Source organism: Rhizobium mesosinicum, from assembly GCF_019511345.1.
GTDB classification, from domain to species: Bacteria; Pseudomonadota; Alphaproteobacteria; order Rhizobiales; family Rhizobiaceae; genus Rhizobium; species Rhizobium mesosinicum.
In genome coordinates, this window is sequence record NZ_JAEUAK010000009.1 from 55616 (window position 1) to 110640 (window position 55025).

At 59.3% G+C, this 55025-nt stretch carries 63 protein-coding genes (2 of these 63 running past the window's edge); 36 read left to right on the top strand and 27 right to left on the bottom strand.

Annotation, left to right across the window (positions count from 1 at the left end):
• Positions 1-728 carry the 3' portion of a T6SS phospholipase effector Tle1-like catalytic domain-containing protein gene (locus JNB85_RS21755; protein ID WP_220336379.1) on the top strand. Its footprint begins 463 nt before the window's first position, so only the last 728 of its 1191 coding nucleotides appear in the window; its start codon lies off the left edge, out of view; its stop codon occupies positions 726-728.
• Between the two features lie 22 nt (positions 729-750).
• Here JNB85_RS21755 and JNB85_RS21760 read toward each other — a convergent pair whose 3' ends face one another.
• Positions 751-2196, bottom strand: coding sequence for a UdgX family uracil-DNA binding protein (locus tag JNB85_RS21760; protein WP_220336380.1), 1446 nt, complete (start codon positions 2194-2196; stop codon positions 751-753).
• On the bottom strand, positions 2196-3428 hold the full coding sequence (locus JNB85_RS21765) for a putative DNA modification/repair radical SAM protein (protein WP_220336381.1): 1233 nt from the start codon (positions 3426-3428) through the stop codon (positions 2196-2198). Before JNB85_RS21765 ends, JNB85_RS21760 begins: the two co-directional genes overlap by 1 nt.
• Before the next feature lie 249 nt (positions 3429-3677).
• Here JNB85_RS21765 and greA point away from each other — a divergent pair, with 249 nt between their 5' ends.
• Genes greA through JNB85_RS21780 form a run of 3 tightly spaced genes read left to right on the top strand, consistent with a single transcriptional unit; the run spans position 3678 to position 6082 of the window.
• Positions 3678-4154, top strand: coding sequence for a transcription elongation factor GreA (gene greA / locus JNB85_RS21770; protein ID WP_183731439.1), 477 nt, complete (start codon positions 3678-3680; stop codon positions 4152-4154).
• A gap of 31 nt (positions 4155-4185) precedes the next feature.
• Positions 4186-5235 (top strand): glycosyltransferase family 4 protein, encoded by a 1050-nt coding sequence (locus JNB85_RS21775; RefSeq protein WP_220336382.1) that lies wholly within the window; start codon positions 4186-4188, stop codon positions 5233-5235.
• A 52-nt stretch (positions 5236-5287) separates the two neighbouring features.
• A complete protein-coding gene (locus JNB85_RS21780; RefSeq protein ID WP_220336383.1) occupies positions 5288-6082 on the top strand; it encodes a hypothetical protein in 795 nt (264 codons plus the stop codon).
• A 57-nt stretch (positions 6083-6139) separates the two neighbouring features.
• On the opposite strand, the gene JNB85_RS21785 is transcribed toward JNB85_RS21780, so the two are convergent.
• Positions 6140-6607, bottom strand: a complete 468-nt coding sequence (locus tag JNB85_RS21785; protein WP_220336384.1) for an Lrp/AsnC family transcriptional regulator — start codon at positions 6605-6607, stop codon at positions 6140-6142.
• A gap of 229 nt (positions 6608-6836) precedes the next feature.
• Between JNB85_RS21785 and trxB the strand changes: the two genes are divergently transcribed.
• The 6 genes from trxB (at position 6837) to JNB85_RS21815 (ending at position 12795) form a co-directional block, all read left to right on the top strand.
• Positions 6837-7811 carry a thioredoxin-disulfide reductase gene (gene trxB / locus JNB85_RS21790; protein WP_220336385.1) on the top strand — a complete coding sequence of 325 codons (975 nt, stop codon included), beginning with the start codon at positions 6837-6839 and terminating at the stop codon, positions 7809-7811.
• A gap of 22 nt (positions 7812-7833) precedes the next feature.
• Positions 7834-8730 carry a LysR family transcriptional regulator VtlR gene (locus JNB85_RS21795; RefSeq protein ID WP_183731448.1) on the top strand — a complete coding sequence of 299 codons (897 nt, stop codon included), beginning with the start codon at positions 7834-7836 and terminating at the stop codon, positions 8728-8730.
• A gap of 574 nt (positions 8731-9304) precedes the next feature.
• Entirely contained in the window at positions 9305-9598 is a 294-nt protein-coding gene (locus JNB85_RS21800; protein WP_220336386.1) for an ArsR/SmtB family transcription factor, read from the top strand.
• A 2-nt stretch (positions 9599-9600) separates the two neighbouring features.
• Positions 9601-10767: an MFS transporter gene (locus JNB85_RS21805; RefSeq protein WP_220336387.1), complete on the top strand. Its 1167-nt coding sequence runs from the start codon at positions 9601-9603 to the stop codon at positions 10765-10767.
• Between the two features lie 23 nt (positions 10768-10790).
• On the top strand, positions 10791-11912 hold the full coding sequence (locus JNB85_RS21810; RefSeq protein ID WP_220336388.1) for an alkene reductase: 1122 nt from the start codon (positions 10791-10793) through the stop codon (positions 11910-11912).
• Between the two features lie 85 nt (positions 11913-11997).
• Positions 11998-12795 carry an aminoglycoside phosphotransferase family protein gene (locus JNB85_RS21815; RefSeq protein WP_220336389.1) on the top strand — a complete coding sequence of 266 codons (798 nt, stop codon included), beginning with the start codon at positions 11998-12000 and terminating at the stop codon, positions 12793-12795.
• Here the strand turns inward: JNB85_RS21815 and JNB85_RS21820 are convergent.
• On the bottom strand, positions 12792-13811 hold the full coding sequence (locus JNB85_RS21820; RefSeq protein ID WP_220336390.1) for an NAD(P)H-binding protein: 1020 nt from the start codon (positions 13809-13811) through the stop codon (positions 12792-12794). The two genes, JNB85_RS21815 and JNB85_RS21820, sit on opposite strands and share 4 nt — an antisense overlap.
• 89 nt (positions 13812-13900) lie before the next feature.
• On the opposite strand from JNB85_RS21820, the gene JNB85_RS21825 reads away from it, so the two are divergent.
• Entirely contained in the window at positions 13901-14809 is a 909-nt protein-coding gene (locus tag JNB85_RS21825; RefSeq protein WP_220336391.1) for a LysR family transcriptional regulator, read from the top strand.
• 36 nt (positions 14810-14845) lie between these two features.
• Here the strand turns inward: JNB85_RS21825 and JNB85_RS21830 are convergent, their stop codons facing one another.
• Positions 14846-15127, bottom strand: a complete 282-nt coding sequence (locus JNB85_RS21830; protein ID WP_220336392.1) for a DUF2188 domain-containing protein — start codon at positions 15125-15127, stop codon at positions 14846-14848.
• 239 nt (positions 15128-15366) lie between these two features.
• Here JNB85_RS21830 and JNB85_RS21835 point away from each other — a divergent pair, with 239 nt between their 5' ends.
• Positions 15367-16461 (top strand): calcium:cation antiporter, encoded by a 1095-nt coding sequence (locus tag JNB85_RS21835; protein ID WP_220336393.1) that lies wholly within the window; start codon positions 15367-15369, stop codon positions 16459-16461.
• Positions 16462-16586: 125 nt separating this feature from the next.
• On the opposite strand, the gene JNB85_RS21840 is transcribed toward JNB85_RS21835, so the two are convergent.
• On the bottom strand, positions 16587-17789 hold the full coding sequence (locus JNB85_RS21840; protein ID WP_220336394.1) for a pyridoxal phosphate-dependent aminotransferase: 1203 nt from the start codon (positions 17787-17789) through the stop codon (positions 16587-16589).
• Between the two features lie 384 nt (positions 17790-18173).
• Here JNB85_RS21840 and JNB85_RS21845 point away from each other — a divergent pair, with 384 nt between their 5' ends.
• From JNB85_RS21845 to JNB85_RS21855, 3 genes are all read left to right on the top strand, one after another.
• Positions 18174-18470 (top strand): hypothetical protein, encoded by a 297-nt coding sequence (locus JNB85_RS21845; RefSeq protein ID WP_220336395.1) that lies wholly within the window; start codon positions 18174-18176, stop codon positions 18468-18470.
• Entirely contained in the window at positions 18460-18792 is a 333-nt protein-coding gene (locus JNB85_RS21850; RefSeq protein ID WP_220336396.1) for a sortase, read from the top strand. Before JNB85_RS21845 ends, JNB85_RS21850 begins: the two co-directional genes overlap by 11 nt.
• Positions 18793-18902: 110 nt before the next feature.
• Positions 18903-20057: a PQQ-dependent sugar dehydrogenase gene (locus JNB85_RS21855; protein WP_220336397.1), complete on the top strand. Its 1155-nt coding sequence runs from the start codon at positions 18903-18905 to the stop codon at positions 20055-20057.
• Here the strand turns inward: JNB85_RS21855 and JNB85_RS21860 are convergent.
• Positions 20054-20503 (bottom strand): hypothetical protein, encoded by a 450-nt coding sequence (locus tag JNB85_RS21860; RefSeq protein WP_220336398.1) that lies wholly within the window; start codon positions 20501-20503, stop codon positions 20054-20056. The two genes, JNB85_RS21855 and JNB85_RS21860, sit on opposite strands and share 4 nt — an antisense overlap.
• A complete protein-coding gene (locus tag JNB85_RS21865) occupies positions 20476-21039 on the bottom strand; it encodes a DUF1176 domain-containing protein (RefSeq protein ID WP_220336399.1) in 564 nt (187 codons plus the stop codon). Before JNB85_RS21865 ends, JNB85_RS21860 begins: the two co-directional genes overlap by 28 nt.
• A gap of 104 nt (positions 21040-21143) precedes the next feature.
• On the opposite strand from JNB85_RS21865, the gene JNB85_RS21870 reads away from it, so the two are divergent.
• From JNB85_RS21870 to JNB85_RS21880, 3 genes are all read left to right on the top strand, one after another.
• A complete protein-coding gene (locus JNB85_RS21870) occupies positions 21144-22034 on the top strand; it encodes a DMT family transporter (RefSeq protein ID WP_220336400.1) in 891 nt (296 codons plus the stop codon).
• Positions 22035-22524: 490 nt separating this feature from the next.
• Complete coding sequence (locus tag JNB85_RS21875) at positions 22525-22740, top strand: cold-shock protein (protein WP_007824341.1); 216 nt, start codon at positions 22525-22527, stop codon at positions 22738-22740.
• 142 nt (positions 22741-22882) lie between these two features.
• The gene (locus JNB85_RS21880; protein WP_220336401.1) at positions 22883-23371 is read left to right on the top strand and encodes a BA14K family protein; all 489 of its coding nucleotides are present in this window, start codon (positions 22883-22885) and stop codon (positions 23369-23371) included.
• Between the two features lie 63 nt (positions 23372-23434).
• On the opposite strand, the gene JNB85_RS21885 is transcribed toward JNB85_RS21880, so the two are convergent.
• Complete coding sequence (locus tag JNB85_RS21885) at positions 23435-24307, bottom strand: oxidoreductase (RefSeq protein ID WP_220336402.1); 873 nt, start codon at positions 24305-24307, stop codon at positions 23435-23437.
• A gap of 98 nt (positions 24308-24405) precedes the next feature.
• Between JNB85_RS21885 and JNB85_RS21890 the strand changes: the two genes are divergently transcribed.
• Positions 24406-24786 carry a winged helix-turn-helix transcriptional regulator gene (locus JNB85_RS21890; protein ID WP_420852287.1) on the top strand — a complete coding sequence of 127 codons (381 nt, stop codon included), beginning with the start codon at positions 24406-24408 and terminating at the stop codon, positions 24784-24786.
• Here JNB85_RS21890 and JNB85_RS21895 read toward each other — a convergent pair.
• From JNB85_RS21895 to JNB85_RS21910, 4 genes are all read right to left on the bottom strand, one after another.
• A complete protein-coding gene (locus tag JNB85_RS21895) occupies positions 24783-26159 on the bottom strand; it encodes an ATP-binding protein (RefSeq protein ID WP_220336403.1) in 1377 nt (458 codons plus the stop codon). The two genes, JNB85_RS21890 and JNB85_RS21895, sit on opposite strands and share 4 nt — an antisense overlap.
• A 25-nt stretch (positions 26160-26184) precedes the next feature.
• The gene (locus tag JNB85_RS21900) at positions 26185-26886 is read right to left on the bottom strand and encodes a response regulator (RefSeq protein ID WP_220336404.1); all 702 of its coding nucleotides are present in this window, start codon (positions 26884-26886) and stop codon (positions 26185-26187) included.
• A complete protein-coding gene (locus JNB85_RS21905) occupies positions 26887-27378 on the bottom strand; it encodes a MarR family winged helix-turn-helix transcriptional regulator (protein ID WP_007824353.1) in 492 nt (163 codons plus the stop codon). It abuts the gene before it with no gap.
• A gap of 637 nt (positions 27379-28015) precedes the next feature.
• Complete coding sequence (locus JNB85_RS21910) at positions 28016-28633, bottom strand: DUF1236 domain-containing protein (RefSeq protein ID WP_220336405.1); 618 nt, start codon at positions 28631-28633, stop codon at positions 28016-28018.
• Between the two features lie 279 nt (positions 28634-28912).
• On the opposite strand from JNB85_RS21910, the gene JNB85_RS21915 reads away from it, so the two are divergent.
• Positions 28913-29557, top strand: coding sequence for an MBL fold metallo-hydrolase (locus tag JNB85_RS21915; RefSeq protein WP_220336406.1), 645 nt, complete (start codon positions 28913-28915; stop codon positions 29555-29557).
• 2 nt (positions 29558-29559) lie between these two features.
• The gene (locus JNB85_RS21920) at positions 29560-30129 is read left to right on the top strand and encodes a DUF1349 domain-containing protein (protein ID WP_220336407.1); all 570 of its coding nucleotides are present in this window, start codon (positions 29560-29562) and stop codon (positions 30127-30129) included.
• Between the two features lie 93 nt (positions 30130-30222).
• On the opposite strand, the gene JNB85_RS21925 is transcribed toward JNB85_RS21920, so the two are convergent.
• The 4 genes from JNB85_RS21925 to JNB85_RS21940 form a co-directional block, all read right to left on the bottom strand.
• Complete coding sequence (locus tag JNB85_RS21925; protein WP_220336408.1) at positions 30223-30564, bottom strand: tRNA-binding protein; 342 nt, start codon at positions 30562-30564, stop codon at positions 30223-30225.
• A gap of 11 nt (positions 30565-30575) precedes the next feature.
• Positions 30576-31403, bottom strand: a complete 828-nt coding sequence (gene proC, locus JNB85_RS21930) for a pyrroline-5-carboxylate reductase (RefSeq protein ID WP_220336409.1) — start codon at positions 31401-31403, stop codon at positions 30576-30578.
• Between the two features lies 1 nt (position 31404).
• Positions 31405-31905 (bottom strand): type III secretion system chaperone family protein, encoded by a 501-nt coding sequence (locus JNB85_RS21935; protein WP_007824374.1) that lies wholly within the window; start codon positions 31903-31905, stop codon positions 31405-31407.
• 402 nt (positions 31906-32307) lie between these two features.
• A complete protein-coding gene (locus tag JNB85_RS21940) occupies positions 32308-32568 on the bottom strand; it encodes an accessory factor UbiK family protein (protein WP_183741092.1) in 261 nt (86 codons plus the stop codon).
• Positions 32569-32759: 191 nt separating this feature from the next.
• Between JNB85_RS21940 and lgt the strand changes: the two genes are divergently transcribed.
• The 6 genes from lgt (at position 32760) to JNB85_RS21970 (ending at position 38774) form a co-directional block, all read left to right on the top strand.
• Complete coding sequence (gene lgt / locus JNB85_RS21945) at positions 32760-33611, top strand: prolipoprotein diacylglyceryl transferase (protein ID WP_220336410.1); 852 nt, start codon at positions 32760-32762, stop codon at positions 33609-33611.
• Between the two features lie 19 nt (positions 33612-33630).
• Positions 33631-34731 (top strand): class I SAM-dependent methyltransferase, encoded by a 1101-nt coding sequence (locus tag JNB85_RS21950; protein ID WP_220336411.1) that lies wholly within the window; start codon positions 33631-33633, stop codon positions 34729-34731.
• A gap of 104 nt (positions 34732-34835) precedes the next feature.
• A complete protein-coding gene (gene pgeF, locus JNB85_RS21955) occupies positions 34836-35630 on the top strand; it encodes a peptidoglycan editing factor PgeF (protein WP_220336412.1) in 795 nt (264 codons plus the stop codon).
• Between the two features lie 5 nt (positions 35631-35635).
• Positions 35636-36787: a M24 family metallopeptidase gene (locus JNB85_RS21960; protein WP_220336413.1), complete on the top strand. Its 1152-nt coding sequence runs from the start codon at positions 35636-35638 to the stop codon at positions 36785-36787.
• 103 nt (positions 36788-36890) lie between these two features.
• On the top strand, positions 36891-37736 hold the full coding sequence (locus tag JNB85_RS21965; protein WP_220336414.1) for a hypothetical protein: 846 nt from the start codon (positions 36891-36893) through the stop codon (positions 37734-37736).
• 105 nt (positions 37737-37841) lie between these two features.
• Entirely contained in the window at positions 37842-38774 is a 933-nt protein-coding gene (locus JNB85_RS21970; protein WP_183731561.1) for a ribose-phosphate pyrophosphokinase, read from the top strand.
• 52 nt (positions 38775-38826) lie between these two features.
• On the opposite strand, the gene JNB85_RS21975 is transcribed toward JNB85_RS21970, so the two are convergent.
• The 3 genes from JNB85_RS21975 to JNB85_RS21985 form a co-directional block, all read right to left on the bottom strand.
• The gene (locus tag JNB85_RS21975) at positions 38827-39387 is read right to left on the bottom strand and encodes a hypothetical protein (protein ID WP_220336415.1); all 561 of its coding nucleotides are present in this window, start codon (positions 39385-39387) and stop codon (positions 38827-38829) included.
• Positions 39388-39596: 209 nt separating this feature from the next.
• Positions 39597-40355, bottom strand: a complete 759-nt coding sequence (locus JNB85_RS21980) for a hypothetical protein (protein WP_220336416.1) — start codon at positions 40353-40355, stop codon at positions 39597-39599.
• Between the two features lie 110 nt (positions 40356-40465).
• Positions 40466-42025 carry a hypothetical protein gene (locus JNB85_RS21985; RefSeq protein WP_220336417.1) on the bottom strand — a complete coding sequence of 520 codons (1560 nt, stop codon included), beginning with the start codon at positions 42023-42025 and terminating at the stop codon, positions 40466-40468.
• Positions 42026-42157: 132 nt separating this feature from the next.
• Here JNB85_RS21985 and JNB85_RS21990 point away from each other — a divergent pair, with 132 nt between their 5' ends.
• Positions 42158-42421, top strand: a complete 264-nt coding sequence (locus tag JNB85_RS21990) for a hypothetical protein (RefSeq protein WP_220336418.1) — start codon at positions 42158-42160, stop codon at positions 42419-42421.
• 196 nt (positions 42422-42617) lie between these two features.
• Entirely contained in the window at positions 42618-43229 is a 612-nt protein-coding gene (locus tag JNB85_RS21995) for a 50S ribosomal protein L25/general stress protein Ctc (protein WP_220336419.1), read from the top strand.
• Between the two features lie 98 nt (positions 43230-43327).
• Here JNB85_RS21995 and JNB85_RS30760 read toward each other — a convergent pair whose 3' ends face one another.
• The gene (locus JNB85_RS30760) at positions 43328-43543 is read right to left on the bottom strand and encodes a hypothetical protein (RefSeq protein ID WP_223216583.1); all 216 of its coding nucleotides are present in this window, start codon (positions 43541-43543) and stop codon (positions 43328-43330) included.
• Here JNB85_RS30760 and JNB85_RS22000 point away from each other — a divergent pair.
• From JNB85_RS22000 to pth, 3 genes are all read left to right on the top strand, one after another.
• Positions 43463-45772: an EAL domain-containing protein gene (locus JNB85_RS22000; RefSeq protein ID WP_223216578.1), complete on the top strand. Its 2310-nt coding sequence runs from the start codon at positions 43463-43465 to the stop codon at positions 45770-45772. The two genes, JNB85_RS30760 and JNB85_RS22000, sit on opposite strands and share 81 nt — an antisense overlap.
• 26 nt (positions 45773-45798) lie before the next feature.
• Positions 45799-46521, top strand: a complete 723-nt coding sequence (locus JNB85_RS22005) for a substrate-binding periplasmic protein (protein ID WP_220336421.1) — start codon at positions 45799-45801, stop codon at positions 46519-46521.
• 94 nt (positions 46522-46615) lie between these two features.
• Positions 46616-47332, top strand: a complete 717-nt coding sequence (pth, locus tag JNB85_RS22010) for an aminoacyl-tRNA hydrolase (protein WP_220336422.1) — start codon at positions 46616-46618, stop codon at positions 47330-47332.
• Between the two features lie 57 nt (positions 47333-47389).
• On the opposite strand, the gene clpS is transcribed toward pth, so the two are convergent.
• Positions 47390-47701 (bottom strand): ATP-dependent Clp protease adapter ClpS, encoded by a 312-nt coding sequence (gene clpS, locus JNB85_RS22015; RefSeq protein ID WP_220336423.1) that lies wholly within the window; start codon positions 47699-47701, stop codon positions 47390-47392.
• Between the two features lie 226 nt (positions 47702-47927).
• Between clpS and ychF the strand changes: the two genes are divergently transcribed.
• Positions 47928-49031 carry a redox-regulated ATPase YchF gene (gene ychF / locus JNB85_RS22020; protein WP_220336424.1) on the top strand — a complete coding sequence of 368 codons (1104 nt, stop codon included), beginning with the start codon at positions 47928-47930 and terminating at the stop codon, positions 49029-49031.
• Positions 49032-49105: 74 nt separating this feature from the next.
• Here ychF and JNB85_RS22025 read toward each other — a convergent pair whose 3' ends face one another.
• Positions 49106-50176 carry a hypothetical protein gene (locus JNB85_RS22025; protein ID WP_220336425.1) on the bottom strand — a complete coding sequence of 357 codons (1071 nt, stop codon included), beginning with the start codon at positions 50174-50176 and terminating at the stop codon, positions 49106-49108.
• A gap of 82 nt (positions 50177-50258) precedes the next feature.
• Here JNB85_RS22025 and JNB85_RS22030 point away from each other — a divergent pair, with 82 nt between their 5' ends.
• Complete coding sequence (locus JNB85_RS22030; RefSeq protein ID WP_220336426.1) at positions 50259-50729, top strand: MaoC family dehydratase; 471 nt, start codon at positions 50259-50261, stop codon at positions 50727-50729.
• Positions 50726-51193 (top strand): MaoC/PaaZ C-terminal domain-containing protein, encoded by a 468-nt coding sequence (locus JNB85_RS22035; protein ID WP_220336427.1) that lies wholly within the window; start codon positions 50726-50728, stop codon positions 51191-51193. Before JNB85_RS22030 ends, JNB85_RS22035 begins: the two co-directional genes overlap by 4 nt.
• A gap of 55 nt (positions 51194-51248) precedes the next feature.
• Here the strand turns inward: JNB85_RS22035 and JNB85_RS22040 are convergent, their stop codons facing one another.
• The 4 genes from JNB85_RS22040 to petA form a co-directional block, all read right to left on the bottom strand.
• A complete protein-coding gene (locus JNB85_RS22040; RefSeq protein WP_220336428.1) occupies positions 51249-51791 on the bottom strand; it encodes an adenine phosphoribosyltransferase in 543 nt (180 codons plus the stop codon).
• Positions 51792-51906: 115 nt separating this feature from the next.
• Positions 51907-52776, bottom strand: a complete 870-nt coding sequence (locus tag JNB85_RS22045; protein ID WP_220336429.1) for a cytochrome c1 — start codon at positions 52774-52776, stop codon at positions 51907-51909.
• Between the two features lie 25 nt (positions 52777-52801).
• Positions 52802-54082, bottom strand: a complete 1281-nt coding sequence (locus tag JNB85_RS22050) for a cytochrome b (protein WP_220336430.1) — start codon at positions 54080-54082, stop codon at positions 52802-52804.
• Between the two features lie 14 nt (positions 54083-54096).
• Positions 54097-54672: a ubiquinol-cytochrome c reductase iron-sulfur subunit gene (gene petA / locus JNB85_RS22055; protein ID WP_183741125.1), complete on the bottom strand. Its 576-nt coding sequence runs from the start codon at positions 54670-54672 to the stop codon at positions 54097-54099.
• Positions 54673-54959: 287 nt separating this feature from the next.
• Between petA and JNB85_RS22060 the strand changes: the two genes are divergently transcribed.
• On the top strand, positions 54960-55025 hold the 5' end (the start) of the coding sequence (locus tag JNB85_RS22060; protein ID WP_220336431.1) for an endonuclease/exonuclease/phosphatase family protein. It continues 861 nt past the right edge of the window; only the first 66 of its 927 coding nucleotides appear in the window; its start codon is at positions 54960-54962; its stop codon lies beyond the right edge, outside the window.

A 55025-nucleotide genomic window follows, 5' to 3' on the forward strand; every position in this document is an offset into this window, starting at 1 on the left:
ATGGCGGGGATCCCTCATCAGCTTTCAAGAGCATGCGGCTTTACGAGCGTATGCTGCGCAACGACCGACCACCGATTAAGCTGCTTGGCCTCTTCGACACCGTCGCCTCTGTCATCGAAAAGGGCAAAGGACGTATTCAGTTCAAGACCCATCCCTTCACCCGTAAGAATCCCAGCGTCGAATATGTACGCCATGCCATGGCGATCGACGAGCGAAGAACCATGTTCCAGCCGGAACTGTGGACGCCGGATCAGGATTATCGCGGCAATCCCTTCAAGCCCGCGACCGCAAAACAGGACTTCAAGGAGGTCTGGTTTGCCGGCGTCCACGGCGATATCGGAGGCGGTTACCCGGAGGCCGAGAGCGCCCAGATCAAGATACCGCTCGACTGGATGATCCGCGAAACAGGGCCTGCAGGTCTGCTCTACGTTTCGCGTACGATCAACAACATCGTCCTTGGCAAGAGCGACAAGTACTATGTCGAGCTCAATGCGGCCGCACCGCTGCATGACTCGATGAGCACAGGCTGGAAACTCCTCGAATATATTCCGAGGCGCGTGCCGGAAAATTCCTGGCGCAGGCGTGGCGATAGAGGCGGCGTTTATCTTCCGCGTGAAGACAGGCGCTTCATCCCCGATGGCGCAAATCTGCATGAATCCGTGAGGGTGCGAATGGTGACCGGATATAATCCGCCGAACCTGCCGAAAGATCCGGTCTTCGTTCCCTGACACATTGAATCGAATTCTGCGCTCAGGCAGCCAGCTCCTTGATCAGGTTCATATCTTGCCGGAAGCGCGCGAGCTCCTGCGCCTTCCGCTCCTCGTCCGGAATTCGCAGCAGATAGGACGGGTGTACCGTCACGAAGAGCACCCGCCCCTCCTCCATCGCAATCGCACGTCCACGCAGATCCTCCAGCTTCTGCTTCTCACCGGTCAGCGAATAGAGCGCTGTCGCCCCCATCGCTACGATCAGTTTCGGTTTGATGAGATCGAGCTCCAGCTTCAGCCACCAGCGGCACTGCTGCACCTCGCCGAGATTGGGTCTCTGGTGGACGCGCCGCTTGCCGCGCGGCTCGTATTTGAAATGCTTGACGGCATTGGTGACGTAAAGCCTCGACCGATCGATGCCGGCTTGTGCAATCGCGTCGTCGAAAACCTTTCCGGCAGGGCCGACGAAGGGTCGACCTGCAAGATCCTCCTGATCGCCCGGCTGCTCGCCGACGAACATGATCTTCGCATCGAAAGGGCCTTCGCCGAAGACGGTCTGCGTCGCCCTGGCATGCAGCGGGCAGCGATTGCAGACCGCCGCTTCCTCGCGAAGCGCCTCCAGCGTCCCGGCCGGCGCCAGTTCCGGCATCGGCAGACGAGCCGCCGCCTCCTGAATTCGGTTGTGATAGGGAAGCGGCATCGTCGCTTCGCGCTCGGCCATGGCAAGCACCTTTGCTTCGGCATCGGCAATCAGGCCGGGAATGAGATCTGCCTCCGGTAGGTTCTTCCAGTATTTTTTCGGCATCTCCGCCAGCATGGCTTTCACCTTCAGCCGCGCCGGATTGAAGATGCTGGCATAATAGGTGCGCCAGAGATCGTCGGTCGCGTCACTGATATCAGGCTTTTCGCAAGGTGCATCGCTCGTCGTCAGCCGCTCGCCATCCCAGGCGGCCGATCCCTTTGGCGTCGCGACCAGCCAGTCCATGTCGGTGAAGCGGCGTTGAAAGAACGGTGCCGTGCGTGCGATAATGTAATGATCGGGCTCGAACCAGGCGACGAATTTCCGCCGCCCGCCGGCAGGGGCCACTATCTCTTTGAAGCGGACGAAGGCCGTCATCTTGTGGGCGTCGCGATGCACGCTCTTCTGCATCAGCCGGGCGCGCGACACCTCTTCATCGGACGCCAGCTCCAGCAGGTTCCGGTTTTCCTGCAGTCGCCAGAGCAGGCTGTAAAGCAGCGAGAAGCGCCTGGCGTCGCTATGGCAAATCACCGCCTCGGCCAGCGTCATGAAGGCCGGCGGTACGCTCATCGGCCTGGCATTGACGGGAGGATCGGGCGGCAAGGCATCCCGCTGGAAAGCAAAGCCCGGTTCGCTGCTCTTTTCATGCCAGTCGATTTCATCAGGCAGAATTCCAGCCGCGGCAAAGGCCCGGGCGGCCTTGCGCCACTCCTCGAAATTACCTCTGCCCTCCAGCACGACCCGGCGCATCACAGCAGTGACAATTGTTCAGGTTGCGGTTCGAACATGGCACGCAGGTCCGGCCGATCGACGAGCCGGTGCGCCGTCCAGCCCTCGGCGGTGACGAAGGCCTGTACCTTGCGGATCGACACACCAAGACGCGACAAATCCTCGAGCCGCAGGCGCCGCTGCCGCCGCTCGGCCAGGATCGCCTTCACCGTCTTGGTGCCGAGCCCAGGCACGCGCAAGAGCTTTTCGCGATCGGCGCGGTTCACATCGACGGGAAAATCGCCGCGATGGCCAAGCGCCCAGGCGAGCTTTGGATCGAGATTGAGATCCAGCATGCCACCCTGCTGCGTCGAAGTGATTTCATCAATTCCGAAACCGTAGAAACGATAGAGCCAGTCCGCCTGATAGAGCCGGTGCTCTCGCATCAGCGGCGGCTTGATGAGCGGCAGGTTTTTCGAACTGTCGGGGATCGGGCTGAAGGCGGAATAATAGACGCGCTTCAGACCGTAGCTGCTGTAGAGCCGGCCGCTCGTCGAAAGGATCGTCGCGTCGTTGGCGCCGTCGGCGCCGACGATCATCTGGGTACTCTGCCCGGCCGGCACGAAGCGCTTGCGCCGCTTGGTCTGCAGCGTCGGCTCTTCCGCCGCCTCGATCTTCAGCCTGAGATCGCCCATCGACCGACGGATGCTGGCGGGCTTCTTCTCCGGTGCAAAACGGCTGATGCCGCTATCTGTCGGCAGCTCGATATTAAGCGACAGGCGATCGGCGTAAAGTCCCGCCTCCTCGATCAGATGTGGCGACGCCTCCGGAATGGATTTCAAATGGATATAACCACGGAAACCATGCGTGACGCGTAGTTCCCGCACGATTCGCACCATTTCCTCCATCGTGTGGTCGGACGAGCGGATGATGCCGGAGGAGAGAAACAGGCCCTCGATATAGTTGCGCCGATAGAATTCGAGCGTCAGCCAGACGACTTCTTCCGGCGTGAAACGAGCGCGCTCGACATTGCTGGACGACCTGTTGATGCAATAGGCACAGTCATAAATGCAGAAGTTGGTGAGCAGAATCTTCAGCAGAGAAATGCATCGTCCATCCGGCGCATAGGCGTGACAAATGCCGGAGCCCTCGGTCGAACCGAGCCCGCCGGAGCCTGCCGAATCCCGTTTGACCGTCCCGCTGGAGGCACAGGATGCATCATATTTGGCGGCGTCGGAGAGGATCGCCAACCGTTCTCTGAGCGACTTCTTCATTATAATGTTCACTAAATGTTCACGGTGGCGAAATCAAGACGAAGAAAAAGGGCTAATACAACTCCCCTTCAAAAGCAGGCACTTCTGCTGATCGTAAAAAGCGTCGATACGAATTTTATGGAAATGGCGCGTCTCGATCTGCTATAAATAACGAACTTGGATTGTAACACGGTTCCGAAGTTCCCCTTCGGGACCTGTTTTCTTTTGTGTCTGCGCGAACTGCGGATGCGGGGAGAGAAGGACGAAAAAATGGTTGATAAGGTACCGATGACACAGGGTGGTTTCGTCAAGCTGCAGGAAGAACTGCGCTGGCGTCAGCAGGAGGAGCGCCCGCGAATCATCGAGGCAATTGCCGAAGCGCGTGCCCATGGCGACCTTTCGGAAAATGCCGAGTACCACGCCGCCAAGGAAGCGCAGAGCCACAATGAAGGCCGCATCACCGAACTCGAGGACCTGACGGCGCGTGCCGAAATCATCGACCTCTCCAAAATGTCGGGCGACAAGATCAAGTTCGGCGCCAAGGTGAAGCTGATCGACGAGGACACCGAAGAGGAAAAGACCTATCAGATCGTCGGCGATCAGGAAGCCGACGTGAAGCAGGGCCGCATCTCCATCTCCTCCCCGATCGCCCGCGCGCTGATCGGCAAGGAAGTTGGCGATTCCATCGAGGTCAACGCGCCCGGCGGTTCGAAGGCCTACGAAATCCTCTCGGTTTCCTGGGGCTGATCGCCCGCGCGTTTCTCCGCGAGAGCAGCCAGTGCCGGATATCAGAGACGTCGAGATCATCGCGCCCAACCTGAAACGCCGGCTCTCCGGCGTCACGTCGACAATCGTCCAGCTCATCCCCTGCCAGATCCGGCTGGGGATCCGGATCGCGGCCCTCGGCCCTGGCCTGCCGCCGGAACTTCCTCGTTTGGAATGGCCGCAACTATCAGGCCTCTGGCGTCCGCCGGCCGGACGGCGCTATCGCGTCTGGCATGCACGGCGCAACAATGAAATGGCGGCTGGCATCCTCATGCGCCACGTGCTGCGCATGCCGCTGAAGCTCGTCTTCACCTCCGCCGCCCAGCGCCGTCACACTTCCTACACTCGCTGGCTGATCCGCCAGATGGACGCCGTCATCGCCACCAGCAGCCGTTCCGGCTCCTTTCTCAAGGTGCCGCATACGGTCATCCAACATGGTGTCGATCTTACGCTCTTCCATCCGCCGAAAGGGCCTGACGACACGATCGCTGCCACAGGCCTGCATGGCCGCCATCTCGTCGGCTGCTTCGGCCGCGTGCGCCATCAGAAGGGCACTGACCTTTTCGTCCAGGCGATGATTGCGCTTTTGCCGCAACATCCGGACTGGACGGCGGTCATTTCCGGCCGCGTCACGCCGGAACACACCGCATTCGCCGACAAGCTGAAGGCCGATATCGCCGCAGCCGGCTTGACCGACCGCATCATTTTCATCGGAGAAGTGCCTGACATCAAGGTCTGGTATCGCCGCCTGACGCTCTATGTCGCCCCATCCCGCAACGAGGGCTTCGGCCTGACGCCGCTGGAGGCCATGGCTTCGAAGACACCGGTCGTGGCATCCGACGCCGGTGCTTACGCAGAAATGATCGTGCCCGGGGAAAACGGCGTCATCGTGCCACCAGGCGATGGCGATGCGTTGACGGCAGCCATCGCCACCTATCTTGCCGATCCTGCCCTCGCCGCCGTACAGGGCGAAACAGCGCTGGCGCACGTGCGCGAAAATTTCGCGCTGGAAAAGGAAGCGACGGCGATCAATCGGATTTACCAGCAACTTCTCGGCGCGTAAGCCATCCGTCAGACTATGGCAACGGGCATATCAGGGAGGCAGAGACACCTAGATGTCGACCGCAAAAGATAACGAAAACCTGGTCAACGTGCTCTGCATGAAATGGGGGACGCTTTACGGTGCCGAATACGTCAACAATCTCTACCGCGGCGTCAAACGACACCTGAAGCGGCCGCATCGCTTTGTCTGCTTTACCGACAATACCGCCGGTCTTGACGAGGGTATCGAAACCTTCCCCCTGCCCGAGCTCGGCCTGCCCGCCGGCTCCAAGGACCGCCGCTGGCAGAAGCTTGCGCTTTTCCGCCGCGAGCTTGCCGATCTCAAGGGCATCGCCCTCTTCCTCGATCTCGACCTCGTCATCGTCGATGATCTGGAGCCGCTCTTCCAGCACCCCGGCAAGTTCCTCATCATCCGCGACGACGATCTCTTCCGCACAAAGCCGCTGCGCAAACTCAACCCCGTCCGCGATAAGTTCCTGGCGTCGGTCGGCAACAGCTCCGTCTTCCGCTACGAAATCGGCGCTCACGCCTATATTCTCGACACCTATGTCGCCGATCCGGTGGCGGCCATGTCAAAATATGAGATCTCTCAGCAGTTCCAGAGTGCGCAGCTCGCAGCGCATGGAAACCTGCAATATTGGCCGCGCGAATGGTGCGTGAGCTTCAAGAACGCCTGCGTGCCGCGCCACATCAACAGCTTCTGGCGCGATCCAAGGCTGCCGCCGGAAGCCAAGATCGTCGTCTTTGCCGGCAGCCCGAAAATGAGCGAGGTTTTTGAAGGCGGCGGACAGAAGTGGTATCGCCGCATCGGCAATACCGATTGGCTGAGAAAGGCCTGGCGCGGGTAAACCGTCTCAATCCGCATTCCGGACGGAAATTGCTTCGCACTTTTCCTGGAAATGCTTCTACAGTTCGACGAGCCCGAGCTTCTTCACCTGCCGGATCGTCAGCATGGTGCGAACGGTATCGACGTGCTCGTTGGCAGTCAGCACTTCGATGACGAAGTCCTGGAAACGGGTGAGGTTTTGGGCCACGCAATGCAGCAGAAAATCGCTGTCGCCGGAAACCATCCATGCCTGACGCACAAGCGGCCACTCTGAGGTGGCGGCGGCAAAGGCCTTCAGATTGGCTTCGGACTGATGCTTAAGGCCGACCATGCAAAAAGCGACGAGATCGAGCCCGAGCTTCGGGCTGTTCAGCATCGCGTGATATCCTTCGATAATGCCGGCCTCTTCGAGCTTGCGCACCCGGCGCAGGCAGGGCGGCGCTGAAATTCCAACCCGGTCGGCGAGTTCCACATTGGTCATGCGGCCGTCCGACTGCAGTTCCCGCAATATCTTTATGTCGATAACGTCAAGTTCAGCGCGAACCACGCTTGGGCCTTTCTTTAATTCCTCGCGCGCAGCTTCTATATAAAGCCACGGAATACGCAAGAAAGTTTCATTCCAATGACGGAATCTTGCACAGCGCCTGCATTTGCCTTGTTGGTAATGCAAGGCTGCCCTTGAATAAAAGCATTGGTCGTTCATAAATGGCGCAGGGATCGCGAAACGGCCTTATTCGCCTCTTAGCCGCCGCATCCTGCTATCGAAAGGAAATTCCATGTCTGCCCGCCATACAAAGGTGCTCATTATCGGTTCCGGACCTGCCGGCTATACGGCAGCGGTCTATGCCGCGCGCGCCATGCTGAAACCGGTTTTGATCGCCGGTCTGGAACAAGGCGGCCAGCTCATGATCACCACCGATGTCGAGAACTATCCGGGCTTTGCCGATCCGATCCAGGGGCCTTGGCTGATGGATCAGATGCTGCAGCAGGCTCAGCATGTCGGCGCCGAAATCGTCAACGACCTCGTGACCGAAGTCGACCTTAACCAGCGCCCCTTCGTTGCCCGCACTGATAGCGGCCAGGTCTGGACTGCCGATACGCTTGTTATCGCGACCGGCGCCAAGGCCAAGTGGCTCGGCATCGAGAGCGAGCAGCATTTCCAGGGCTTCGGCGTATCTGCCTGCGCCACCTGCGACGGCTTCTTCTATCGCAACAAGGATGTCATCGTGGTCGGCGGCGGCAACAGCGCCGTCGAAGAGGCGCTTTATCTCTCCAATATCGCAAAGTCGGTCACCGTCGTGCACCGCCGCGACGGCTTCCGTGCTGAAAAAATCCTGCAGGAACGTCTCTTCTCCAAGGAGAACGTCAAGATTCTCTGGAATACCGAGGTCGCCGAGATCACGGGCACGCCGGCAAAACCCCCAATGCCGCCGTCCGTTTCCGGTGCTCGTCTGCGCGACACCCGCACCGGCGCCATTACCGATGTCTCCATTGACGGCGTCTTCGTGGCGATCGGTCACGCGCCGGCAACGGAACTTTTCAAGGGCAAGCTGAAGCTGAAGGACAATGGGTACCTCTGGACCGCACCGGATTCGACTGCGACCAGCCTGGAGGGAGTCTATGCCGCAGGCGATGTGACGGATGACACCTTCCGCCAGGCGATAACAGCCGCAGGCATGGGATGCATGGCCGCCCTCGAGGCAGAACGTTATCTGACGGGCCACATGCCCGTTGCCGTGGCAGCGGAGTAACAACGGCATGAGGGGTGGGGGAATGCCATTGGACTGGGACAAGCTGCGTATTTTCCACGCAGCGGCTGAAGCCGGATCGTTTACGCATGCGGCTGACAAGCTGCATCTGTCCCAGTCGGCCATCAGCCGTCAGGTGAGCGCGCTGGAGCAGGATGTAGGCACTAAGCTTTTCCACCGCCACGCACGCGGCCTGATCCTCACCGAACAGGGCGAGCTGCTTTATCGCACCGCCCATGACGTGTTGCTGAAGCTCGAAACCGTGAAGATGCAGCTGACCGAGACGACGGAAACACCGTCCGGTAAGCTGCGCGTTACCACCACGGTCGGCCTCGGCCAGGGCTGGCTGACCGACAAGATCCAGGAATTCCTGCAGCTCTATCCCGATGTGCAGATCCAGCTCATCCTCGACAACGAGGAAGTGGATGTTAATATGCGCCATGCCGATTGCGCCATCCGCCTTCGCCAGCCGCAGCAGTCGGACCTCATCCAGCGCAAGCTCTTCACCGTGCACATGCACGTCTATGCGGCCCCGTCCTACATCAACCGTCATGGCGAGCCGCAGAAGATCGAGGATCTCGACAATCATCGCATCATAACCTTCGGCGAACCGGCGCCGAATTATCTGCTTGACGTCAATTGGCTGGAAATCGCCGGCCGCTCGTCGGACAACAAACGCATTCCGCATCTGCAGATCAACAGCCAGACCTCCATCAAACGCGCCTGCCTGCTCGGCATCGGCATCGCCTGCCTGCCGGATTATATCGTCGGCCGCGACCCAGGTCTTATCCAGCTGGCAATCAACGCCGACGTCCCCTCCTTCGATACTTATTTCTGCTACCCGGATGAGATCAAGAACGCCGCTAAGCTCAAGGCCTTCCGCGATTTCATCGTCAGCAAGGCCCGCAACTGGAACTTCTGATTTCTATTTTGTGGAACGGATTTCAAATCATGCAACCCACGCATGACTGACATGCACAAAAGAGGGTTGTTGTTTGCTCATTAAAGCACCATATCGCTCATAGCTGATGCACACGGTGGCTTTTCCTCCCAGTTCCACCGCATTAGCTGTTCCCCTCTGGAGGTTTTTGACCTTCACACTTATAAGGGCCCTGGTTTTCCGGTGGCCCTCTTTTTTTGCCCGACTTTTACTTTTTGCCTGAATTTTTATCGGCAGATACCGCAGCGCGGAAAAATTTTGTGCAGCGCATAGCTGACATGCACAAAAGACTATTGAAAGCTGCACAAAGAACCACCATATCGCTCATAGCCGATGCATTTCGTGGCTTCTCTCCCAGTGCCACCGCGTTGGCTGTTCCCCTCTGGAGGTTTTTGACCTTCACACTTAAAGGGCCCTGGTTTTCCGGTGGCCCTCTTTTTTTGCTTAAAATTTGAGCAACATAGGAAAATCGTCAGCTCACGCCTCCGTGATTTGCATATCGGAAACTATCGATCCATATATCGGGAAAATCCGATATATGGATCGATAAACGACGATGGACAAAGACGAGATTCTCAAGGCTCTGGCCAACCCTGCCCGGATGGACATCCTCAACTGGCTGAAAAATCCGGAAGAACATTTTCCGACTCAGGAACACCCGTTTGAAATGGGCGTCTGCGCCAGTCAGTTCGAACGTTGCGGCCTCTCCCAATCTACCGTTTCCGCCCACCTCGGCACGCTTCACCGCGCCGGCCTCGTCACCAGCAAGCGCGTCGGCCAGTGGATCTTCTACAAGCGTAACGAAGAGACGATCGGGGCCTTCCTCCAGCAGCTAACGCAGGATCTTTAATCATGCCCCTAGCCCTGCTCGTGCTCGCCTTGAGTTCTTTCGCGATAGGCACCACCGAATTCGTTATCATGGGCCTTCTGCCCGAAGTGGCAGCCGACCTCTCTGTCACGATCCCCGAGGCTGGCTGGCTGGTGACGGGTTATGCGCTGGCTGTCGCCTTCGGCGCCCCGGTGATGGCCGTCTCCACTGCAACGCTGAAGCGCCGCTCGGCGCTCATCATGCTCATGGCCTTCTTCATCGCCGGCAACCTGCTCTGCGCCATCGCGCCCAATTACTGGGTGCTGATGATCGCTCGCATCGTCACCGCCCTCTGCCACGGCGCCTTTTTCGGCATCGGCTCGGTCGTCGCCGCCAATCTCGTCAGCGAAGACCGCAAGGCTCGCGCCGTCGCCCTGATGTTCACCGGCCTGACGCTCGCAAACGTACTCGGTGTGCCGCTCGGCACCGCCATCGGCCAGGCCTTCGGCTGGCGCTTCACCTTCTGGGTCGTTACCGCAATCGGCATCGTCACGATTGCTGGCCTGATCGCCATCCTGCCTAAAGACAAGCAGGAAGCGCAAAGCAGCATCCTGCTCGAAATCGCAGCCCTGCGAAACATCCGCCTCTGGATGGCGCTGTCGGTCACCGTCTTCTTCGCAGCCTCTATGTTCACGCTGTTCACCTACATCGCCCCGCTGCTGCGCGACATAACGGGTGTCTCGCCGGAAGGCGTGACCTGGACGCTGTTCCTGATCGGTGTCGGCCTCACGGCAGGAAACCTCATCGGCGGCAAACTCGCCGACTGGCGCCTCGGCACAGCTCTTGCCGCCATCTTCGCCGCGATCGCACTGACTTCGGCGATCTTCTTCTATACGAGCCGTTTCGTCGTCCCCGCCGAGATCACCCTCTTCCTGTGGGCCGCCGCCACTTTCGCCGCGGTTCCCGCCCTGCAGGTCGGCGTCGTCGGCTTCGGAAAGGATGCGCCGAACCTCGTCTCGACCATCAATATCGGCGCCTTCAACACCGGCAATGCTCTCGGCGCCTGGGTTGGCGGCGTGGTTATTGACGCCGGATTCAATCTCGATCGCGTCCCCCTTGCCGCAGCCGGCATGGCGCTGATCGGCCTCGCCGCCACTGTTCTCACCTATCTCTCCGGCCGAGCGCAAACTGCCGCCGCTGCTGGGGAGTGACTCTCCCAAAGAAAGGATAATTCATGGCCAAGCTTTTCGAACCGACGCAGGTTGGCGACATCGCCGTCAAGAACCGTATCGTCATGGCACCACTCACCCGCAACCGGTCTCCGGGCGCTATCCCGAACGATCTGAACGTCGAATATTATCGCCAGCGCGCCACGGCCGGCCTCATCATTACCGAAGGCACGGCCATCACTCAGCAGGGCCAGGGTTATGCCGATGTTCCCGGCCTCTATAAGCCGGAAGCGCTGGAAGGCTGGAAGCGTGTGACCAGCGCCGTTCATGAAGCCGGAGGCAAGATCGTCGTGCAGCTCTGGCATGTCGGCCGCGTCTCCCACACCAGCCTGCAGCCGAACGACGGACAGCCGGTCTCCTCAACGTCCAAGGTCGCCAGGACCAAAACCTATCTCATCAATGCCGACGGTACCGGCGCCTTCGCCGAAACCTCCGAGCCGCGCGCGCTGGGCACGGCAGAGATCGCTGGCATCGTCGAAGATTTCCGCAGGGCCGCCCGCGACGCCATCGATGCTGGTTTTGACGGCGTGGAAATCCATGGCGCCAACGGTTACCTGATCGACCAGTTCTTGCGCTCGGGCATCAACGACCGCACCGATCAATACGGCGGCTCGCTTGAAAACCGCGCACGCTTCCTCTTCGAAGTCGTGGATGCTGTCAGCAAGGAAGTCGGCGAAGGCCGCACCGCCATCCGCATCTCGCCGGTCACGCCGTCGAATGACTCCTCCGACATCGATCCGCAGACGATCTTCACCTATGTCGTCGAAGGGCTGGCGAAGTACAATCTCGCCTATATCCACGTGGTCGAAGGCCAGACCGGCGGCGACCGCAACTTCCAGCAAGGCGACAAGCCCTTCGACTACAAGGCTCTGCGCCTCGCCTATGAGAAGGCCGGCGGCAAGTCTAAGTGGCTGGTCAACAACGGCTATGACCGCGAGACGGCCATCGATGTCGTCGAAAGCGGCCGCGCTGACCTCGTCTCCTTCGGCAAGCCTTTCATCGCCAACCCCGATCTCGTTGAGCGCCTGAAGCTTGGCGCAGAGCTGAACACGCCTGATCAACCGACCTTCTACGGCGGCGGCGCAAAGGGTTACACGGACTACCCAGCCCTCGAAAAGGTCGCCTGACCGACTTCGCAAACAGAAATCCCGCCATTGGCGGCCGCCATTCGGCGGGATTTCCATTTCGAAACATTGCCGCTAGCATGCCTCCATGTTCTCACCCTATCTCGAACGCTGGTCGCTGACATCAGACGGCGAACCCATCATCACCCACTCGAGCCGCCTACTGCCAGTCATCTGGCAGGGCAAGCCTGCCATGCTGAAAGTCGCAACCGACAGTAGCGAGCGCGAAGGCGCATTGCTGATGAAATGGTGGGGCGGCGATGGCGCAGCCCAGGTCTATGCGCAGGAAGATGACGCTGTGCTTCTGGAGCGCGCAGTGGACAAATATTCGCTGCTGGAAATGGCATTGAACGGCCAGGACGATGAGGCAAGCCGTATCATGGTGCAGACGGCAGCGAGGCTGCATGCCCCGCGCGCCGCTCCTCTTCACGATTCCCCTACGCTTGAGCGCTGGTTCCGCAGTCTGGAACCGGCAGCAAGTAACCATGGCGGCACCTTTACCGATTGCTGGAAGATTGCAAGCACCCTGCTCGCTGCGCCACAGCAGCTCAGCGTCCTGCACGGCGACATCCATCACCGCAACATTCTTGATTTCGGCGCCCGCGGTTGGCTCGCAATCGATCCGAAAAGGATCTATGGCGAGCGTGGCTACGACTTTGCCAATATCTTCGCCAATGAAGAACTGCCGACGACGACGGATCCCAAACGCCTCCAGCGTCAGCTTCCGATCGTTTCCAAGGAAGCAGATATCGAGCCGTCAAGGCTATTGAAATGGATCGCGGCCTATTCCGGCCTCTCCGCCGCCTGGTTTCTTGAAGATGGCGACGATGTCTCCGCGGAAAAGCCTCTGACGGTCGCCCGCATCGCACTCTCGGAACTTGCCTAGCGCACCTTTTCCGCCTTCGCGAGAGGTACTGTCGTCTCACGCATCTCCGGCAGCGAGCCCTGCGCAATCAAAGTCGTGCGTACGGCTTCTTCGACCGGCGTATGCGGCTCGGTTCCGAGTTCGGCCACCAGCCTGTCATTCTTCATGCGCAGCGGCACTTTCCAGAGATAGCGCATCTCCTTCATCTCCCGCATCAGCGCCATGAAAGGAGCAAGCAACGGCACGATGAACCACGGGAAACGGCCGATCTTCGCCTTGCCGCCGACAGCACCCCGGACTGCCTCAGCCATCTGCCGGCCATCGCCATCCCAGAAACCGTTCATGTGATAGCAAGCGAAAGCCGGCAGGCGCTCTGCCCGCTCGACGAGTTGCACCATCGTCTCGGCGACATCGGGCAGATAGGCCCATTGGTGACCGATGCCCGGCTTGGCCGGATTCTTGATCGTACCAACAGGCTTACCAGGTGTGGCAAAAGCGGCGGAGAACCAACTGTTGCTGGTTGCACCTGGCCCGAAAAAATCTCCGGCGCGAACGATAATGACACCTGTGCCGGTTTCGGAAGCCGTCTTCAGGCGCTTCTCCATCTCGACCCGGATCTTGCCCTTCTTCGTCACCGGATGCTGCGGACTATCCTCAGTCACAACAGGAAAGACGTCCGGCCCGAAATTATAGACGGTACCCGGCAGCAGGATACGCGCGCCGACGGCGCGGGCAGCGGCAATCGTATTGTCGAGCATCGGCAGAACCAGTCTCTCCCAATCGCGATAGCCAGGAGGATTGACGGCATGGACGATCAGGCTCGCGCCTTCGGCGGCCTTGCGAACTTCGGCGGCATTCATGGCGTCGCCCTGCACCCAGTCGAAGCCTTGCCCACTCGCGGATGCCTTCGCAGCATTGCGGTTAAGCGCCCTCACCGCCCAGCCGCGCGTCTTCAGCTTCCGGCCGACCGCCCCGCCGATACCGCCGGTGGCGCCCAAAACCAGCGCCAATTTCTTCTCCTGATATTCGCCGCTCATGATCATCTCCTTGTTTGAAGAGACGACTATGTTTTCATTCCGCGACAAACAAAATTGACGAAATAGCTTTCATCGATATACATAATTGTATGAACGTCGAACCGAGTTGGGATTTTTACCGCTCCTTTATCACCGTACTCAAGCAGGGATCGCTCTCCGCTGCCGCTCGTGAACTCGGCCTGACGCAACCGACGATCGGCCGCCATATCGATGCGTTGGAGGGGGCTGTCGGCGCGCAACTTTTTATCCGCTCTTCGAATGGCCTGTTGCCCACCGATATAGCGCTCGACCTGCAACCCTATGCCGAGACGCTCGCAACGACGGTCAATGCCTTCCTGCGCACGGGATCCAGCCGGCGCGACAAGGTTGAAGGCACCGTGCGCATCAGCGCCAGCGAAGTAATCGGCATCGAAGTGCTGCCACCGATCATCGCCGATCTACAGGAAGCCTACCCACTACTGCAGGTGGAGCTGTCGGCCTCTGACACGCTGGAAGATCTCATGAACCGGGAGGCCGATATTGCCGTGCGCATGGCCGAGCCGCAGCAAGACGCACTGCTGATACGGCGCATCGGTGACATTCCGCTCGGCTTCCACGCGCATCGCCGCTATCTGGAGCGCCACGGCACGCCGCAGACCATGGCGGAGCTTTCCGATCATCGCATTATCGGCTTCGACCGGCAGACCGCCTATATCCGCATGATGCGCAGGCTGTATCCGGCAGTTGACGAACTCGCAGCTTCCTTCCGCACCAGCAACCACCTCGCCCATCTGGCCGGCATCCGTGCTGGCATAGGCATCGGAATCTGCCAGACGGGGCTTGCCCGCCCGGGCTCTGATCTCGTCCATATTCTGGCGGATGAATTCGATATCCCTCTCGGCACATGGGTCGCCATGCACGAGAGCCTCAAGACCTCCCCGCGCTGCCGCGTCACCTTTGACGCTCTGGTCAAAGGCCTCCTGAACTATATCAAGTCATGCAAGGAAACGCGCGCCTGACGACGCGCTGAAAGACTTCAGGAAATCGGCTGGAGATCACGGCTCCGGGGAAACTTCGGGCGGATGGCCCTTGGTGAAGCCGTCCACGACCTCAGTCTCGGGGCGATCGCCACCTTCGGCATATTCCTCGTGCCACTTACCCTGCGCATCCTGCCAGCTGATCTCGGCGGAATCGCCACCGACCTGCTGCTCGGCCGCAACGATGCGGGCCGCTTCGAGCGCTTCGGAATGGCTCGGAAATGCCTCGGAATAGACGTCTCCAAGCTTATAGGCCCAGCCGCCGTCATGCGGTACGACTTCGTAGACCACCTTGACCATGCGTTGTCTCCTCTTCTTCTCGCTTCGCATCCGTAGGCTCCCGGATCATGTCCGGTCCAGCGCGGGCCGCTTGAGAAGATTTCGAGGACGCCGCGTTCTGGGTTCCGGCTGCCGTATGAAAAAGCAGTATTTCATTAATCGTCACAGACTGCAAATTTCATCAGTGGGGAGTCTGCTTGCATAGAAAAATCACCAGCTTAGACTCGCCGAAGGAATCAAAATCGGCGCTGGTGGTAGAAATGGCATCGCATCTTAAGGAAGAAAAATTCTTGATCGCGGCGGTCGTTGTCGCGGTCATTGCCTACTTGCTGGAACATTCAGTCATGGAAGGCGGCCGGGGCGTAGCGCTTGTCGCAGCCGCCGCTCTGATCGTGACCATCGTATTCGCCTCGATGCGTGTCGCTCACCATGCGGAACTGCTGGCCGTTAAGGTCGGCGATCCCTACGGCACGATGATCCTGACGCTCTCCGCCGTTGCTGTGGAAGTCATTATCCTCGGCATCATGATGAGCGGCGAGGAAACATCGCCGACGCTGGTGCGCGACACGATCTATTCGGCTCTCATGCTCGACATCAACGGCATCCTCGGCCTCGCCGCCCTGCTCGGCGGCCTGAAGCATGGCGAGCAGCCCTATAACGATAATTCCGGCAAGACCTACGGCGTAATGATCCTGACCGCCATGGGCATCTCGATGATCGTTCCGGAATTCGTGCCCGACGATAAATGGCACTATTATTCCGGCTTCACTATCATCGCCATGATCGCCCTCTACGGCCTTTTCCTTCGTATGCAGGTCGGCCAGCACAGCTACTTCTTTTCCTATAGCTATCCGCGGTCGGAACGGCAGAAGGAACATCCTGAAGAACACCACGACGAAGGGTCGGTCGCGACCTCGGTCAGCATCATTCTCATCGGCGTGGTCATCATCGGTGCGCTCGCCGAATTCATGTCGGGCTTCATGAACGAGGGTCTGCGAGATAGCGGTGCTCCTGTGGCTGTGACCGCCATCGTGGTTGCCGCCATCTCCGCCGCTCCGGAAATCTTGACGGCCTTGAGGGCGGCGCTCCGCAACCGCATGCAGGCTACCGTCAACATCGCCATGGGCGCATCTCTGTCGACGGTCATCCTCACCGTGCCGGTCATGGAAGCGATCGCGCTCTATACCGGCCAGCCCTTCATCATGGCCATGTCGCCGGTCCAGACAGTGATGGTCATGGTCACGCTGATCGCGGCGGCTATCAATCTGAATGACGGCGAGACTAACGCCATCGAAGGCATGACACATTTCATCCTCTTCGCCACTTTCATCATGCTGACGGCGATCGGACTTTGAACCTGAAATCAGCGGCTTAGCGTCAAAAGCGGAATCGCCTTCGAAACACGTTGAATCGGAACGTTAGCCAAAGAAAAAGCCCACCGTTTCTGGTGGGCCTTTTCAACAAGACTGGCAGTCGTCGCTTACTTGCAGGCTGCGCAGAAGCGCTGGATGCGGCGGCAAGCTTCCTCAAGCAGCTCTTCCGAGGTCGCATAGGAGATGCGGAAGTTCGGGCCGAGGCCGAAGGCCGAGCCGTGAACGACGGCAACGCCTTCCGATTCCAACAGCTCGGAAACGAAATCCTCGTCGGTCTCGATGACCTTGCCGGACGGAGCAGTCTTGCCGATGAGCCCGGCGCAGGAAGGATAGACGTAGAAGGCGCCTTCCGGCACCGGGCAGACGATGCCCTTGGCCTGGTTCAGCATGGAAACGACGAGATCGCGGCGGCCTTCGAAGATCTTCTTGTTTTCGGGGATGAAGTCCTGCGTGCCGTTCAGCGCTTCGACGGCCGCCCATTGCGCGATCGAGGTCGCACCCGATGTCTGCTGACCCTGGATCATGTCCATCGCCTTGATCAGCTGGATCGGGCCCGCCGCATAACCAATACGCCAACCAGTCATCGCATAGGCCTTGGAGACGCCATTCATCGTCAGCGTGCGGTCATAGAGCTTCGGCTCGACTTCGACGGGCGTGACGAATTTGAAGTCACCATAGGTCAGGTGCTCGTACATGTCGTCCGTCAGCACCCAGACATGCGGATGCTTCATCAGCACATCCGTCAGCGCCTTCAGCTCGGCATGCGTATAGGCAGCGCCCGTCGGGTTGGACGGCGAATTGAAGATGAACCACTTGGTCTTCGGCGTGATCGCCCTTTCGAGATCGGCGGCCTGGAGCTTGAAATTATGCTCCTGGGTGGCCGAAACGAAAACCGGTGTGCCGCCGCACAGCGCCACCATCTCGGGATAGGACACCCAGTAAGGCGCCGGGATCACGACTTCATCGCCGGGGTTCAGCGTCGCCATGAAGGCGTTGAACAGGATCTGCTTGCCGCCCGTGCCGACGATCGTCTGCTCCCACGTATATTCCAGACCGTTCTCACGCTTGAACTTGGCGGCAATCGCCTTGCGCAGTTCGGGGATACCGGATACCGGCGTGTATTTCGTCTCGCCGCGATTGATCGCGTCGATGGCTGCTTTCTTGATATTATCGGGCGTATCGAAATCGGGCTCGCCGGCGCCGAGACCGATCACGTCGCGTCCTTTGGCTTTCAGTTCGCGCGCTTTCTGAGAAACGGCGATGGTGGCTGAAGGCTTCACGCGGGAAAGGGCATCGGCAAGGAAGGCCATGATATCGGTCCTACAAGGTTGAAACGGGCAGAAGGCCGGGACCGGAGTTCTGCGCTAAGCTCTATGTCCAATGTACGACATCATTTCAAGCGCAAAGGGATGATGGTCGCGATGATTCTTATTGATCAATTGCCGCATCTGCGTCTGGAAATTTGAATGGAGCTTTGAAGAGGCGCCGCGGATGGACGATCCAGGCACACGGGAAGTTGATTCAGTTTCTGAGGTCGGCTCCGATTTATTACTAGAAATCAAGGTTATCGCCCGTTTACCATTTGCCACGAATAAGCCGCAACAAATGCCGTGGCGTGCCCCAATTCGGTCGTGAGAGCGCCGAGATCGAAACGATATTCTCCGCCATCCGACACTGGTTATTGAGGGCGTACCATGTTTTTGGAAGACGAACGCGCGGCAGGACGCCTGCGCGCAATCCGGGTTTCCCTATCGCTGATGGTGGCAGTCATTGCCTTTGCAAGCTGTATCGTGGCGACGTCCTGCCTGTTTTCTGTTGCCGAAGCAGGGCCGGCCATGGCCTCGAGTCCCCTCAAAACGTCCTATGCTGATCAGAAGATCATTGATGGCGTAACCGTACTTTTCGCCGCACTCGTCGCTGCAAACGCGCTCGCCATCTGGCTGCGCCGCATCAAGGGCCGTCTCTCGGAGGGGCTGCGCGATGTCCGCTAAGCCGCAGCGGTCCGGCTGGACCGAGGAAGCCGATACGTTCGAGCCGCTGCCGACCTATATGGAACTGGCCATGGCCGCCGCGTCTGCCCACGAGGCACCGCCGGCGCCGCCGAGACCTCGCCTCCCCGGGCTTTCGACCGTCGAGAAACTGGTCGCCGTCGGTATCGTGTGCCTTGCCTTCTACGGCATGGCGCTGATCGGCTGCGGGCTTTTCCTGAAAGTGGAAGCAAAGCGCACCGGCTTCATCACACAGCGGATGATGAGTGCCGAGCTGCAACAGGCTGATTTCAATCCCCGCTTCCCTGCCCGCGTAATCAACTGACCTACTCTCATTCAACCCGAGAACACAAAACCGTTATGGAGCGCCGAGTACGGTTGAAGCGCCTCATGCCCCGCGCCACCTTCCCCTCAAACTGACGACGGGGGATTATGATGGACGCCATTTCGACTTTCCGTTTCGCCGCACTGCTGGCAGGAGCCGCTGCTTTTGCAGGTCCAGTCCTCGCACAGACCGGGGACGTCCTCAGGACGCAGGAAGTTTCGGTTCGTGTCCAGAAGCTCGCTGATGGGCTGGAGCATCCCTGGGCGGTCGAGGTATTGCCTGACGGTGGCTATATCGTCACGGAGCGGCCAGGACGGCTCCGCATCATCCGCGACGGCAAGGTTTCAGATCCGATCGATGGCCTGCCGAAGGTGAGCGCCCGCGGCCAGGGCGGCTTGATGGATGTCGCGCTTGCGCCGGATTTCGCCATCAGCCGAAAGCTCTACCTGACTGCCGCAACCGCCAGCGACCGGGGCTCCGGCACCGAGGCCTTCAGCGCCACCCTTTCACCGGATGAAAAGAGCCTCGAAAACGTCGCGCCGATCTTCACAATGCAGCGCTTTACCCGCGGCAACATCCAGTATGGTTCACGCATCGCGATTGCCCCAGACGGCTCGCTGTTCATCAGCGTCGGCGACCGCGGTGACCGCAACCGCTCGCAGGACTGGAGGGATGATGCCGGCTCCATCGTCCACCTCAATGCCGATGGCAGCATTCCCGCCGACAATCCCTTCAAGAATAGCAGCAAAGCCCTACCGGAAATCTGGTCCAAGGGCCATCGCAACCCGCAGGGCATTACCTTCGATAGCGCTGACGGCAAGCTCTATACCGTCGAACATGGCGCAAAAGGTGGTGACGAGATCAACAATCCCGAGCCCGGCAAGAATTACGGCTGGCCTGTTATCACCTACGGTCGCGACTATTCCGGCGCCAAGATCGGCGAAGGAACGGCGAAGGAGGGCCTGGAACAACCCCTGCACTACTGGGATCCGTCGATCGCTCCGGGCGCCCTCGTCGTCTATCGCGGCAAGATGTTTCCGGAATGGAACGGCAATTTCATCGTCGCCGCCCTGAAGTTCCAGTTGCTGTCACGCATGCAGAGGGATGCGAGCGGCGGCTTCACTGCTGAGGAACGCATGTTCGAAGGCGACTACGGCCGCATCCGCGATGTGATCGTCGCCCCCGATGGCGCATTGCTGATGGTCACCGACGAGAATGACGGCGAATTGCTTCGGGTTTCCCGCGCTGAAAGCCGGGCCGGCTAAAGCGAATTCCGCAATTCCTTGCGGATCATGAATTTCAGCCCCGACCATATATCGTCGATGGCGCAGACTTTGACGTCGACGAGACCTGTCGGCAACAGGATCTCTCTTAATGCATCCTCGGTGATGCTGGTCGGCACCTTCGAACTCTTCTTCGGCCAGGATATCCAGACCATGCCATCGGGCCTGACCACGTGGAATAGCGCCCCCGCCATCTCTTCCAACGCCATACGATGTGTTTCGAAGACGTGGATATAATCGAATTGCCGATCAGAACCCGTCGGCAAGACCCGTTCGACCGTAGCAAAACCCTCGAACCCGCCGATCTCCGCCAGCCCATTGGGAACATTGATGAGCAAGGCCGCCTGTCCTGGTTTAAGCTCCAGCTTCCTTGCGAGCGGCGTGTCGGAATATCCTGCCGTCATTGGCGCTTCCACACGAGCGGCCATGTTGCCGGACCGCCATCAGCCCTGGCATCGCATTCCTCCTTGATGCGCACTTCCTCAAGAACAAGGAAATCCGTGTTAGGAGGCTCGGCTACACGCCACACATAATAGCTGCCGCAATCGCCCATGCCGCGTCCCTTTACGAAGGAGGTGAAACGCCTCTCCGTCGCATCGTAGCGGATGTTGAAAGCCGTATCGCCTGTCGTTTCCGAAAACTTCAGCGGAAAAACCGCCCGAGAAATATGGTTGCCGTAACCGCCATAGATTGCGAAAGGCATGTTGTAGGCGCCAGCCTGGCCACAGGGTACGATGATCAGCCTCTTCCCGGTCTCGCTGATTATTTCGAAGGCATCGCCATCGGCAAGGCGCGGCTCTTCGATGTGGCAGTCGCCGTCATCAGGCTCGACATCCGCCCGGACCACATCGGGCAGATCGGCAAAGCGTGCAATCGGCCGGATGGGTGATGAAGCCTCGGCCGAAGCGTCCCAAGCCCCTGCCAGAACGGCTGCCGTGACGGTCGCAATCAGTTGCCGCTTCATCCATGTCTCCGAACCATTTGAGGAATCTCATCCTTGTCGAAAAGAGATGCGCCTGCTAACCCGGCAGCACAACTCTTAAATGCTTCCCAAACATCGAGGGCGAAATGACGCGCGCTCAGGCGAACCTCCTTCTATTGCTCGCAGCCGCTATCTGGGGCGGCGGCTTCGTTGCGCAGTCGACCGCAATGAAGGCGATCGGCCCCTTCTGGTTCATCGGTCTGCGCTTCGCCATCGCCGCACTCGCCACCCTGCCCTTCACGCTCATCGAAGCGCGCAAGGCGAAGGTCGCAACCAGCCGCCGTCATCTTGGCCTTTATTTGATGATCGGCCTTGCGCTCTTCGGCGGCGCGTCCACGCAACAGATCGGCCTGCAGACCACGACCGTCACCAATTCCAGCTTCATCACCGGGCTCTATGTAATCTTTGTGCCGTTGATCGCCGTCTTCTTCCTGCGCCGCTCGCCACACTGGATCATCTGGCCGGGCGCCATCATGGCCGTGTCAGGCATTTATATGCTGTCGGGCGGCCGGCTTTCGGCTCTGACGGTGGGGGATCTGCTGACGGTCGTCTGCGCGATCTTCTGGTCGGTTCAGATCACGCTTGCCGGAACGACGGTCGGCGAAACGGGTCGACCGCTTGCGCTGTCCAGCACCCAGTTTGCGGTGACGGCCGTTTGTGCGCTGATCATCGCCGCCATTTCCGAACCGGTCAGCTTGTCAGATATCCGCGCGGCTGCACCTGAGATCCTCTATGTCGGCATCTTCTCCTCGGGCGTCGCCTTCGTACTGCAGGTCGTCGCTCAGCGCTACACCACTCCCTCGCAGGCAGCGATCTTCCTCTCCGCCGAAGCGCTATTCGGCGCGACGCTCGCCGCGCTTCTTTTGGGCGAGAGCATGCCGCCGCTCGGCTACATCGGTTGTGCGCTGATATTTATCGCTATGCTTGCAGTCGAGCTCGTGCCCGAAATGACCCGCCGCCGCTCGGAGACGGCCTGAACACGCGTCCATTTGTGGGGCATTTATTGCCATCTGAGGATTTTTTTAAGCGAGCGGCAAGACGCGCTATCGTTGCATTTTTGGTAAAATCTGCCCGGAACTTATATTGCAGACGATATAAAACGTTAATCATTTGCTCCCGGCGGCGGATTTTTTGCGTTTTTTGCGAAAACAGGCCACATTTGCGGGTGTATTCTTAGGGACACGTTAAAAAACTTTTGCTTGCCAAAATCCTTCAAACGCAGCACTCTTCGCGCGTTCGGGCATTTTGCGAGCATGGGAAGTCCTTAAGAATTTGCGAGCCGGAAACGCTAATATTCCGGTCAGCCGGTCCCAAAAAACAGCAGGCGTTAAGTCCTGTCTGGAACCGGCGGAGGTAGAGGGGACCTTTTTCTCACATTTCAAGATCTGCCTGCCAGCGTCTTCGCGAGAAGGCAATAGCGTAATGCTGCCCGTGTGGATGGCGGGCGGAGACAAAAGGACCTGAGGCATGGCCGAGACTGGCACTGTAAAATTCTTCAATACCGACAAAGGCTTCGGCTTTATCAAGCCGGACAAGGGCGGCGCCGATATCTTCGTTCACATTTCTGCCGTTCAGGCTTCCGGTCTGGCCGGCCTGACGGAAAATCAGAAAGTAAGCTTCGACACGGAGCCGGATCGCCGCGGCAAGGGTCCGAAGGCCGTCAATCTGCAGATTTCGGGCTGAACCTCCGCATAGGCGTGGAATTCGAGTTGAAGCCCGGCAGCGATGCCGGGTTTTGTCGTTCAGACTCCATTCAGCATGACGCCGCTAGGTTCGGAACCATAGAAAGGGACCGCTTCCGGCTCCCGATATCGGGATTTTCGCCATGAACAGGCTTGCAAAGACTATTCTTCTGACGGCAACCGCCGCTGCCCTGACCCTCTCGGCCATCGGTGAAGCCTCGGCTGGTGACCGCTATTGGCGCCATGGCCATGACCACGGTAACGATGCACTGGTTGGCGGCGCCGTCGGCCTGGCCACGGGTCTTATCGTTGGCTCTGCCATCGCAAATGCCAATAATGGCCCTGTCTATGAAGAGCGCCGTTATATCGACCCGCCGGTCTATGAACCGGAATATGCTCCGCCGCCGGTCTATCGCGCACCGCGTCCCGTCTATTCTGAGCCCGTCTATTCCGAGCCAGCCTATGGTCGCCCTGTCTACGGTCGCCCTGTCTACGGTCGCTCGGCCGGCGCCATGGAACCCTGGAGCGTTCAATGGCAGCGCTATTGCTCCTACCGCTACCGTAGCTTCGACCCGCAGAGCGGCACCTATGTCGGCAATGACGGTCGCGAGCACTTCTGCGTCGCAAGCTGATCGGCTGAAGATACTCTGACGAAAAGCGCCGCCACAGTGCGGCGCTTTTCTTTTGTCCGCACCTCAGCTGGCCTTCTGATCCCAAGACATGGGCTTGGCGCCGTCGCTCCGCTCGAAATCGGTCGACTGGCTGACGACACGCCAGCTGCGGTCGGCCTCCATTCGCGCTGCATCCGCCTTCTCCACTGCCGCGACCGCATCGCTGCCGAGCAGCAGTCGCAACGGCGGGGCATCGAGCGAAGCAATATGCAGCACCACTGCCGCCGCCTTGGCAGGATCGCCGGGTTGGCGGCCGCTATAGTTGCGCTGGTACTCTGCCATGGCACCGACTGTTTCGGCATATTCCGGGCGACCGCCGTAGATTGCCGTCGAGGAACCGGCAAAGTCCGTGCGGAAGCCGCCCGGCTCGATAATGGTAACTTTGATGCCGAGCGGTCCGACCTCCTTGGAGAGCACTTCGGAAAAACCCTCGACACCCCATTTCGCTGCCGCGTAAGGCGCACGCCCGACAGGCCCGATCCTGCCGCCGACGGAAGAGAACTGGATGATATGGCCTGTCCCCTGCCCGCGCATGACCGGGATCGCCGCCTTGGTCATGATGATTGTGCCGAAGAGATTGGTCTCGATCTGCGCCCGGAATTCGGCAAGGCTCGTATCCTCGATCGGCGCGACATTGCCGTAACCGGCATTGTTGACCAGCACGTCGAGCCTGCCGAATGTTTCGACCGCGCTCTTCACAGCCGCTTCCGCCGCCGCCTCGTCTGTCACATCGAGCGCCAGGGCGAGAACGCGCGAGCCATGCGCATCAACGAGATCGCCAAGCTGGGCGGGATCGCGCGCCGTCGCGACCAGCTTGTCGCCGGCCTCGAGAACGGCATTGGCGAGCGCGCGGCCGAGGCCACGCGAACTTCCAGTAATCAACCAAACCTTTGACATGGGAAACCTCCTTTTTGGTTCCCCATCCATTTAGGATCTATTGTTTCCTTTAGAAAGAAGGTACCTTACGGATCTATACATACCTGAAAGTAACTATTATGAAAGACGATATCTTCGATTTCTGCCGCAACATGAGCGACGAACAGGATGCGCGAGCCCGGCAGATGCTGGAACGTGCCGCCGCGAAATGGCCCCTACGCGTCCTGCACGTGCTTTCCGAGGCGGATGGCCCCTTGCGGTTTTCAAGGGTTCTGGAGCGGGTGGAGGATATCAGCCAGAAGGTGCTGACACAGACGTTGCGCACGCTCGAAAGCGACGGTCTCGTCATCCGCACGCTCTATCCGCAGGTGCCGCCACGCGTAGAATACGAGCTGACACCGCTCGGCCGCGAACTGCTGACGCAGGTCGTCTCGCTGTGGCGCTGGATCGTCATCCACCTGAATGAATTCGACGCCGCCAAACCGGCTGCAAAAAGCTAGGCCGGAAGACGCACCGTCGCTCTCAGCCCGCCAAGCGGACTGTCACCAAGCGTGATATTGCCGCCGTGGCTGCGCGCGATATCCCTCACGATGGCAAGCCCGAGACCGGTGCCCGAAGCATCGAGATTGCGTGCGCTATCCAGCCGGAAGAATGGCTTGAACACATCCTCCCGGTACTTCTCCGGAATGCCGGGACCATTGTCATCGAAGACGATCGTCAGCCATTTCGCACCATGCTTGGCCTCGATATGGAGCGTGTCGGCGTAACGCCTCGCATTAGAGGCGAGATTGGTCACAAGTCGCAAGAAGGCATTTGGGCGCACTGAGATATGGTCCTCGCCCTCGATGGAATAGGTCAGCATCTTGCCGTGCAGTTCGAAATCGGCCTCGAGTTTTCCGAAGACCTCGCTGAGCTTCAGCTCTCCGACATCTTCCTCCACCTCACCCTTGGCAAAGGCCATATAGGCCTCCAGCATGGTCTGCATGTCGTTGACGTCTTCATTCAGCCCTGCAAGATCGGGATTATCGCCAGCGAGCGCCAGTTGAAGTTTGAAGCGGGTCAGGATGGTTCTGAGATCGTGGCTGACGCCTGAGAGCATCGCCGTGCGCTGCTCCATCTGCCGCTCGATGCGCTCTCGCATGAGGATGAAGGCAAGACCGGCACGCCGCACCTCATCAGCGCCGCGCGGATAGAAATTGTCCGCCTTCTGCCCTTTGCCGAAGTTTTCCGCCGCCCGCGCCAGATTGAGGATCGGCCGGATCTGCCCGCGCAGGAACAGGATCGAGATGGCGATCAGCACAAGTGACGCGCCGACCATCCAGAGAATGAAGATATGCGTGTTCGATGCATAGGCCTGACTGCGTTTCGTAATCACACGCAGGATGCGGTTGTCGAGCTTGATGCGGATCTCGATGAGGTTGGAATTGCCGATCGTATCGATCCAGAACGGCCGGCGGATTTCATCGGTGATCTCGTCGCTCAGGATGCCGTCGAGAATCGAGAAGAACGGCTTTTCGCGCGGCGGTGGCAGATCTCCATCCGGCTCGATCGAAATCTGCAGGTTGAGCTGGTCGCGGGCAATGCGGGTTATATCGCTGTAATCGGCATCCTGCGGATAGCTGTCGATAACCTCGATGATGGCTGCGATGTCACGGGTCACGCCGAGCGACAGCCGCTCCGTCACCATCTGCCAGTGACGCTCCATGAAGACAGCTGCGACGACCGACTGCAGAAGCACCATCGGAATGATGATGATGAGCAGCGAACGCGTATAAAGACCCGTCGGCAATCGCCGGCGCAGCCAGCGCACGAACCAGCGCCAGCCGGGTGCAGGAGAGCGGTCTTCCCGCCGCAAGCTGTCGAATGTCACCATGTGCGCCGGTCCCGAACCCGTCGTTTCAGTCGATGCTCAGCCTGTACCCTATACCGCGCACTGTCTGCAGCCAGACCGGATTGGCAGGATCATCCTCGATCTTGCGGCGCAGACGGTTGATCTGAACGTCGATGGTACGTTCGCCGACTTCCGCATCGTCTCCGATCAACTCGTGCCGCGGGATCGTGTCGCCGGCCCGGCGGGCAAAAAGCAGCATGATTTCCTGTTCGCGGTCCGTCAGGCGGATGACTTCGGCCGCCTTCTTCAGCTCCTTGCGCGTCAGCGAGAAAGTGTAGGGGCCGAACATGACCTGCTCGATTTTCAGCGTATCGCCGCCGCTATTGCGTCGCAGGATATTGTTGACGCGCAGAACGAGTTCGCGCGGATCGAAAGGCTTGGGAAGATAATCGTCGGCGCCGGCTTCGAGCCCGGCAATACGGCTGTCGGATTCGGCAAGCGCCGTCAGCATGATAATCGGCACGTTCTTCACGGCCCTGAGCCCGCGCGTCACCTCGATGCCGGATTCGCCCGGCATCATCACGTCCATGATGATGAGGTCGAAATCGAGCCCCGCCAACTTGCGCTGCGCCTCTGCCCCGTCAGAGGCAATGGTCACGCGAAAGCCGTTTTCCGTCAGGTAACGGTTCAGCAACGCGCGGATACGGGTATCGTCGTCGACGACGAGAAGATGCGCCGCGTCATCGGAAATGCCTGTCTTGACCGCCATTCAATCCGCCTTCTGTCTGTCTCGCATGCCTCTGAGGAATGCCTTTACGCCCTCTCGCGCCTCCGGGGTAGCGCCCTCGAATGCCCGTTCAATACGGCGTGATTGCGGCTCGGCGAGCGCCAGTGCCAGTTCCCTGCCCGATTTGGTGGGGTAGAGCTTGCGCTGTCGGCGATCCTCCGGGCCTGCCACCTGCCGAATATAGCCTGAATCGATCAGTTGTTTCAGCACTCTTGCAAGGCTCTGCTTGGTGATCTTCAGCGTGTCGAGCAGATCGGCAACCGTCATGCCCGGATTTCGGTTGACGAAATGCACGACGCGGTGATGCGCCCGCCCAAAACCGCTCTTTTCGAGAATGGCGTCAGGATCGGATACGAAGTCACGGTACGCGAAGAAGAATAGCTCGATGATCTCGAAATCGATGATCCCGACATCCTCCATCGGCGTGGCCAGCGGTTCAGGTTTGCCTGCTTTCGAGCTGGTCTGTCGTGGCACTCGGCATTTCCTCTCTCTTGGCGCGAACCCTGCGAAGTTTTCGCAAAAATGTCGGTTTTGGTGACGTATTCTGCGTCGCCGCTAGCTTCCCCAAACGTTGCAGGCCCCGCGCGGACTGTTCTTTCCCTGGAAACTAAAGCCGTTCGGCAAATCTCGAACGCAATGCGCAATTTCCCCTTGTGTCAGTGGATAGAACGTAATGGGGACAACAATCAACAGACATGGCGCAAACGCGCCGGAGGAGGCAAGGATGACTTTGATTCTCGGAAGCTTGTGCGGCCAATCGCATAACGCGCGGCAGTGAGATGATGAACGTTTCCGCCCGGGTGAACCGCATCAACGCGGTGATCGCCTTCGTCAATAATGGCGCCGTTCACGTGCCAACACGGATTGCTTCCTGAACGGCATCACCTGCCGGACGACGATTGAACTCGCCAAACGCACTGTCATCGAAGCCGCCGAACGAACCCTCTTCCCGGAAGAGCTGAGCAGCTTCTCCGGACCCTGCCAGACCGGCTTGACGGCGGAGATTGCTCCCGCCTCCAAAATCGGCCCCTATTGCTTCACACCCACGCGAGAGCGCTGCAGGTGGCCGCAGAAAGGACAAAGGCGGCTGCATGCCGCCTTTCCCATAGATTTATTGGTAGACATAGACGATGCGGCGAGTGCCCGGGTCGACCAGCACCGGCCGATCGTTGATTCGGACATAGCGATACTGGTAATCCGGAATCGTCTGGAAGGTCACGTCGGCGGGCACTTCGGCACCGACGACCACGTCACCGCTAAGCCGCACGGCCTGCGCCGGCGTTGTGTCGATATAAGTGCGAACTTCCTCCGGCGGCGTAATCGCCTCGACCGAACCGACCGGACCGATCAGCTCATCACCGGGTGCGGGCATCGGCTCTGCCGGCACGACGCTGGAGGTCGTCTCATAGGTCACCACAGGCACGCCGAGATCGGCGCGATGCTGCTCGACGATGACGGGCGAGCCGCCCTGATCGACCTGCAGATATTCGGCATAGACCCAGCCGCGCACGCCGTTTACGTCCACCCGGCACCAGCGGCTACCTTCGATGCAGCCATCGAGCACGGCAGTCGAGCCGCGGGTGGCAAGACCGACGGAAGGATATTGCGGGCCGGGACCGGAGCGGATGTTCAGGTCGTTGATGGACGTCGCCACCATCTCCGCCTGAGCGAGCCCGGCACTAGCAGCCAGAATGGCGCCGGCCAGCAGAAGGTTTCTCTTCAAGGTCATTGTAAGGTCTCCTTGTTGCGATGGGCTGACAACGCACGGGTTGCGTGGTTGTTCCGCCGCGGCCGGCACAGCTGAAGAATGGCATAAGGAAGGCCGAGGCAAGCGTCTGAAATCGCTACGGAAATTTGCTTCGGCACAATGCCGAATCGCTCTCCGGAAGCCGATAAATTCCTGTTGCAGTCTGTCTTTTCCGCGTGAGCTTACCGAAAATTCCGGCTGCCTTCGGCTGCGTTTGCGCCTATAGAGACAGGCAATTGAAAGATGTGAAGCGAGGCATTCATGGGCATGCTCCAGGCCGGCATCATTCCGGTGACACCCTTCCAGCAGAACTGCACCATTCTCTTCGACCCCGATACGAAGGAAGGCGTGGTCGTTGATCCCGGCGGTGACGTGCCCGTTATTGCAAGCGTGATCGAAGAACATGGTCTCAAGATCAAGGAAATCTGGCTTACCCACGGCCATCTCGATCACGCAGGCGGCGCCAAGGAGCTGAAGGAAAGGCTGGGGGTCGATATCGTCGGCCCGCATGAGGACGACCTGCCGCTCCTTCTGCGCATCGAAACCCAGGCAGAGAAATATGGCATTGCGGGCCTGCAGAACGTCACGCCTGACCGTTGGCTGAAGGATGGCGACAAGATCTCCTTCGGTTCTCACGAGTTCGAGGTCTATCACACGCCGGGCCATGCGCCGGGCCACGTCATCTATTTCAACCGCTCCCAGAAGTTCGCCCATCTCGGCGATGTGCTCTTCAACGGTTCGATCGGCCGCACTGACCTGCCCGGCGGCAACCATCGCCAGCTTCTCGATTCCATCAGGGACAAGGTGCTGCCGCTCGGTGACGATGTCGGCTTCATCTGCGGCCACGGACCGGGCAGCCGTATAGGTGACGAACGCCGTGAGAATCCCTTCCTGCGCGAGATTTGAACATGAAACATATGAGTTGGCTGAACCCGCCGCCCTTCTTCGAGGAACGTGACGGCGCGCTCCATGTCCGTTCCCGCGAAAAGACCGATTTCTGGCAGGGCACCTATTACGGCTTCCACCGCGACGACGGTCACTTCCTGCATGAAAGCCGCAAGGGTGACTTCACCGCCGAGGTCACCTTCTCCGGCAACTATGAAGCCCTCTACGATCAGGCCGGCCTGATGATCCGCGCCGGTGAGAAGCACTGGATGAAATGCGGGATCGAATATATCGATGGGGCCAGGCATTTCAGCGCCGTGGTCACCAACGGCAATTCAGACTGGTCGGCTTTCCGCATCGGCCATGACTTCGATGCCATCTCGGTCCGCGCCACGCGCAACGGCGACGCCCTGTTCATCCAATACCGCACGGACACAATGGACGAATGGCGCATGGCCCGCCTCGCATGGTTCGATCCAGCTTTTGAAGAGGTGCTGGTCGGTCCCGTCTTCTGCTCGCCGCAACGCGCTGGCTTCAAGGCCGTCTTTCATGATTTCAGATTGAGCGATCCGCTCTCGCGCGATATTCACTGAGCCTACTTGCCGAGATCAACCGGAAGGCGCCTCGCTTCGGCGAAACCAGATCATTCATGCAATCGCAAAACGCAGCTGACCGGTCTCGCTGACCTACATCAACTTCTGGCCGTTCGGCACCGGCCGCTCGACAGCCGCAAGCACGATATCGCCCTTCTCATCGGCAAAACCGAGCGTCAGCACTTCCGAACGGAACGGCCCGATCTGGCGCGGCGGAAAGTTGACGACGGCGAGCACCTGTCGCCCGACGAGTCGTTCCGGCGAATAATGAACCGTGATCTGCGCCGAAGATTTCTTGACGCCGATCCCGGCGCCGAAATCGATGAGAAGCTTGATCGCCGGCTTTCGCGCCTCCGGAAAGGGATTTGCCTCGATGATCGTGCCAACACGGATATCGACGCGCTCAAAATCGGCAAAGGCAATCTCTTCGATCATAACCGTCTCTCTCAGCCGGCGAGCTCTTCGGCGCGCTTGCGAGCAGCCGCGAGTGCCTCGTCGAATAGCGGCTGCATGCCATCTTCAGCCATCAATACGGAAAGTGCAGCAGCAGTCGTACCGCCCGGCGAGGTGACGTTCTGGCGCAGGCGCGCAGCGTCGTCGGGGGACTGGTGCAGTAGCTCACCAGCCCCCGCGACAGTTTCCCGCGCAAGGCGCATGGCAAGGTCCGCCCGCAGGCCGAGTTTACGACCCGCTTCTGCCATACACTCGACGAGATAAAACACGTAAGCCGGCCCGCTGCCTGAGAGCGCCGTTACGGAATCGATATCGGATTCGGCAGGCACCCACTCGACAGGACCGGAGACACGAAGAAGGGCATTGACGCCGTCGCGTTGCTCGGCGCTGACACGTGCATTGGCAAAGGCGCCGGTTACGCCGCGCCCGACCATGGCAGGCGTGTTCGGCATGGCGCGCACCATAGCGGCCTCGCCGAGATGCTTTTCCAGGAAGGCCAGCGTCTTGCCGGCAGCGACCGAAACCACCACCGTCTGAGCCCCGACGACGCTTTTAACGGCCGGAAGCACGGCTTCCATCACCTGCGGCTTCACTGCAAGAAACAGGACACCGGCCTTGAGATCGGCAGGAACGGCTGTGACATGCGTAGCGCCGGCATCGGCAATGGTCGATATCATCGCCGGCGACGGACCGGGATCGACCACGACGACAGCGGAACCCGGAACTCCGCTCTTCAGCCAGCCGGAGAGCATGGCGCCCCCCATATTGCCGGCCCCGACGAGAACGACCGGATTGGCGGCTGAAAAGGCACTCGCAGGCATGTTACGCCTCGCCGACTGTTTCAAAGAGAACCGCTTCCATCGCCTTGTTGGCTTCCATGCCGGACCATACGACGAACTGGAAAGCCTGATAATACGCCTCGCAGGTGTCGAGTGCACTCGAAAGCAGCACCTCGACCTGACGGTTGGTGGGCTCGGCACCGCCGGCAAGCAGCAGAGATTGGCGGAAGATGACGACATCTTCCTGCCGCCACAGGTCGAAATGTCCCATCAGCACCTGGCCGTTGATCGCCGAGAGCAGCTTCACCACCTCATTGACCCTGATTTCGGGAACCTTGATATCGAAGGCGCAGCCGAGATGCAGCGCTTCGAATTCCTCCATCCATGAGAAGGAAACGTGATAGTCGGCCCAGCGGCCCTCGACGGTCATCGCGATCTCGTCTTCGCCGGAGCGCTCGAATGCCCAGTCATTGTTTGACGCCACGTACTCGATCATGTCGACCGGGTTCGACTGGCGTTCGACTTCCAATTCCATAAGGCTCATGCAGCACCTTCTTGACCGGAATGAATGCGGCCCAACTTCGTGAACGAACACAAAACAAGACACACGCAATACCGGAAACCACCACTGGGGATGATCGCTGAACCGCTGCCAGACTAACGCAGTGAACTTGCCTGGCGCTTACCAATTCGCTTCGAATCATCATTTAAAATCAGTGTATAATGACCCTCGCGGCCTGCCAGCCCCTTTCACGGAAATTTGGCGGGCCTGCTGTGGAAAGCACTTATGGAATCAGATTCAGCGGGGGAGGTAAAAGACTCTGCCCATTGGCTTTTTTGGCAGTGTCCACAGGTGGAAAATCACACCGGATTTTTTTATTGGAAGATGCGGCATGTAACATAAGGGCCACGCCGCACCTTATACAGCATCTTATCTAAGCCGGAGTTACTTGCCTTCTGCTGCAAGCCTGGCTTCAAGCGTAGCGACACGGGCGGCGAGCGCCTCGTTTTCGTCGCGGGCCTTGATCGCCATTTCGCGCACGGCTTCGAATTCCTCGCGCTTGACGACATCCATGCTGTTCAACCAGCGTTCAGCGTGAGCGTTGAAGGCAGTCTCGATCTCCTTGCGCACGCCCTGCGCAGCACCTGCGGCATCGGTCATCAGCTTGGCGAATTCATCCATGATGCGGTTCGTTCCGGTCGTCATGGCGTATTTCTCCCTTCGCACGACGTGAATATAGGCCTTATGGCCTCCGAAAATGGAGGTAGGGCTTCACCGCCGAGGATGCAAGCGCTTTGCACGGGATAAGGCCGTTCGCACGAGGCATAGCGAACAATGCACTTGACCGTCAGAGATCGCGGAGCCATGTTCCGCGCATCTCAACGGGTGGGAAAACCTTGCCGATAGCTGCTGATCTTCTTGCTATAATGCCTTTCCCTAATATCGACCCGATCGCTTTTTCGATCGGCCCGCTGGCGATTCACTGGTACGGGCTGGCCTATGTGGCCGGCATCCTGTTTGGCTGGGTCTATGCCCGCCGCATTGCTGCAGACGATGCGCTCTGGCCGGACAATACCTCGCCCATATCGAGAGCCCAGCTCGACGACTTCATCGTCTGGGCAGCACTCGGCATCGTTCTCGGCGGTCGCATCGGCTACATCCTTTTCTACGATCTCGGCGCCATCATCGACAATCCGATCCGCGCCGTGCAGATCTGGAACGGCGGCATGTCGTTCCATGGCGGCCTGACCGGCACGACGATCGCCATGATCCTCTTTGCCCGCCGCAACCGCATCCCCGTCTGGAACCTCTTCGATATCGTTGCGACGGTGGTGCCCTGCGGCCTGTTCTTCGGCCGTATCGCCAATTTCATCAACGGCGAACTCTGGGGCCGGCTGACGGATGTGCCCTGGGCAGTCGTCTTCCCGACTGGCGGCCCCTTCGCTCGCCATCCGAGCCAGCTCTACGAAGCCGGCCTCGAAGGCATCGTTCTGCTCCTCGTCCTTGCCGCCCTTGTATATGGCGCCAAGGCGCTGAAAAGCCCCGGCCTCATCACCGGCGTCTTCATCTGCGGCTACGCACTCTCGCGCATCTTCGTGGAATTCTTCCGCGAGCCGGATAAGCAACTGGGCTATCTCCTCGGAACGAACTGGCTGACGATGGGAATGGTCCTGTCCTCCCCGATGATCCTACTCGGCCTTTGGGCGATCTTCCGCGCCCGCCGACAGGCTGCTGCCGTGCAGCATTGAAGCTACCGGAACTGTTGCCATGACCACCGCTTTGGGCGAAAAGATCAAGACGATCATCCAGGCAAACGGGCCGATCAGTGTCACTGACTATTTCTCGCTGTGCCTTGCCGATCCCGAACACGGCTATTACCGCACCCGTGAGCCCTTCGGCCGGTCGGGCGATTTCGTCACGGCACCTGAAGTGAGTCAACTCTTCGGCGAAATGATCGGCGTCTTCGTTGTTCACGCCTGGCAGCGCCATTCAACGCCATCTGGCGTTCGCTTGGTCGAGATCGGCCCAGGCCGCGGCACGATGATGTCCGATATGCTGCGGGTGATCTCGCGCATCGCCCCGCCGCTCTTGGATAACATGACGATCCATCTCGTCGAGACCAGCGAACGCCTGCGCGATGTCCAGCTCCAGACGCTCGAAGCCTACGACGGCAAGGTCAGCTGGCATGGCGGCTTTGACGAAGTGCCGCCGGGCTTCACGCTGATCGTCGCCAACGAACTCTTCGATGCGATCCCGATCCGCCAGTTCGTTCGCACGCCGACCGGCTTTCGCGAGCGCATGGTCGGCATCGATGCCGATGGCGAATTGACCTTTGCGGCGGGCGTCGCCGGCATTGATCCCGCCCTGCTGCCTGGGCCTGCACAGAACGTGCCTGTCGGGACGCTGTTCGAGATTTCGCCTGCGCGCCAGGCGGTCATGAGTGCCATCTGCGAAAGGCTGCGGGCCTTTAGCGGCACGGCGCTCGCCATAGACTACGGGCATCTTGTCACCGGCTTCGGCGATACGCTGCAGGCCGTGCGAATGCACGAATTCGATCCGCCACTCGCCCATCCCGGCGAAGCAGACCTCACAAGCCATGTGGATTTCCAGCAGCTGGCGGAGACGGCAGCCTCCGCCGGTGTGCATATTAATGGCGCACTGCACCAGGGCGACTTCCTCACCGGCCTCGGCATCCTCGAGCGCGCCGCAGCCCTCGGCCGTGACCGCGAACAGCACACACAACAGATCATCCGGAGCGCCGTCGATCGGCTTGCCGGCGCGGGTGAAGGCCGCATGGGCGAACTCTTCAAGGTGCTCGCCGTCTCCTATCCGACGATCGACCTGATGCCGTTCCGTCCGGTGGATTGACAGCCAGCGTTGCGCTCGCCAACATCCGCCGCAAAATGACACCGCTTCGCCGGACGAGATCCGGCCAGGATGACATCGATCCCTTTCCCAAAACGGAATATCACATGACAGACGCGGCCTCTCCAGCACCGATCGAAAGCGCGCTGCTGAACGAAGCGGCCGGCGGTACGATCCGCCACGGTTATTTCACTCGCGCAGGCGGCGTCTCCCAAGGCATCTATCGCGGCCTCAATGTCGGCCTCGGCTCGCATGACGAGCGCGACAATGTTCAGGAGAACCGCAGGCGTGTCGCCGCCTGGTTCGGTCTGCCGGTCGAGCGGCTTGCGACCGTGCATCAGGTCCATTCGCCCGACGTCGTTATCATCGGGCCGGACTACGACGGCGACCGGCCGCAGGCAGATGCCATGGTCACGGCAACATCCGGCATCGCGCTTGGGGTACTTGCAGCCGATTGTGGCCCGATCCTGTTCGCCGACCCTGAAAACCGCGTCATCGGTGCCGCGCATGCCGGTTGGAAGGGCGCGCTGACCGGCGTGCTTGAAAACACCATCGATGCCATGGAGGCTCTTGGTGCTGACAGGGACAATATCGTCGCCTGCGTCGGCCCCTCGATCAGCCAAGCGAGTTATGAGGTCGGTCCGGAATTCGTCCAACGCTTCCTTGCCTATGATCCGGCCTATGAGCGTTACTTCATCCCCTCCCCAACGGCGGGCCACGCCATGTTCGACCTGCCGGGACTGACCGTCGAGCGACTGCAAAACGCGGGCGTGCGCGCCGAAAGTCTCGGTCTCTGCACTTATCCCGATAGCGAGCGCTTTTTTTCCTATCGGCGGACCACACATAAAAAGGAGCCGGATTACGGCCGCCAGATTTCGGCGATCAGCATCAGGGAGATGTAAGCAGCATGGCACTTCATTTCGAACGGGCTGAATTCGCAAGCCGGCTTGCCCGCCTGACGGACAAGATGAAGGAAGAAAAGCTCGACGCCCTGCTGCTTTTCGCGCAGGAGAGCATGTACTGGCTGACCGGCTATGACACGTTCGGCTATTGCTTCTTCCAGACGTTGGTCGTCAAGGCTGATGGCACGATGGCGCTGATAACCCGCTCGGCCGACCTGCGTCAGGCCCGGCACACGTCGGTTGTCGAGGACATCCATGTCTGGGTCGACCGCGTCAACGCCGATCCGACGATGGACCTCAAGAACCTGCTCGTCGAAATGGACCTGCTCGGCAGCCGTATCGGCGTCGAATATGACACGCATGGAATGACCGGCCGCGTCTCCCGGTTGCTCGACTCGCAGCTGACGTCTTTCGGTCAGATCATCGACGCCTCCTACCTCGTCAGCAACCTGCGCCTCATCAAGAGCCCGACCGAGATCGCCTATGTTGAACGCGCCGCCCTGCTGGCAGACGATGCGCTGGACGCAGCGATCCGGCTGACAAAACCTGGCGCCGACGAGGCCGATATTCTGGCGGCCATGCAGGCGGCGATCTTTACAGGTGGCGGCGATTATCCGGCCAATGAATTCATCATCGGTTCGGGTGCCGACGCCCTGCTCTGCCGCTACAAGGCCGGCCGCCGCAAGCTCGACGCCAGCGACCAGCTGACCCTCGAATGGGCCGGCGTTTACGCGCATTATCATGCCGCCATGATGCGCACGATCGTCATCGGCGAGCCGACGCACCGCCACCGAGAACTCTACAATGCCTGCCTCGAAACGATCCAGGCGATCGAGACCGTTCTGAAACCCGGCCATACCTTCGGCGATGTCTTCGACATGCATGCCAGGATCATGGACGAACGCGGCCTCGCCCGTCATCGCCTGAATGCCTGCGGCTACTCGCTCGGCGCGCGCTTCTCGCCCTCATGGATGGAGCACCAGATGTTCCATGCGGGCAATCCGCAGCCGATCGAGCCGAGCATGTCGCTCTTCGTGCACATGATCATCGCCGATTCCGATACAGGCACGGCCATGACCCTCGGACAGACCTATCTGACGACAGGTGACGCCCCGCGTGCACTTTCGCGCCACCCGCTGGATTTCATCGGGGTCTGAACCTCCGCAATCACCGGCAAGAATCCGGAATTGACAGATCGGTCCCCCCACCCCCATAAATTCGCACGGGGCTGATGCTGACGTGGGAAGGACGAACCGAGGGATGACGCGAGTTGCGACTGCACCCACGCTCCTGATCTGTCTTGCCTTGCTTTCTGCTTGCAACACGACCGATGCACTGACACTCACGCCTCCGATGGAAATTGGCGACTCCTCGATGAATCAGCGCTCGTCCACACCGGTGACGCAGAGCGAAGCCGAGCGTATGGCTGGAGCGCCGCAACAGACCTTCCCGGTGGCACCTCGCCGGAACGGCTACACGCCAGCCTACAGCCAACAGACCTATGCGACCCAGCCGAACTACCAAGCGCAGGCCTACCGGCCCGGCACCGGCGCTCCGCCGACGACCATGCAGGCCCAGGCCGATGCGCTTTCCCGTGATGGTTCTTCGCCCGCAGCTTCCGGCCCCATCGAAAGGGAGGCACTAGCGCCACCGTCCACAGCCGTCGAGCAACCGGCGCCGCGGCAGCCGACGCAGACAGCGGCGCTTGATCCCACAGTTTCCTCATCGACCTCGGTACGCGGCAATACCGTGCGCTTCCTGCCCATCATCGGTGCTCCGGTACAGGCCGTCACCCCGCTTTCCCGCCAGCTTGGTGCGGAGGCCCGCGCTCATGGCCTTGCCATCAAGAGCTCCAACGACACCAGCAGCGACTATATTCTGAAGGGCTACCTCTCCGCTTTCAGCGACGAGGGCAAGGTCACTGTGGTCTATGTTTGGGACGTGCTTGACAATGCCGGCGCCCGGTTGCACCGCATTCAGGGACAGGAAATCGTGCCGACGGCGGCGACCGATCCCTGGGCCGGCGTGCCCGCCTCCGTGATGCAGCAGATTGCTTCAAAGACGATCACCGAATTCACATCCTGGCGGCAAAGCCAGGGCGGTTAGCCACAAGCTTTTTATAAATATAAAAGTATGTGACGCCTTAGCCCTTGCATTCACCGGGAAGCTGGCTAAAAAGCGCGGCTATCAGCGCATAACAGGCGGACCAAGATGAAGGTTTTCGCAGGCAATTCGAACCGGCAACTCGCCGAAGCGATCTGCAACTATCTCAATGTTCCCTTAGGGAAAGCCAGTGTCCGAAGGTTTGCCGACCAGGAAATCTTCGTGGAAATCCAGGAAAATGTGCGCGGTGAGGACGTTTTCCTCGTACAGCCAACCGCCTTTCCCGCCAACGACCACCTGATGGAACTGCTGATCATGATTGACGCGATGCGTCGCTCGTCAGCCCGCCGCATCACGGCCGTCCTCCCCTATTTCGGCTATGCCCGCCAGGACCGCCGCGCCTCCGGCCGCACGCCGATCTCCGCCAAGCTGGTTGCGAACCTGATTACCGAAGCCGGTGCCGATCGTGTCATGACGCTCGACCTTCATGCCGGTCAGATCCAAGGCTTCTTCGATATACCTACAGACAACCTCTTTGCCCTGCCCGTTTTGACGCGCGACATCAAGAGCCACTACGATCTCAGCAATGTCATGGTCGTCTCGCCCGACGTCGGCGGCGTGGTGCGCGCCCGCGCGCTCGCCAAACGGCTGGACTGTCTTCTGGCCATCGTCGACAAGCGTCGCGATCGGCCGGGTGAATCGGAAGTCATGAACATCATCGGCGACGTCACCGGCAAAGACTGCCTGCTGATCGACGATATCGTCGATTCCGGCGGCACGCTCTGCAACGCTGCCGACGCGATGCTCGCCAAGGGCGCATCCAGCGTCACCGCCTATATCACCCACGGCGTTCTCTCCGGCGGCGCGGTCACCCGCGTCACCTCGTCGAAACTGCGCGAGCTCGTCATCACGGACTCGATCCAGCCGACCACGGCCGTCCTTTCGGCCCACAATATCCGCGTCGTCACGACAGCGCCGCTGATCGGCGAAGCCATCAGCCGCACGGCCCAGGAAGAGTCCGTCTCCAGCCTCTTCGACTAAAAGAGCCGGCCTTTGACCGGCTCCTTCGATTTGGAGTAGCATTGTTTAACATTTATTGCTGATCCGTACCGTTCGGCCCCGTCAGAGATTGGCCATTAACGGTCATGGAGCCGTCTTCGTTCAAAACGATAGCCCATTGTAATCTGCCGTCAAAACTATTGGTCTTGGCAAATCCCTTAGCCATCATCATCCCAAAACTAACTTGGCTGAGATCAGGCTCTTTTTTTGCGAGCTCCTGAATGGCCGCAATCGATTTGTCGGAATCGCCAGCTGAAATCCAGAGTTTAAGCTGAGCATCCTTGCCGTTGATTTTACGAACGTTGCCGAAGATCACGAGATCATAAAGATCGGACGTGAGTATCAACTGCTTGAGGACGATCGCCAGCGATTTGCCGCCAACCAGCTTTTCGCCAAATTTCTCGCCCATTGCCCTCACATCGTCCTCGGTCTGGATTTGAGCAGTAATCAATTCGTTCCCGGCGGATGCAAAATCGAGGCCGTCAAAGACAACCTGCATGTCCACGTTCTCAGGCAAAAGGGCCGCATAACCAGCCGGCACCATCCGGCTGTCAATCTTCGTATCTTTTACTAGGACCGCAAGGACCAACTGCATCGCATCTGAGTGCCCCTGGAGAGAAACTTTACAGGCTAGATATCCTGCCGCCACATTCGCCAGAGGGCTCCTGACTGTCAGGCTTCTTGCAGAGATTGCATCGTCGAAAGAAGAGAGTATCGGAAACGACGCAGCCAACGCCGTCCTGAATTTCTCAAAATCCTCACGGACTTTGAACGATCCACCGCCGTTAGTAAAAAGCGAAAGTATCAGGCTGTTGAATTCCTTCTTTGGACATTGCTCAACTGATATTCGTGATCGATCTGAACTGCGGAAATCTTAAACTCCGGCACCTGTGATTGAGATGTCTCCTGATAGTAATCAGAGAGCGACCCGCTGCCGCCGTAGTCGACGTGTCCATTACCGGGAGAACTAGCTCGCCAATTTATCGTGTTGTCCATTTTGCCCGCGTGGAAAACATCTTGGCGTTCGCCTAATTGGGAAACATAGTTCACACCCTTGACGGATGTATTTACCTGAATGCCAGATGTATTTAAATCAATCAGACCACCGAGCACAAAAGATCCGATGGAATAATTGCCCTCAATGATCTTCCCATCGACCCCTTTAGCCAACAGAGAAGCTTTCACACTATTATCAGCGCTGAGCTTGGCTGTAGTGTTGTCCTGCGGCGTGAAGAAAAACGACCAAGGCCCGAACCCAGCCATCCGGAATGTCTTCGGATCCAAGCCCTCGAAAAACCCATTGAAATCAAGAATGACTTCGAGACGGTCACCTGCCGGCTTGACTGTCAGGAAATCGGAATTCACAAGGTCGGGAAACGAGCTGAGAAGGCCTCCGCGAAAATCATCGGCATCCTTCTGCCGCATCTCCATGCCGTGGACCGCACAGATTGCGGAGAGCAAAAAAAAGCTCGTAGCTGTAACAATTTTTAGACGCATCCCTGAAATATCCCCATCCGCTGAAGTTGCGCACATTCGGGGATCGTAGTGCTCAATGTCAAGCACGCCGCATCCATAGAAGCTCTTAAACGACAATGCCCAATAGAGCTGTGCGACGGGAGCAAAAAGCCGGCACGAGGCCGGCTTCCTTTATCTTTAATCACCGTTGAGAAAGCTCAAGGCTGCTTCGGCGGCGCCGTGTCCTCCCCCTGATCTGGTTCCTGACCTTGATCCGGTCCCTGCTCCTGGTCTGGCTCCAGCCCCTGATCCGGCTCCTCGGCATCCGGTCCCTTGATCTGCTGGCCGTTGATCGCCACGGAACCATCGCCGGCCACGCTGATATCCCAGCGCGAACGGCCATCCGGATCGGTCTTGGCAAAGCCCTTGGCCATCATCATGCCGAACGAGACCTGCTGAAGATTGGGATCGCTCTTGGCAAGCTCCTGGATGGCGGCGATCGACTTGTCGAGATCGCGCGCCAGCACCGAAGCCTGGACCGAATAGTCCTTCTGCGTATCGGTGCGGCCCTGTAGTTTACCGGTGATGTCGATATCGTAGACGTCAGAGACCGCGGCGAACTTCGGCAGATCCACGACGAAGATACCGTCATGGAAAAGCTTCTCGGCAGCCTGCTTGCCGCTTTCCTCCGAACTGTCGCCAGACGAGAAATCGATCTTCATGAATTCGTCGCTGAAGGCGGCGAAATCCATGTCGGGAACGGCGATCTGCATATCGAGGCTCTTCGGCAGGAAGCCATGGTAGGCTGCCGGCACTGCCGGACTATCGAGCGTAACGTCCTGGACATTCATGCCGAAGCCAAATCGGACAGCGTCGCTCGGCCCGTCGACGGAGAAATTATAGCCGAAGGCCTTGGCGCCGCCGCTTCCCGCAGCCGTGCCGATCGCGAGGTTATTTGCGGTGATTGTTTCGTTGACCGAGGAAAATAGCGGGAAGGACGCCTTGAGGATCGATTTCAGCTTCTCGCCGTCCTCCTTGCTGAGATTCTTCTCATCTACATGATCCAGGATGAAGAAGACGACATCGCGGATTTCCTTCGCCGGCAGGCTCGCGACATTGGCGTTGAAGTCGATCGAAGCAGCCTTGATGTTGACAGGCGGCATCTGCGAACTGGTGACTGTCTCAGACAGCCCGGAAAGCGAGCCGTTGGCTTTGAAATCCAGGCGACCGTTACCGCCGGCACTATCGGCCGAATCAAGCTTGTAGTTCATGCCGGCAAAAGTCGCGTCGACTTGGTCGGTATCAGACTTTGACGTGACGCGGATGTCGCTGGCCTTGAAATCGCCGGAACGCAGATAGGCGATCGCCGGATCGAAGACGCCGTTGTAAACCATCGAGGCGATGGAATAGGTGAATTCAGTCGTCTTTTCGTCCGGCCCTTTGAAGTTGCCGGAGATGTTGACGTTGTTATTGCCCTCGAGGTTCCACAGACCGCTATCGAGCGGCGTGGCGAAAACGGACCAGGGGGTCAAACCATTCACGACCACCTTGGCCGGGTCCGCCTTGCTGAGCAGCTTTGCAAGGTCATAAATGACCTCGTAGCGATTGCCCGCCGGATTGACGGTAACAAAGCCGCTCTTTGCAAAATCGTCAGGCAACACTTTCGTCAAGCTGTCGCGAAGTTTGTTCGCTCCATCCTGATTGATCTCAGCCCCTTGCGCTGCCCCTAGCAATGTTAGGGCAACAAGGCTCGTTGTCGTGACAAGTTTCAGACGCATCCGCACTCTCCTCAGCCGCTTTGAATGGCGGCCATAGGAAGATCGGATATCTTCCGGTGTCAACCCGCCATGTCTGGACAAATGCTATTTTGCGACGGCTGAGAAAGTGACCGTACTCTGCCACGAAACGCAATGATCGAAGCCGAAATGCCCGAAGCAAGCATTGAAATCGAGACGACGAGAATGGTCACAAGAAGGAACGGCTTGGAAAGCGCCTGCGGCTCGATCGCGTTTGCGCCTCCTTTCGACAATCGTCAGCGCTCCCATCGCCGTGAAACGTTGATTAACGCCCAAACAACGAATGTTCATCAGCGGTTTTCGGAACTACATGAAACACCGAGGATTGTAATCTGCGGTTTTCGGGCACGGTATCGACGAGGCGCGATCGGCGGATAGGCCTAACGGCATGGGGCTCGCCTTGACAGAACCCGTCACCGCTTGCGTTTGCGTGACACTTATATTATAGGCCACGCGTCCGCGTAGACACCCTTGGAGGCAACGCGGATGAGGACGGGCCTGCCCGCCTCCGGTCCGACGGCATAAGGCTTCCAGCCCGCTGCGGGCTCTCCAAATAACCTCGAAAGGACTAGCCATGAGCCACGAAACGTACGAGCTCAAGGCCGAGGCGCGCGAACGGGTTGGTAAGGGGTCCGCCCGTGAACTCCGCCGCAACGGCTTTATTCCCGCTGTCATCTATGGTGACAAGCAGGCCCCGATTTCCATCGCTATCAACACCAATGAGGTGACGAAGCGCATTCATGCCGGTGGTTTCATGACCACCGTTGCGACTATCGACGTCGACGGCAAGAAGTACCAGGTTCTGCCGAAGGACTACCAGCTCGATCCGGTCCGCGACTTCACGATGCACGTCGATTTCCTGCGCGTATCCGGCAACACCCAGGTTACCGTTGAAATCCCGGTTCACTTCATCAATGAAGAAAAGTCCCCGGGCCTCAAGGTCGGCGGCGTCCTGAACATCGTTCGTCACGAAGTCGAAGTTCACTGCCCGGCAAACGCGATCCCGGAATTCTTCACGGTTGACCTTTCCGGCCAGAAGATCGGCGACAGCATCCATATTTCCGAAGTCACTCTGCCGAAGGGCGTGACCCCGGTTATCGCTGACCGCGACTTCACCATCGCAACGATCATCGCTCCGGCCGCCGGCGTCGACGAAACCGCTGCCGAAGGCGAAGCAGAAGCCTGATCGCTTCTACCAATTTGTAAAGCATAAGGCCCGTTTTCCGTGAGGAAAGCGGGCTTTTTCATTGCCGAAAAGGCCCATTTCAGCAACATTTAACACATTCATGGAAGCATGCTTCGGCTGGTCGCGAAGTTTCCGCCCTGCTGCGTGACCGCAGAATATTCCGACCCCGTGGAGCAAACGGAACCATGAATAATTCCGTTGAGAACAGATTTTTTGCGATTGTTTGCGGCGCGCTGCTTGTTTTTGTAGCTCCCCTTTTTGTTCTTTTTCTTTTCCTTTCTTCCGAACGCGCCGACAAGGAAATACGCGATCATATTTCCGTTCTTCTTGTGGCCAACGCCCAGGCGCTCGCCAAGCCGCTCTGGGATCTCGATGCTGACAGTGTAACCCAGATCAGCGCGACGGTTGTTTCACAAGGCGCAATCGTCAAGGTTGAAGTGCGCGACCAGTCGGGCCAGCTCGACGTCAGCCAATCCACCATTCCGCGCTCCTTCGATGGCAAGCTGGTTCAGGTTTCCCGCGCCATCATCTACAACACAGTCGATGGGCCGAAAAACCTCGGCAGCATTTCCGTCTTCTATCCGGCTCTCGGCCTTTTTTCCGGCCTGAAGCAAGAAGAGGTCGTCTTCATCTCGATCTTTATTTTCGCGGTGCTGGCCGTTTTCGCGACCGCGCTCATCGGCAACCGCATCTTCGTTATCCAGCCGCTGATGCGCCTGACGGCCGCGATCGAGGCGACACGCCAACTCGGCTCCCGCCACCATGTCGATTGGCAGTCGAACGACGAAATGGGCCGCCTTGCCCAAAGCTTCAACGAAATGCAGACGAAGCTCGAAAACGAGGAAACCGAGCTGAAGCTTGCACATCGCCGCGCCACCGACATCTATAACCTGACGCCTGCCATGCTCTTCTCCCTTGATGAAGAAGACCGCATCACCGCCGTCAGCGACTACTGGCTGTTTGCGACCGGCTATCACCGCGCCGCCGTCATCGGCCGGAATTTCTCCGATCTCGTCACGCCCTTCACCCGCGACAAGTTCATCAAGCGCAAGAGCCAGCGCGAGAACGCCACCGGCGATGTCACCGTCAAGTTCGTCTGTATGGACAGCCGCATCATGGATGTCCTGATAATGGAGTCGGCGCTGACGACCCAGGGACAGGAAGGTCAGTCGCTCTCCGTCATGACCGACGTGACGGAGCTGAAGGCCTCCGAAGACCGCAACCATCGCCAGGCGATCACGGACCATCTGACCGGCCTGTTGAACCGCCAGGGCTTCGAAGCCGTACTCGACAGCAAGATCGCAGCCGCCGATGCCGCCGATCAGGAACTTGCCTGCCTCTTCGTCGACCTCGACCGCTTCAAATGGATCAACGACAATATGGGCCACGCCGCAGGCGATGCTGCCCTCATTGAACTCGTGGAGCGGCTGAAGACGCTGCTTGCTCCCTCCGATGAAGCCGCCCGTCTTGGCGGCGATGAATTCGCCATCCTGCTACCGGCCAGGAATGCCGAAAAGCGCGCCCGCGCCATGTGCGACCAGATCGCTTCGATCTTCGAGACGCCCTTCGGTCCGGACATGCATCTCAGCGCTTCTGTCGGTATCGCCATCTATCCTCGACATGCTGCGACCGCCGCCGAACTGTTGCAGAAATCCGACATGGCCATGTACGCCAAGAAGCGCGACGGCAAGAACGGCGCACAGATCTTCGATAGCAGCATGCTCGATCACGCCCGCCGTCGCGCCGAGATCGAAGCGCATATCGAAGCCGGCCTCGCCGACGACTGGTTCGAGGCCTATCTGCAGCCGATCGTGAACCTGAACGGCCGCGCTATTGCCGGGTTCGAAGCGCTGATGCGCCTCAACCATCCACAGAAGGGTCTAATGCCGCCGGCCGAGATCATCAGCGTAGCCGAAGAGACTGCCAAGATCGTCCGCGTCGGCAACGTCATAATGGAAAAGGCAATCGCCAATCTGGCGAAGATTTCCCGCCTGCCCGGCATGCAAGATACCTATCTCGCCATCAATTTTTCGCCGCTGCAATTCGAGCCGGCGCTCGCCGCCCGCCTCGCCGCCATCCTCGGCCGCCATGGCATCCTGCCGGATCGTATCGTGGTCGAAATCACGGAGGCTGTGCTGATGCACGACAACCCGCAGATCCGTATGATCGTGACGGAGTTGCGCCGCTTCGGCTGCCGCATCGCACTGGACGATTTCGGTACCGGCTACTCGTCGCTGAGCTATCTCAACCGCTTTCCGGTCGACATCATCAAGATTGACCAGTCCTTCACCCGCGCCATCAACGATGCTGACGATGACGTACGCCAGAAAAGCCGCATGCTGATCGAAGGCATCACCACACTGTCGCACAAGATGAACTGCACCGTCATCGCCGAAGGCATCGAGACGGAGGAGGAATGCGGCACGCTGCACCAGATGGGTCTCGACTATGGTCAGGGCTATCTGTTCCACCGTCCGCAGAACGCTGCCAAGCTGATCGAGGAACTGAGCAGCTCGCTTTCGGATGTGGCGCGCGCTTCATGAACTGACGGGATATGGGAGGTATCGTGATGAAAAAGCTGTTGCTTCTTGCATTTCTTGCCCTGCCCTGCTTTGCCGCTTCCGCCTCGGCCCAGGCGGTAACTCTGTTGACCGAAGAATATGCCCCGTTCAACTACCGCGATGGAAAGGTCATCAAGGGCGCGACCGTCGAACAGGTCGAGAAGGTGATGGCCGACATCAATGTCGACTATAGGCTCGATGTAATGCCGTGGGCACGCGCGTTCAGTCTCGCACGCACGACGCCGATGACCTGCGTTTTCGCGACCGCTCATAACGCCGCACGTGACGGCCTGTTCAAATGGGTCGAGCCGCTTCTCGTCGACCGCAACATCCTGATTACCCGCAGAGGATCAGGCGTCTCGGCCGCCAATCTTGAAGACGCAAGGAAATACGTCATCGGCACGCAGCGCGACGACTATACTGAAGTGACGCTGAAGGAGAAGGGCTTTACCAAGCTAGACCTCGCCAGCGATTTTAACGCCACGCTGCGCAAGCTGCTTGGCGGGCGCATCGACATGATGCCGATCTCCGAACTTTATTTCGACAAGCTGAAGGCCGACCAGCCGCTGGAAATGGTGACCGTGCTCTCCTCCCAGCCGATGGGTATTGCCTGCGAGAAGAATTTCCCGGACGATCTTCTGGCCCGCATGCAGGCCTCGCTGGACAGGCTGATCGCCAGCGGCGAACAGAAACAGATCTTCCTGAAATATGGTCTGCATCTGCTGAAATGATCGGCCGCCTGCCGTCCACGCCCGCCTTTGCCACTTGACTTTGCCGCCATTTCGCGGTGGTGAACGCCAACAGCTCTTGCAAGGAAGACAGGCCATGCTGATCATCGCGGGTCTCGGCAATCCCGGCGCGAAATATGCCGGCAACCGGCACAATATCGGCTTCATGGCGGTGGATGCCATCTACCGCCGTCACAGCTTTTCGCCCTGGTCGAAAAAGTTCAAAGCCGAGATTTCCGAAGGGGAGCTGGCGGGTGAGAAGGTGCTGCTGATCAAGCCGCAGACTTTCATGAACCTGTCGGGTGAAGCGGTCGGCGAAGCCATGCGCTTCTATAAGCTCCAGCCTTCCGATCTCGTAGTGATCTATGACGAGCTCGATCTTCCGGCCGGCAAGGCGCGGCTGAAGACCGGCGGCGGCCATGGCGGCCACAACGGCATCAAATCGCTCGACGCCCATTGCGGCAGGGAATACCGTCGCCTGCGCCTCGGCATCGGTCATCCCGGCGTTAAGGAACTGGTGCATAATCATGTGCTCGGCGATTTCCCCAAGGTCGACAGCGATTGGCTGGAGCCGCTGCTCGACACGCTCGCCGACAATGCCGAGATGCTGGTCCGCAAAGAGGATTCCCAGCTGATGAACAAGATCGCGCTCGCGCTCGGAGGCAAGGCGGAAGAGGAAAAGCCGAAGCCGGAGAAGAAGCCAGTGGGAAAATCCCATATCCATCAGGCCCGTAATCAGAGCCAGCAGAAGCTTCCGGCGACCGGCCCTATGGCTGAGATGCTGAAAAAGATGTTTGGCAACAAGGGCGACTGAGCGCGATGGCGGCATATCCGCCGGCCATCTGCGAAACATACGCTATTCCTCGGGCCTCTATTCTTCAGGCTCGGTCGTGAACATCAGCGGAAAGCCCATCTCCTTGGCAAGGTCGATGGCTTCCTTGGCCTTCGTCTCCGCAATATCTTTGGTGCAAACCACGACCACGCAAGAGCCGAGCTTGTGTGCCGTCATCATCACGCGGTAGCCGGCTTCCTCGCTCATGCGGAAGACGACTTTGAGCACCACGATGACGAATTCGCGCGGCGTATAATCGTCATTGACGAGAATGACTTTGTAAAGCTTCGGCTTGTCCAGCTTGGGCTTCACCCTCGTCTTGGGCTTTAAGGCAATGTCGTTGTCAACCATCGGAAATCCGCCCGTTGATGACATGGGAAGGGGGTTCGATCTAACTAAGCTTTTTAGATTGCAGAATTTCGACACCTGGTGCCGGGAAAATCCCACGCAGTAAGAATAAGGCTGCCAAGCCCTGACGGCAAGGGAGCGGCGAGAAAAGCGCTCTAAGACTTGACCGCTCCCCTCCTTTATCCCATAGCCACGGCCAAGGATTTCTTGAGAACAGCAGGTTTCAGCCATGGGCTTCAAATGCGGTATCGTCGGTCTGCCGAATGTCGGCAAGTCGACCCTCTTCAACGCGCTCACCAAGACGGCGGCAGCGCAGGCGGCTAACTATCCGTTCTGCACGATCGAACCGAACACCGGCGAAGTGGCCGTTCCCGATGAGCGCATGAGGAAGCTTGCCGACATCGCCAAGTCGAAGGAAATCATCCCGACCCGCATCAACTTCGTCGATATTGCCGGCCTCGTGCGCGGCGCATCCAAAGGTGAAGGCCTCGGCAACCAGTTCCTCGCCAATATTCGCGAAGTCGATGCCATCGTGCATGTGCTGCGCTGCTTCGAAGACGGCGACATCACCCACGTGGAAGGCCGCATCGATCCCGTCGCCGACGCCGATACGATCGAGACCGAACTGATGCTCGCCGATCTCGACAGCCTGGAGCGCCGCACCGAGCAGACCCGCAAGCGCGCCACTGGCAAGGACAAGGATTCCATGGCCATGCTTCCGATCATGGAAGCTTCGCTCGCGCTGCTGCAGGAAGGCAAACCCGTCCGCACCCTGCTTTCTAAGCTCGACGCCGAAGAGACCCGTATCCTGAAGGGCCTGAACCTCCTGACATCGCACCCGGTCCTCTATGTTTGCAACGTCGCGGAAAGCGATGCGGCAACCGGCAACAAATATACCGAAGCCGTTGCCGCCATGGCGAAGGCACAGGGCGCCGAAACCGTGATCATCTCGGCTGCGATCGAGTCAGAAGTCGCCCAGCTTCCGGATGAGGAAGCCAAGGAATTCCTCTCGGCTCTCGGTCTTGACGAAGCAGGGCTCGACCGCCTGATCCGCGCCGGCTACAAACTGCTCCACCTCATCACCTATTTCACCGTCGGCCCGAAGGAAACGCGCGCCTGGACGATCGAGCGCGGCACCAAGGCACCGCAGGCCGCGGGCGTGATTCACTCGGATTTCGAACGCGGTTTCATCCGCGCCAACACCATCGCCTATGACGACTACATCCAGTTCGGTGGCGAAGTCGGCGCCAAGGAAGCCGGCAAGGCGCGCGACGAAGGCAAGGAATATGTCGTCCAGGACGGCGACGTCATCCACTTCCGTTTCAATACCTGATGCATAAGAATGTCGCGCAAAAGCGTGCACCGGCTTTGCGCGACATGCGTCAAACAAAAAAACAAAACTGCCGCTCAGCCGGGCGGCAATCTCTCTACCACGCCTAACGGCAAGGCGCGCAGCACCATGCGCCGAAGCGGCATCCAGCCCGTACCGATGACGAGCACGATCACGCCGACGATGATCAGCGTCCCGAAGATGTAGATATCGACGGTCGCACTCCCCTGCCGGAATATCCCATAGATCGCCAGTCCGAGCGTCAGCAGCCCGGACGTGACGAAAGCGCGCCGATCGATGATCAGGCCGATCAGCATCAGCAGCGCGACGATTACGACGACAACGGGCGTCTTGAAGGAATTCGCGTCCATGATATCCAGCCAGCCGCCGTCGAGTGAGAGCAAGATCCGGATGCTGTAGAGCAGCGCAGGTGCGGCGACGAGATGAAGCCAGAAGGCGACGTCCGATCGCGTCGTGCGGCGGAACCTGTCGCTGAGATCGAAGCCCAGTGCGGCGACGAACAGGCCGATGGCGCAGCCAAACAGGATGACCGACACGAGAGTCGGATGGTTGAGGATGAACGCATCGTCGCCGCTTGCCCATTGCAGCAGATGGAAGACCAGCGCGAGCACAAGAGCCAGCCCCGAGAAGATGGAGAGCGCAAGCGCAAGCGGCACACGATAGCGCAGATAGAAAAGCCCCATGATAAGGGGGAATGCGACGATAAATCTATCGATGCCATCGCCGGTCAGCCACAGATCGGCATTGGAGGGATAGATCGACAGCATCATCCGGAAGGTCCAAGCAAAAACCGCCAGCGTCAGCACGACAGCCGGAAGGGCGAGACGCTGGCGCTTCACGAGGATTTCCGCCAGCACCAGGATCGCAGGCAGCACCGCATAGAGTGAGGCGAGCCCCCAGAGACCAGCCAGCGCGATCAGGATGCCGATGGTGATGAGGACGTCGTGAAAGCCCCGCACGAAGCGCAGCGTTTCAGTATCGGACCATGCCGACTCCAAAGGCCCCGCCGCATGCGCGTCGACGACGACACCGCGTGCAGCCAGGAACGGCACCAGCCGCTCGCCGGCCTCGGCGCTAATCAGTCCCTCGCGCGCCGCCTCATCGAGTATCGACCTTAGTTCAGCCATTCTGGTTCGTTCCCATGGAATCGTTTGAGCCCGCGCGGATGCTATTGTAAGCAATGAGGTCTGCCTATGATGAGGAGCCCTAATGCCTGCAGAAAAGCTCGCCTATGAGGATTTTCAGCCCGGCCGGCGCTTTCTGCTCGGTCCGAAAGCGGTGACGGCACCCGAAATCATCGAATTTGCCTCAGAGTTCGACCCGCAGCCCATGCATCTGGACGAGGCCGCGGGCCGTGCCAGCATCCTTGGCGGCCTTGCCGCCTCCGGCTGGCACACCTCGGCGATGTTCATGCGCATGATGGCCGATAGCTATGTGTTGAATTCGCTTTGCGAGGGTGCACCGGGTGTCGATTTCATGGAATGGCGCAAGCCGGTGCTGGCAGGTGACACGCTTTCCGGCCATTCGACGGTGCTGGAGGCGCGCGCCCTTCGCTCGCGGCCAGGTCTCGGCATCGTCAAGTTTCGCCATGAGGTGGAAAACCAGCGCGGCGAGCTGGTCTGCCTGTCGGAAAATTCCGTCATCTTCGGCATGCGTGGCAGCCCGGAGGCCACCGCATGAGAATGACCGAACTCTACGCAGTCGGTGAGAAGAGCGAGATCGGCACCTATGTCTTCACCGAGGAAAAGATCCTCAGCTTCGCCCGCAAATACGATCCGCAGCGCTTTCATATCGACAAGGATGCGGCCAGGGATGCCATGTTCGGCGGGCTCTGCGCCTCCGGATGGCATACGACCGCCGCGTGGATGCAGTGCTTTCTCAAATACTGGATGGCGGAGACCGGCCGGCTGAAAAGCGAGGGCCTGGAGCCGCCGAACCTCGGCCCCTCACCCGGCTTCCAGAAGCTGCAATGGCTGAAACCGGTCTTTGTCGACGAGACGATCACCTATTCCGTGACCCTTCTCTCCGGCCGCCGGCTTGCGTCGCGGCCGAGCTGGCATGTGAACAGCATCCTCTGCGAAGGCGTCAATCAGGACGGTATTCCCGTCATCCGCTTCGAAAGCAGCGTGCTGGAATTCGAGTGATGCGGCAGAAGCAATCCAGCAGACGCCTGCAACGGCCCTGCTGGAATTGTCATGCTCAATGGCCGGCGAATTCTACCAGCGTGTGCACGTCGACACCGAGGTCTTCGAGCTTCTTGCGGCCGCCGAGATCCGGCAAGTCGATAACGAAGCAGGCACCAATCACTTCCGCACCGATCTGGCGAAGAAGCTGCGTTGCACCCACGGCAGTGCCGCCCGTGGCGATCAGATCGTCAACGAGAATCACCTTCTCTCCCGGCTCAACCGCATCGCGGTGCATCTCCATTTCGTCCACGCCATATTCCAGGCTGTAAGCGATGCGCACCGTGTCATGCGGCAGCTTGCCCTTCTTGCGGATCGGCACGAAGCCCGAGGAAAGCTGATGCGCAACCGCGCCGCCGAGGATGAAGCCCCGCGCTTCCATACCGGCGATCTTATCGACCTTAAGACCAGCATAGGGCTGCACGAGCTCATCGACCGCGCGGCGGAAGGCACGCGGATTGCCGAGCAGCGTCGTGATGTCGCGAAAGATGATGCCGGGCTTCGGGTAATCCGGAATGGAGCGGATGCTGGCGGCAAGCTCCGAAAGCGTGTTGTTCATCGAAAATCCGTATCTGCGAGGGGCACAAAACGCCCGCACACTATCAACTGCGCAGGGTCAAACCAAATAAAAAAGGCGGCTGAAAAGCCGCCTTCCCCGACGAGATCGATATAGCTCAGTGCTCAGTCCGCGCGTAGACCGAACGCTTGGTCAGATAGATCAGCACCGTGAAGATCAGCAGGAAGACCATGACCATGAAGCCCGTCCGCTTGCGCTCTTCGAGGTGCGGCTCGGACGCCCACATCAGGAACGACGAAACGTCCTTGGCATACTGGTCAACCGTCTGCGGCGAACCATCGTCATAGGTGACCTGGTCGTCGGAGAGCGGCTTCGGCATGGCGAAAGCAGCTGCCGCGTGGAAATACGGGTTGTAGTGCGCACCAGCCGGAACCTGGAAACCAGCCGGCGGCTCTTCGTACCCGGTCAGCAGCGAGTAGATATAATCCGGGCCGCTTTCCTGATACTGGGTGAAGATGTCGAAGACGAACTGCGGGAAGCCACGTTCGACTTCGCGTGCCTTGGCGAGCAGCGACATATCCGGGGGAGCGGCACCATTGTTGGCAGCAGCAGCAGCTTCCGCGTTCGGATAGGGCGACGGGAAGTGGTCGGACGGAACCGCCTTGCGGGTAAACATCTCGCCGCTGGCGTCCGGGCCATCTTGGACTTCGTAGTTGGCGGCGAAGGCCTTGACCTGCGCATCCGAATAGCCGAGTTCGCTCAGCATGCGGTATGGCACGAGGTTCATCGAATGGCAGGCGGAACAGACTTCCGTATAGACCTTCAGGCCCCGCTGGAGCTGCCCCTTGTCGTAGTGGCCGAACGGGCCGGCAAAGGTCCAGTCGATCTCCTTCGGCTCCTTCAGCGGATAGTGCGGGGTGGCGCTTTCCTCATGGTGGGCGGCCGGAGCCGCGTCCTGGGCGAAAACCACGCCGCCGAGACCGGCCGCGACAGCGAGCGAGAGAATGCTTGCAACAAGCGTTTTCATATTTCTATCCCCTTCCGTCGCGCGCTTACGCATTGGCCGCTGCGCTCGCAGCAGCTGTCTTGTTGCGCTTCTCGAGTACCGCTTCGGTAATCGAGTTCGGAATGCGGCGCGGTGTTTCCACCAGACCGAGAACCGGCATCGCGACCAGGAAGAAGGCGAAGTAGAGCAGCGTGCAGAACTGCGAGATCGTCGTGTAGATACCTTCCGCAGGCTGCGAGCCGAGCCAGCCGAGGATGATCGCGTTAATCACGAACAACCAGTAGAACAGCTTGAACCACGGACGATAGACCGCCGAGCGGACCTTCGAAGTGTCGAGCCAAGGCAGGAAGAACAGCACGATGATCGCGCCGAACATGACGAGCACGCCGCCGAGCTTGGAGTCGATCGGGCCGACATTGAAGGTGATCGAACGCAGCATGGCGTAGAACGGCAGGAAGTACCATTCAGGAACGATGTGGGCCGGGGTCTTCAGCGGGTCGGCCGGAATATAGTTGTCGGCGTGACCGAGATAATTCGGCAGGTAGAAGACGAAATAGGCGTAGACGATCAGGAAGACCGAGACGCCCAGTGCATCCTTGAGCGTTGCGTAGGGCGTGAAACGAACCGTGTCCGTCTTGGTCTTGACCTCGACGCCCGTCGGGTTCGTCTGGCCGGTGACGTGCAGAGCCCAAATGTGCAGGACGACGACGCCGGCGATCATGAAGGGCAGCAGATAGTGCAGCGAGAAGAAGCGGTTCAGCGTCGGCTGATCGACGGCGAAGCCACCGAGCAGGAACTGCTGGACCCATTCGCCGACCAGTGGGAAGGCCGAGAAGAAGCCGGTGATGACGGTCGCGCCCCAGAAGGACATCTGGCCCCAAGGCAGAACGTAGCCCATGAAGCCTGTCGCCATCATCAGCAGATAGATAACGACGCCCAGGATCCAGAGGATTTCGCGCGGCGCCTTATAGGAGCCGTAGTAGAGACCGCGTGCGATGTGCAGATAAACGGCAACGAAGAAGAAGGACGCACCATTGGCGTGCAGGTAGCGCAGCAGCCAGCCGTGATTGACATCACGCATGATCTTTTCAACGGAGTTGAACGCGATCGTCGTGTCAGCGGCGTAATGCATGGCAAGCACGACGCCCGTCAGGATCTGCACGATCAGCATGACGCTGAGCATAGCGCCGAAGGTGTAGGCGTAGTTGAGATTCCTCGGAACCGGATAGGCAACGAAGCTGTCATAGATCATGCGCGGCAGTGGAAGGCGCGCATCGACCCATTTTTCCAAGCCGGTTGATGGCTCGTAGCTGGAATGGCCACTCATAAATCAGTCTCCCCTCAACCGATCTTGATCTTGGTATCGGACACGAATGAAAAGGTCGGAATCGCCAGGTTCTGCGGCGCCGGGCCTTTACGGATGCGGCCGGCGGTGTCGTAGACCGAGCCATGGCAGGGACAGAACCAACCATTATATTCGCCGGCCTGACCAAGCGGAACGCAGCCGAGATGGGTGCAGGTGCCGATCATGACGATCCAGTTTTCCTTATCCTTGCCGCCTGAGCGGTCGGCGCCCGTCGCCGGAGCATCGGCAGGAAGGTTTGCGTTACGGGCAATCGGGTCCTTGAGGTCCGACAGCTGGACATCGGCTGCGGCCTTTACTTCTTCCGGCGTACGGTTGCGGATGAAGATCGGCTTGCCGCGCCACTTGACGGTCAGCGACATACCGGGCTCAAGGCTCGCGACATCGACTTCGATGGAAGCAAGCGCCAGCGTCGACGCATCCGGACGCATCTGGTCGATGAACGGCCAGGCAACCGCAACGGCGCCGACCACACCGGCCATACCGGTGGTGAGATAAAGGAAATCACGGCGAGTGGGCTCTGAGGCCTCGCTTGTCGTTACGTGTTCGCTCACGGCTTAACCATCCTCTGCGCAATTGTCGCGGAACTCCGCCCTGCCCCTACAGAGGCGGCGAATCTACATGAACATATTTCCGACATAGATTCCCCACCAATCCGGCGCGTTCTATGCTTGATCGCAAATTATGTCCAGCCTTGACAAGGGCGTGGGGGCACAATGTCGCGGGAAATTTCAGTGAATTTTTTAAGGCAATCACCGGCTTGCAACTTTGCTGCGTTGCAACAAACGAGGGGCCGTGTTAGGCGCTGGTGAGCTTGGCATACGAATTTGGATTTGCGCCGATGAGGCAAACTGTTTTCTGCGTATTGAGCGTCATCATCACCATTGTCCTAGCCCTTGTCTCACTC

Coding starts and splice junctions, on each gene's coding strand:
- JNB85_RS21960 (WP_220336413.1), top strand. CDS start 35,636: ATGGCACTTCATTTCGAACGGGCTGAATTCGCAAGCCGGCTTGCCCGC.
- JNB85_RS21950 (WP_220336411.1), top strand. CDS start 33,631: ATGACCACCGCTTTGGGCGAAAAGATCAAGACGATCATCCAGGCAAAC.
- JNB85_RS22035 (WP_220336427.1), top strand. CDS start 50,726: ATGAGAATGACCGAACTCTACGCAGTCGGTGAGAAGAGCGAGATCGGC.
- JNB85_RS21885 (WP_220336402.1), bottom strand. CDS start 24,307: ATGTCAAAGGTTTGGTTGATTACTGGAAGTTCGCGTGGCCTCGGCCGC.
- ychF (WP_220336424.1), top strand. CDS start 47,928: ATGGGCTTCAAATGCGGTATCGTCGGTCTGCCGAATGTCGGCAAGTCG.
- JNB85_RS21935 (WP_007824374.1), bottom strand. CDS start 31,905: ATGAGCCTTATGGAATTGGAAGTCGAACGCCAGTCGAACCCGGTCGAC.
- JNB85_RS21900 (WP_220336404.1), bottom strand. CDS start 26,886: ATGGCGGTCAAGACAGGCATTTCCGATGACGCGGCGCATCTTCTCGTC.
- JNB85_RS21860 (WP_220336398.1), bottom strand. CDS start 20,503: ATGGCCGCTCGTGTGGAAGCGCCAATGACGGCAGGATATTCCGACACG.
- JNB85_RS21825 (WP_220336391.1), top strand. CDS start 13,901: ATGAACGTCGAACCGAGTTGGGATTTTTACCGCTCCTTTATCACCGTA.
- proC (WP_220336409.1), bottom strand. CDS start 31,403: ATGCCTGCGAGTGCCTTTTCAGCCGCCAATCCGGTCGTTCTCGTCGGG.
- JNB85_RS21760 (WP_220336380.1), bottom strand. CDS start 2,196: ATGCGCCGGGTCGTGCTGGAGGGCAGAGGTAATTTCGAGGAGTGGCGC.
- JNB85_RS21870 (WP_220336400.1), top strand. CDS start 21,144: ATGACGCGCGCTCAGGCGAACCTCCTTCTATTGCTCGCAGCCGCTATC.
- JNB85_RS22030 (WP_220336426.1), top strand. CDS start 50,259: ATGCCTGCAGAAAAGCTCGCCTATGAGGATTTTCAGCCCGGCCGGCGC.
- JNB85_RS21985 (WP_220336417.1), bottom strand. CDS start 42,025: ATGCGTCTGAAACTTGTCACGACAACGAGCCTTGTTGCCCTAACATTG.
- JNB85_RS21890 (WP_420852287.1), top strand. CDS start 24,406: ATGAAAGACGATATCTTCGATTTCTGCCGCAACATGAGCGACGAACAG.
- JNB85_RS22040 (WP_220336428.1), bottom strand. CDS start 51,791: ATGAACAACACGCTTTCGGAGCTTGCCGCCAGCATCCGCTCCATTCCG.
- JNB85_RS21975 (WP_220336415.1), bottom strand. CDS start 39,387: ATGCAGTTGGTCCTTGCGGTCCTAGTAAAAGATACGAAGATTGACAGC.
- JNB85_RS21855 (WP_220336397.1), top strand. CDS start 18,903: ATGGACGCCATTTCGACTTTCCGTTTCGCCGCACTGCTGGCAGGAGCC.
- JNB85_RS21895 (WP_220336403.1), bottom strand. CDS start 26,159: ATGGTGACATTCGACAGCTTGCGGCGGGAAGACCGCTCTCCTGCACCC.
- JNB85_RS21865 (WP_220336399.1), bottom strand. CDS start 21,039: ATGAAGCGGCAACTGATTGCGACCGTCACGGCAGCCGTTCTGGCAGGG.
- JNB85_RS21965 (WP_220336414.1), top strand. CDS start 36,891: ATGACGCGAGTTGCGACTGCACCCACGCTCCTGATCTGTCTTGCCTTG.
- JNB85_RS21765 (WP_220336381.1), bottom strand. CDS start 3,428: ATGAAGAAGTCGCTCAGAGAACGGTTGGCGATCCTCTCCGACGCCGCC.
- JNB85_RS22005 (WP_220336421.1), top strand. CDS start 45,799: ATGAAAAAGCTGTTGCTTCTTGCATTTCTTGCCCTGCCCTGCTTTGCC.
- pgeF (WP_220336412.1), top strand. CDS start 34,836: ATGACAGACGCGGCCTCTCCAGCACCGATCGAAAGCGCGCTGCTGAAC.
- JNB85_RS21835 (WP_220336393.1), top strand. CDS start 15,367: ATGGCATCGCATCTTAAGGAAGAAAAATTCTTGATCGCGGCGGTCGTT.
- JNB85_RS21815 (WP_220336389.1), top strand. CDS start 11,998: ATGTTCTCACCCTATCTCGAACGCTGGTCGCTGACATCAGACGGCGAA.
- JNB85_RS21970 (WP_183731561.1), top strand. CDS start 37,842: ATGAAGGTTTTCGCAGGCAATTCGAACCGGCAACTCGCCGAAGCGATC.
- JNB85_RS21915 (WP_220336406.1), top strand. CDS start 28,913: ATGGGCATGCTCCAGGCCGGCATCATTCCGGTGACACCCTTCCAGCAG.
- JNB85_RS21920 (WP_220336407.1), top strand. CDS start 29,560: ATGAAACATATGAGTTGGCTGAACCCGCCGCCCTTCTTCGAGGAACGT.
- trxB (WP_220336385.1), top strand. CDS start 6,837: ATGTCTGCCCGCCATACAAAGGTGCTCATTATCGGTTCCGGACCTGCC.
- JNB85_RS21940 (WP_183741092.1), bottom strand. CDS start 32,568: ATGACGACCGGAACGAACCGCATCATGGATGAATTCGCCAAGCTGATG.
- JNB85_RS21910 (WP_220336405.1), bottom strand. CDS start 28,633: ATGACCTTGAAGAGAAACCTTCTGCTGGCCGGCGCCATTCTGGCTGCT.
- JNB85_RS30760 (WP_223216583.1), bottom strand. CDS start 43,543: ATGATCGCGTATTTCCTTGTCGGCGCGTTCGGAAGAAAGGAAAAGAAA.
- JNB85_RS21805 (WP_220336387.1), top strand. CDS start 9,601: ATGCCCCTAGCCCTGCTCGTGCTCGCCTTGAGTTCTTTCGCGATAGGC.
- JNB85_RS21780 (WP_220336383.1), top strand. CDS start 5,288: ATGTCGACCGCAAAAGATAACGAAAACCTGGTCAACGTGCTCTGCATG.
- JNB85_RS21990 (WP_220336418.1), top strand. CDS start 42,158: ATGATCGAAGCCGAAATGCCCGAAGCAAGCATTGAAATCGAGACGACG.
- JNB85_RS21800 (WP_220336386.1), top strand. CDS start 9,305: ATGGACAAAGACGAGATTCTCAAGGCTCTGGCCAACCCTGCCCGGATG.
- JNB85_RS22045 (WP_220336429.1), bottom strand. CDS start 52,776: ATGAAAACGCTTGTTGCAAGCATTCTCTCGCTCGCTGTCGCGGCCGGT.
- JNB85_RS21830 (WP_220336392.1), bottom strand. CDS start 15,127: ATGGTCAAGGTGGTCTACGAAGTCGTACCGCATGACGGCGGCTGGGCC.
- clpS (WP_220336423.1), bottom strand. CDS start 47,701: ATGGTTGACAACGACATTGCCTTAAAGCCCAAGACGAGGGTGAAGCCC.
- JNB85_RS21795 (WP_183731448.1), top strand. CDS start 7,834: ATGCCATTGGACTGGGACAAGCTGCGTATTTTCCACGCAGCGGCTGAA.
- JNB85_RS21850 (WP_220336396.1), top strand. CDS start 18,460: ATGTCCGCTAAGCCGCAGCGGTCCGGCTGGACCGAGGAAGCCGATACG.
- JNB85_RS21880 (WP_220336401.1), top strand. CDS start 22,883: ATGAACAGGCTTGCAAAGACTATTCTTCTGACGGCAACCGCCGCTGCC.
- JNB85_RS22025 (WP_220336425.1), bottom strand. CDS start 50,176: ATGGCTGAACTAAGGTCGATACTCGATGAGGCGGCGCGCGAGGGACTG.
- JNB85_RS21875 (WP_007824341.1), top strand. CDS start 22,525: ATGGCCGAGACTGGCACTGTAAAATTCTTCAATACCGACAAAGGCTTC.
- JNB85_RS21925 (WP_220336408.1), bottom strand. CDS start 30,564: ATGATCGAAGAGATTGCCTTTGCCGATTTTGAGCGCGTCGATATCCGT.
- JNB85_RS21845 (WP_220336395.1), top strand. CDS start 18,174: ATGTTTTTGGAAGACGAACGCGCGGCAGGACGCCTGCGCGCAATCCGG.
- greA (WP_183731439.1), top strand. CDS start 3,678: ATGGTTGATAAGGTACCGATGACACAGGGTGGTTTCGTCAAGCTGCAG.
- JNB85_RS22050 (WP_220336430.1), bottom strand. CDS start 54,082: ATGAGTGGCCATTCCAGCTACGAGCCATCAACCGGCTTGGAAAAATGG.
- JNB85_RS21820 (WP_220336390.1), bottom strand. CDS start 13,811: ATGAGCGGCGAATATCAGGAGAAGAAATTGGCGCTGGTTTTGGGCGCC.
- JNB85_RS21840 (WP_220336394.1), bottom strand. CDS start 17,789: ATGGCCTTCCTTGCCGATGCCCTTTCCCGCGTGAAGCCTTCAGCCACC.
- JNB85_RS21810 (WP_220336388.1), top strand. CDS start 10,791: ATGGCCAAGCTTTTCGAACCGACGCAGGTTGGCGACATCGCCGTCAAG.
- JNB85_RS21995 (WP_220336419.1), top strand. CDS start 42,618: ATGAGCCACGAAACGTACGAGCTCAAGGCCGAGGCGCGCGAACGGGTT.
- pth (WP_220336422.1), top strand. CDS start 46,616: ATGCTGATCATCGCGGGTCTCGGCAATCCCGGCGCGAAATATGCCGGC.